This window comes from Azospirillum oleiclasticum (genome assembly GCF_013423485.1).
GTDB classification, from domain to species: domain Bacteria; phylum Pseudomonadota; class Alphaproteobacteria; order Azospirillales; family Azospirillaceae; genus Azospirillum; species Azospirillum oleiclasticum.
The window spans coordinates 1-57,671 of record NZ_JABFFR010000003.1 but is presented as its reverse complement, the minus strand read 5'-3'; the positions used below and the strand labels follow the sequence as shown (position 1 = coordinate 57,671).

Annotated in this window: 47 protein-coding genes; 27 read left to right on the top strand and 20 right to left on the bottom strand. The window is 68.1% G+C overall.

Going from position 1 to position 57,671, the window contains the following annotated elements; genetic code table 11:
- Positions 1 to 382: 382 nt before the first annotated feature.
- From HL658_RS05315 to HL658_RS05300, 4 genes are all read right to left on the bottom strand, one after another.
- On the bottom strand, positions 383 to 2,113 hold the full coding sequence (locus tag HL658_RS05315; protein WP_343055015.1) for a methyl-accepting chemotaxis protein: 1,731 nt from the start codon (positions 2,111 to 2,113) through the stop codon (positions 383 to 385).
- A 177-nt stretch (positions 2,114 to 2,290) separates the two neighbouring features.
- Positions 2,291 to 3,709, bottom strand: coding sequence for a homospermidine synthase (locus HL658_RS05310; protein WP_180280896.1), 1,419 nt, complete (start codon positions 3,707 to 3,709; stop codon positions 2,291 to 2,293).
- A gap of 170 nt (positions 3,710 to 3,879) precedes the next feature.
- A complete protein-coding gene (locus HL658_RS05305) occupies positions 3,880 to 5,142 on the bottom strand; it encodes a type III PLP-dependent enzyme (protein ID WP_180280895.1) in 1,263 nt (420 codons plus the stop codon).
- Positions 5,143 to 5,604: 462 nt separating this feature from the next.
- A complete protein-coding gene (locus HL658_RS05300) occupies positions 5,605 to 5,823 on the bottom strand; it encodes a hypothetical protein (protein ID WP_180280894.1) in 219 nt (72 codons plus the stop codon).
- A 279-nt stretch (positions 5,824 to 6,102) separates the two neighbouring features.
- On the opposite strand from HL658_RS05300, the gene HL658_RS05295 reads away from it, so the two are divergent.
- From HL658_RS05295 to pflA, 3 genes are all read left to right on the top strand, one after another.
- Positions 6,103 to 7,251: an FAD-dependent oxidoreductase gene (locus HL658_RS05295; RefSeq protein WP_180280893.1), complete on the top strand. Its 1,149-nt coding sequence runs from the start codon at positions 6,103 to 6,105 to the stop codon at positions 7,249 to 7,251.
- 159 nt (positions 7,252 to 7,410) lie between these two features.
- Entirely contained in the window at positions 7,411 to 9,696 is a 2,286-nt protein-coding gene (gene pflB / locus HL658_RS05290) for a formate C-acetyltransferase (protein WP_180280892.1), read from the top strand.
- An 11-nt stretch (positions 9,697 to 9,707) separates the two neighbouring features.
- On the top strand, positions 9,708 to 10,502 hold the full coding sequence (gene pflA, locus HL658_RS05285) for a pyruvate formate-lyase-activating protein (RefSeq protein WP_180280891.1): 795 nt from the start codon (positions 9,708 to 9,710) through the stop codon (positions 10,500 to 10,502).
- A gap of 14 nt (positions 10,503 to 10,516) precedes the next feature.
- Here pflA and HL658_RS05280 read toward each other — a convergent pair whose 3' ends face one another.
- Entirely contained in the window at positions 10,517 to 11,290 is a 774-nt protein-coding gene (locus HL658_RS05280) for a helix-turn-helix transcriptional regulator (protein WP_211109658.1), read from the bottom strand.
- Between the two features lie 95 nt (positions 11,291 to 11,385).
- Between HL658_RS05280 and HL658_RS05275 the strand changes: the two genes are divergently transcribed.
- Positions 11,386 to 12,150: a class I SAM-dependent methyltransferase gene (locus HL658_RS05275; RefSeq protein ID WP_180280889.1), complete on the top strand. Its 765-nt coding sequence runs from the start codon at positions 11,386 to 11,388 to the stop codon at positions 12,148 to 12,150.
- Between the two features lie 52 nt (positions 12,151 to 12,202).
- Positions 12,203 to 13,321 (top strand): THUMP domain-containing class I SAM-dependent RNA methyltransferase, encoded by a 1,119-nt coding sequence (locus tag HL658_RS05270; RefSeq protein ID WP_180280888.1) that lies wholly within the window; start codon positions 12,203 to 12,205, stop codon positions 13,319 to 13,321.
- Positions 13,322 to 13,336: 15 nt separating this feature from the next.
- Here the strand turns inward: HL658_RS05270 and HL658_RS05265 are convergent, their stop codons facing one another.
- The 3 genes from HL658_RS05265 to HL658_RS05255 form a co-directional block, all read right to left on the bottom strand.
- On the bottom strand, positions 13,337 to 13,894 hold the full coding sequence (locus tag HL658_RS05265) for a hypothetical protein (protein ID WP_180280887.1): 558 nt from the start codon (positions 13,892 to 13,894) through the stop codon (positions 13,337 to 13,339).
- Entirely contained in the window at positions 13,891 to 14,499 is a 609-nt protein-coding gene (locus HL658_RS05260) for a hypothetical protein (RefSeq protein ID WP_180280886.1), read from the bottom strand. The genes HL658_RS05265 and HL658_RS05260 overlap by 4 nt, the downstream gene beginning before the upstream one ends.
- A gap of 156 nt (positions 14,500 to 14,655) precedes the next feature.
- A complete protein-coding gene (locus tag HL658_RS05255) occupies positions 14,656 to 15,795 on the bottom strand; it encodes an acetoin utilization protein AcuC (protein ID WP_180280885.1) in 1,140 nt (379 codons plus the stop codon).
- A gap of 77 nt (positions 15,796 to 15,872) precedes the next feature.
- On the opposite strand from HL658_RS05255, the gene HL658_RS05250 reads away from it, so the two are divergent.
- Entirely contained in the window at positions 15,873 to 16,604 is a 732-nt protein-coding gene (locus HL658_RS05250; protein ID WP_246337330.1) for a DUF1194 domain-containing protein, read from the top strand.
- Positions 16,605 to 16,608: 4 nt separating this feature from the next.
- On the opposite strand, the gene HL658_RS37630 is transcribed toward HL658_RS05250, so the two are convergent.
- Positions 16,609 to 17,649, bottom strand: a complete 1,041-nt coding sequence (locus HL658_RS37630) for a calcium-binding protein (protein WP_281378681.1) — start codon at positions 17,647 to 17,649, stop codon at positions 16,609 to 16,611.
- 398 nt (positions 17,650 to 18,047) lie between these two features.
- On the opposite strand from HL658_RS37630, the gene tpiA reads away from it, so the two are divergent.
- From tpiA to kdsA, 7 genes are all read left to right on the top strand, one after another.
- Positions 18,048 to 18,803: a triose-phosphate isomerase gene (gene tpiA, locus HL658_RS05240; RefSeq protein WP_180280882.1), complete on the top strand. Its 756-nt coding sequence runs from the start codon at positions 18,048 to 18,050 to the stop codon at positions 18,801 to 18,803.
- 134 nt (positions 18,804 to 18,937) lie between these two features.
- Positions 18,938 to 19,267 carry a preprotein translocase subunit SecG gene (gene secG / locus HL658_RS05235; protein WP_180280881.1) on the top strand — a complete coding sequence of 110 codons (330 nt, stop codon included), beginning with the start codon at positions 18,938 to 18,940 and terminating at the stop codon, positions 19,265 to 19,267.
- A 114-nt stretch (positions 19,268 to 19,381) separates the two neighbouring features.
- The gene (gene pyrG / locus HL658_RS05230) at positions 19,382 to 21,010 is read left to right on the top strand and encodes a CTP synthase (protein ID WP_180280880.1); all 1,629 of its coding nucleotides are present in this window, start codon (positions 19,382 to 19,384) and stop codon (positions 21,008 to 21,010) included.
- Between the two features lie 605 nt (positions 21,011 to 21,615).
- Positions 21,616 to 22,170: a matrixin family metalloprotease gene (locus tag HL658_RS05225; protein WP_180280879.1), complete on the top strand. Its 555-nt coding sequence runs from the start codon at positions 21,616 to 21,618 to the stop codon at positions 22,168 to 22,170.
- Entirely contained in the window at positions 22,137 to 27,113 is a 4,977-nt protein-coding gene (locus HL658_RS05220) for a M10 family metallopeptidase C-terminal domain-containing protein (RefSeq protein ID WP_343055031.1), read from the top strand. Before HL658_RS05225 ends, HL658_RS05220 begins: the two co-directional genes overlap by 34 nt.
- Before the next feature lie 205 nt (positions 27,114 to 27,318).
- A complete protein-coding gene (locus tag HL658_RS05215; protein WP_180280878.1) occupies positions 27,319 to 28,014 on the top strand; it encodes a dienelactone hydrolase family protein in 696 nt (231 codons plus the stop codon).
- A gap of 54 nt (positions 28,015 to 28,068) precedes the next feature.
- A complete protein-coding gene (gene kdsA / locus HL658_RS05210) occupies positions 28,069 to 28,893 on the top strand; it encodes a 3-deoxy-8-phosphooctulonate synthase (RefSeq protein ID WP_180280877.1) in 825 nt (274 codons plus the stop codon).
- Between the two features lie 18 nt (positions 28,894 to 28,911).
- Here the strand turns inward: kdsA and HL658_RS05205 are convergent, their stop codons facing one another.
- Positions 28,912 to 30,300, bottom strand: a complete 1,389-nt coding sequence (locus HL658_RS05205) for a PARP domain-containing protein (RefSeq protein ID WP_180280876.1) — start codon at positions 30,298 to 30,300, stop codon at positions 28,912 to 28,914.
- A gap of 282 nt (positions 30,301 to 30,582) precedes the next feature.
- Here HL658_RS05205 and eno point away from each other — a divergent pair, with 282 nt between their 5' ends.
- From eno to HL658_RS05175, 6 genes are all read left to right on the top strand, one after another.
- Positions 30,583 to 31,860 (top strand): phosphopyruvate hydratase, encoded by a 1,278-nt coding sequence (gene eno, locus HL658_RS05200; protein ID WP_180280875.1) that lies wholly within the window; start codon positions 30,583 to 30,585, stop codon positions 31,858 to 31,860.
- Between the two features lie 137 nt (positions 31,861 to 31,997).
- On the top strand, positions 31,998 to 32,645 hold the full coding sequence (locus HL658_RS05195) for a tetratricopeptide repeat protein (RefSeq protein WP_180280874.1): 648 nt from the start codon (positions 31,998 to 32,000) through the stop codon (positions 32,643 to 32,645).
- Positions 32,645 to 34,018 (top strand): outer membrane protein assembly factor BamB family protein, encoded by a 1,374-nt coding sequence (locus HL658_RS05190; RefSeq protein WP_180280873.1) that lies wholly within the window; start codon positions 32,645 to 32,647, stop codon positions 34,016 to 34,018. The genes HL658_RS05195 and HL658_RS05190 overlap by 1 nt, the downstream gene beginning before the upstream one ends.
- Positions 34,019 to 34,044: 26 nt before the next feature.
- Complete coding sequence (gene der / locus HL658_RS05185; protein ID WP_180280872.1) at positions 34,045 to 35,451, top strand: ribosome biogenesis GTPase Der; 1,407 nt, start codon at positions 34,045 to 34,047, stop codon at positions 35,449 to 35,451.
- A 131-nt stretch (positions 35,452 to 35,582) separates the two neighbouring features.
- Entirely contained in the window at positions 35,583 to 35,930 is a 348-nt protein-coding gene (locus HL658_RS05180; RefSeq protein WP_180280871.1) for an ArsR/SmtB family transcription factor, read from the top strand.
- Positions 35,923 to 36,423, top strand: a complete 501-nt coding sequence (locus tag HL658_RS05175; protein WP_180280870.1) for an SRPBCC family protein — start codon at positions 35,923 to 35,925, stop codon at positions 36,421 to 36,423. The genes HL658_RS05180 and HL658_RS05175 overlap by 8 nt, the downstream gene beginning before the upstream one ends.
- A 48-nt stretch (positions 36,424 to 36,471) precedes the next feature.
- Here HL658_RS05175 and uvrB read toward each other — a convergent pair whose 3' ends face one another.
- From uvrB to HL658_RS05160, 3 genes are all read right to left on the bottom strand, one after another.
- Positions 36,472 to 38,604, bottom strand: a complete 2,133-nt coding sequence (gene uvrB, locus HL658_RS05170; protein WP_180280869.1) for an excinuclease ABC subunit UvrB — start codon at positions 38,602 to 38,604, stop codon at positions 36,472 to 36,474.
- A 171-nt stretch (positions 38,605 to 38,775) separates the two neighbouring features.
- Entirely contained in the window at positions 38,776 to 41,004 is a 2,229-nt protein-coding gene (locus tag HL658_RS05165; RefSeq protein ID WP_180280868.1) for a patatin-like phospholipase family protein, read from the bottom strand.
- A gap of 236 nt (positions 41,005 to 41,240) precedes the next feature.
- Complete coding sequence (locus HL658_RS05160) at positions 41,241 to 41,414, bottom strand: hypothetical protein (protein ID WP_180280867.1); 174 nt, start codon at positions 41,412 to 41,414, stop codon at positions 41,241 to 41,243.
- A gap of 223 nt (positions 41,415 to 41,637) precedes the next feature.
- On the opposite strand from HL658_RS05160, the gene rpsD reads away from it, so the two are divergent.
- A complete protein-coding gene (rpsD, locus tag HL658_RS05155; protein WP_180280866.1) occupies positions 41,638 to 42,252 on the top strand; it encodes a 30S ribosomal protein S4 in 615 nt (204 codons plus the stop codon).
- 111 nt (positions 42,253 to 42,363) lie between these two features.
- Here rpsD and HL658_RS05150 read toward each other — a convergent pair whose 3' ends face one another.
- From HL658_RS05150 to HL658_RS05140, 3 genes are all read right to left on the bottom strand, one after another.
- Entirely contained in the window at positions 42,364 to 44,772 is a 2,409-nt protein-coding gene (locus HL658_RS05150; protein ID WP_180280865.1) for a HAMP domain-containing methyl-accepting chemotaxis protein, read from the bottom strand.
- A gap of 160 nt (positions 44,773 to 44,932) precedes the next feature.
- Positions 44,933 to 46,099 carry a GNAT family N-acetyltransferase gene (locus HL658_RS05145; protein ID WP_180280864.1) on the bottom strand — a complete coding sequence of 389 codons (1,167 nt, stop codon included), beginning with the start codon at positions 46,097 to 46,099 and terminating at the stop codon, positions 44,933 to 44,935.
- Entirely contained in the window at positions 46,096 to 46,554 is a 459-nt protein-coding gene (locus tag HL658_RS05140; RefSeq protein WP_425485320.1) for a winged helix-turn-helix domain-containing protein, read from the bottom strand. Before HL658_RS05140 ends, HL658_RS05145 begins: the two co-directional genes overlap by 4 nt.
- Positions 46,555 to 46,694: 140 nt before the next feature.
- On the opposite strand from HL658_RS05140, the gene HL658_RS05135 reads away from it, so the two are divergent.
- The 4 genes from HL658_RS05135 to HL658_RS05120 are packed head-to-tail and all read left to right on the top strand — an operon-like array spanning position 46,695 to position 50,142.
- Positions 46,695 to 47,087, top strand: coding sequence for a DUF350 domain-containing protein (locus HL658_RS05135; RefSeq protein ID WP_180280863.1), 393 nt, complete (start codon positions 46,695 to 46,697; stop codon positions 47,085 to 47,087).
- Positions 47,088 to 47,113: 26 nt separating this feature from the next.
- The gene (locus HL658_RS05130) at positions 47,114 to 48,280 is read left to right on the top strand and encodes a glutathionylspermidine synthase family protein (protein ID WP_180280862.1); all 1,167 of its coding nucleotides are present in this window, start codon (positions 47,114 to 47,116) and stop codon (positions 48,278 to 48,280) included.
- A gap of 33 nt (positions 48,281 to 48,313) precedes the next feature.
- Positions 48,314 to 48,940: a DUF1190 domain-containing protein gene (locus HL658_RS05125; RefSeq protein ID WP_180280861.1), complete on the top strand. Its 627-nt coding sequence runs from the start codon at positions 48,314 to 48,316 to the stop codon at positions 48,938 to 48,940.
- Entirely contained in the window at positions 48,940 to 50,142 is a 1,203-nt protein-coding gene (locus HL658_RS05120) for a glutathionylspermidine synthase family protein (protein ID WP_180280860.1), read from the top strand. The genes HL658_RS05125 and HL658_RS05120 overlap by 1 nt, the downstream gene beginning before the upstream one ends.
- Before the next feature lie 97 nt (positions 50,143 to 50,239).
- Here HL658_RS05120 and HL658_RS05115 read toward each other — a convergent pair whose 3' ends face one another.
- Positions 50,240 to 50,701, bottom strand: coding sequence for an Hsp20 family protein (locus tag HL658_RS05115; RefSeq protein ID WP_180280859.1), 462 nt, complete (start codon positions 50,699 to 50,701; stop codon positions 50,240 to 50,242).
- 231 nt (positions 50,702 to 50,932) lie between these two features.
- Between HL658_RS05115 and HL658_RS05110 the strand changes: the two genes are divergently transcribed.
- Positions 50,933 to 51,349, top strand: coding sequence for a DUF1465 family protein (locus tag HL658_RS05110; RefSeq protein WP_343055014.1), 417 nt, complete (start codon positions 50,933 to 50,935; stop codon positions 51,347 to 51,349).
- Positions 51,350 to 51,450: 101 nt separating this feature from the next.
- On the opposite strand, the gene rpmE is transcribed toward HL658_RS05110, so the two are convergent.
- The gene (gene rpmE / locus HL658_RS05105) at positions 51,451 to 51,675 is read right to left on the bottom strand and encodes a 50S ribosomal protein L31 (RefSeq protein WP_180280858.1); all 225 of its coding nucleotides are present in this window, start codon (positions 51,673 to 51,675) and stop codon (positions 51,451 to 51,453) included.
- A 169-nt stretch (positions 51,676 to 51,844) separates the two neighbouring features.
- On the opposite strand from rpmE, the gene HL658_RS05100 reads away from it, so the two are divergent.
- Entirely contained in the window at positions 51,845 to 53,683 is a 1,839-nt protein-coding gene (locus tag HL658_RS05100) for an ABC transporter transmembrane domain-containing protein (RefSeq protein WP_343055013.1), read from the top strand.
- A 138-nt stretch (positions 53,684 to 53,821) separates the two neighbouring features.
- Here HL658_RS05100 and bfr read toward each other — a convergent pair whose 3' ends face one another.
- Both bfr and malQ read right to left on the bottom strand, forming a co-directional pair.
- Positions 53,822 to 54,301, bottom strand: a complete 480-nt coding sequence (gene bfr, locus HL658_RS05095; RefSeq protein ID WP_180280856.1) for a bacterioferritin — start codon at positions 54,299 to 54,301, stop codon at positions 53,822 to 53,824.
- Positions 54,302 to 54,571: 270 nt separating this feature from the next.
- Positions 54,572 to 56,758, bottom strand: coding sequence for a 4-alpha-glucanotransferase (malQ, locus tag HL658_RS05090; RefSeq protein WP_180280855.1), 2,187 nt, complete (start codon positions 56,756 to 56,758; stop codon positions 54,572 to 54,574).
- Positions 56,759 to 57,366: 608 nt separating this feature from the next.
- Between malQ and HL658_RS36590 the strand changes: the two genes are divergently transcribed.
- On the top strand, positions 57,367 to 57,671 hold a 305-nt coding region (locus HL658_RS36590), incomplete at its 3' end, for a hypothetical protein (RefSeq protein WP_211109657.1).

Genomic DNA, 57,671 nt, shown 5'->3' with positions numbered 1-57,671 from the left:
CGACCAGCGATAGGAGCTTGGTGCGCAAAGATAGGGTTCGCGTGCTCATGGGGCACCTTATGATTTTCTGTTCCCTGTCCCTCTATTGATCAAGATTCATGCCACGGTCAAAATACTCCACAATGGAGAAGACACAAAAAATTTATGGTCTAATCAATGGCCTAGCCGAGACCTCCTCATACCGGAATATGCAAACGTCCAGGCTCGACCGTGGCAATTTGCAAGATGCAGTGCATTCTGCGAAACCGCACATGTACTGGACAATCCGCGGCGCGCACCGATGCCGTGCGCGGGAGCGGTGCCGACGCCCTCGCCAGCGCTCCGGAAGACAGCGGCACCAGGACCATGGCCGGCCGACCCCTGAGGATCGACCGGACCGCCGTCACGCCACCCGGACGGTGCTCAGGAACCGCTGGACCTCCGCGCGGAGCGTCCCCGCCTGATCGGAAAGCTGCCGGAAGGACGCCTGGAGGTCGCGTGCCACCTTGCCGCTCTGCTCGGCGGCGGCGCTGACGCCGGCGATGGAGTTGGAGACCTCGTTGGTTCCCACCGCCGCCTGCTGGATGCTGCGGGCGATCTCGCGCGTCGCGGCCCCCTGCTCCTCGATCGCCGCGGCGATGGCGCCGGTGATCTGGTCCATCTGCGCAATGATCTGCCCCACACCATTGATCTCGGTCACCGTCTGGTGGGTGGCGGTCTGTATCCCGGCGACCTGGGCGGCGATCTCGTCCGTCGCCTTGGCGGTCTGCGCGGCCAGCGTCTTCACCTCGCTCGCCACGACGGCGAAGCCCTTGCCGGCCTCGCCGGCCCGCGCCGCCTCGATCGTCGCATTGAGCGCCAGCAGGTTGGTCTGGCTGGCGATCGAATTGATCAGGTCCACGACGGCGCCGATCCGCTGGACGGCATCCGCCAACCCGCCGATGCGTTCATTGGCGCGCTCCGCCTGATCGACCGCCTCCGTGGCAATCTGGCTGGAGCGGGTGACCTGCCGCCCGATCTCGGCGATCGACGCGGACAGTTCCTCCGACGTGGCGGCGACCGTCTGCACGTTGGCCGCGGTCTGGCTGGTGGCGGTCGCCATCGCGGAAGCCAGGCGGTTGGTTTCCGAGGTGGCGTCCGTCATCGACGAGGTCTTCGCCTGCATCGAGGCGGTTTCGTCGATCACCGTGGAGATCACGCCCCCGACCGTTCCCTCGAAGGTGTCGGCGAGCGCACGCATCGACGCGCGCTTGTCGGCTGCGGCACGAAGTCCCTCTTCGGCACGCTCGATCTCCAATCTTTGCTTGTCGATCGCGCTCTTGCGGAACACCTCGACCGCCGCGGCCATTTCGCCGATCTCGTCGCCGCGTCCGGCTTCCGCGAAGCGCTGGTCGAGGTCACCGCCCGCGAGCGCGTGCATGCGGACGCTGAGGCTCCGGATCGAGCCGCTGACGCTCAGTCCGACATAGGCGACGGCACCGACCGCCGGCACCGCGAGCGCGCCGACCGCCAGCAGCAGCCACAAGCCGTATTCGTAGAACTGGTTCCACAGGTCGTCCATGTACACGCCCGTGAAGAAGTAGACGTTCCACGGGGCGAACGCCTTGACATAGCTGGACTTCGGCTGGGGTTCCGTCTCGCCGGCCTTGGGCCAGTGGTAGTTGACGATGCCCTCGCCCTTCCTGGCGACGTCGTTCATCACCCGCCCGAGCGGAAAGCCTTTGGCGTCCATCGTACCGGTGACGTCCTTGCCGACCAGGTCCGGACGGATCGGGTGAACGACACCCAGGCCATCCAGGCTGTTGACGGCGATGTATTCGCCGTCTCCATACCGCATCGTCGAGATTATGGAGGACAGGCGGCGCACCGCCTCGCCCTTGGTGATCGTCGCCTTTTCCACCTCCGCATTCAAGGATACGGCGACGCCGTGCGCCGTCTCGATCACCGACCGCAATGAGTTCAGGCGGTCCCTGTACATCTGCTGGAAATTCATCCAAAGCGCTATGCCAGCAACAACTCCGACCGCAACTGTGGTAATACCAACAAGCGACAGCATTTTCGTGCGCAGAGACAGAATTCTGATGGCCATGTCAAACCGCCGGTTGTCGTTTTTCCCTTCCAAGTCTTTGATCAAAAACCATGCCGTCCGGCGCTCCGCACCGCGGTGGGAAAATCTCGAAAATAAGCAAAGGCTTATGTGCCATCGCGACAGGCGTCCGTCATACCTACATATGCAAAATGCCGCCCCGAAGGGCGGCATTTCGCAAAACGCTCCGCATCCCGCGAATGTGATGGTGCTCCGAACGATCCGTTAGACCACGCGGAAGTTCTTGAACTGCCAGGGGTCGTCGGTGTCCACATCCTCCGGGAACAGCACGCCGCGGTCCTGGAGCGGCGTCCAGTCGCCATAGACGCCGACGACCTCGCCCAGATAGGGGTTGCAGATTTCGAGGCAGCGCTGGAAGTCCAGCTCGTCCGGCTCGACGATGCCGCGGTCGGGGTTCTCGATGGCCCAGACCACGCCGGCCAGGACGGCGACCGTCACCTGGAGCGAGGTGGCGTTGTTGTACGGGCAGAGTGCCCGCGCCTGCTCGATGGTCAGGCGCGACCCGTACCAGTAAGCCCCCTTGGCGTGGCCCATCAGCAGCACGCCCAGCTCGTCGGTGCCGCTGACGATCTCGTCCATCATCAGGCGCTTGGTCGGCTGCATGCGCCAGTTCTTGCCGGCCAACTCATGCACCGACAGCACCGCGTCGTCGCAGGGGTGGTAGGCGTAGTGCGCGGTCGGGCGGTAGCGGACCTGCCCGTCCTCCTTCACCGTGTAGTAGTCGGCGATGGAAATCGCCTCGCTGTGGGTGATCAGGAAGCCGTGGAACGGCCCCTCCAGCGGAGTCCAGGTGCGCACGCGGGTGCTGGCGCCCGGCCGCGTCAGATAGATGGCGGCGCCGTTGCCGAATTCGTGCCGGCGGCCATCCGGCGGCAATGCCTTCTCGTGGCTGCCCCAGCCCAGCTCGGCCGGCTGGCAGCCCTCGCCGACGAAGCCGTCGATCGACCAGGTGTTGACGAACTCGCCCACCGCCTTCGGCTGGTTGGAGACCTGGGTGTCGCGCTCGGCGACGTGCACCACCTTCATGCCGATCGTCTCGGCCAGCGCCGCCCATTCCCCGCGGGTCTGCGGGATCGCGGTGTCGACACCGGTGTCGCGGGCGATGTCGAGCAGCGCCCGCTTCACGAAGTGGGAGACGAGGCCGGGGTTGGCGCCGTGGGTGATCACCGCGGTCGGCCCGCCCTGCCCGTCGGCGCGCAGAGCCAGCGCCGTCTCGCGCAGCGCGTAGTTGGAACGCTGCGACGCCGACAGCGAGGTGTCGGTGTAGCCGCCCGCCCACGGCTCGATGCAGGTGTCGAGATAGAGCGCGCCGACCTCGCGGCAGAACGCGATCAGCGCCACCGACGACACGTCCACGGACAGGTTCACCAGGAAATCGCCCTTGCCCAGACGCGGCCCCAGCACCTCGCGGTAATTGTCGCGGGTGAGCGGCAGGTTCACGAACGGCACCGTGTACCGGTCGGCCTCCGCGTGCCCCCGCTCCTCGGCGGTGATGATGGTCACCTGCTCCGGCGTCAGGTCGATGTGCCGGAACAGGAGGGGCAGGACCCCCTGTCCGATGGAGCCGAAGCCGACGATGACCATACGGCCGGTGAACGCGCAGTGCTTGGTGTCGAGAGGCATGATCGGTTTCCTGACGTGCTGAACGGGTTGCGGGCTTCCCCCCGATCCAGGGTTGCGGCGTCTCGACAACGCCTCAACCCGCCACGCCGGCCTTGTCATGGGCTGGCGCGGTGGGCCGGGAAGTCGGTTGGTTCCTTATAGGTTGGACAACCTTGGTACTGGAGCCGTCATCATGCCGCAAGTGCGGCAAGACGGTGGCCGGGGGTTTCGAGCAGCGGCGGGTCGGACACATCGACCAGCTTGGCGTGCTCGAAGCCGTTGAAGGCTGTGCGCAGGCAAGCGCCGTAGGCGCCGAGCTGGCCCAGCTCGATCCAATCGCCGGCCTTTACATCGGACGGCAGATGGAAGGGTCCCTCCATGCGGTCCGCACTGTCGCAGGTCGGGCCGTAGAAGGAAAAGGCGGCCTCCGGCGCGTCCGACCGCCCCTCGAAGGGGCGGACCAGCCGCGCCGGAAAGAGGAAGCCAGGCACGCCGGCATCCGACAGGCTGCCGTAGATGCCGTCGTTGATGTAGAGCACGTCGCCGCGCCGCTTCATCACCTGCACCACCAGCGAGCCGCCGGCCGCCACCAGCGCCCGACCCGGCTCGCACCAGACCCGGCAGCCGGCCGGCAGGTCGAGCGTCGCGATGCCGCGGGCGATGGCGGCCATGAAGTCGTCGAGCGGCGGCGGCGTGACGCCGGGGTAGGACACGGGGAAGCCGCCGCCCACATCCAGCACGTCGATGGCGACGCCGGACTCGGCGATGATGGCGCCGGCGAGCGCGATCGCCCGCTCGTAGGCGGACGGGTCCAGCATCTGCGAACCGACATGGAAGCTGACGCCGACCCGCAGCGCGACCGCACGCGCGGCCCGCAGCAGCTCCACCGCTTCCTCCCGCGCCGCGCCGAACTTGCCGGACAGGTCGTAGACGGCGTTGCCCTTCGGCAGGGCGAGGCGGACGACGAGGCCGAGGTCCGCGGCGTTGCCGGTCTCAGCCAGGATTTTGTCCAGCTCCTCCCGGCTGTCGAGCACGAAGTCGCGCACGCCGTACTGGGCGTAGGCGTCGCGGATCGCTTGCCGGCCCTTGACCGGGTGCATGTAGTGCAGCACGGCTTCCGGGAACATCTGGCGCGCCAGCCGGATCTCGCCGGGCGAGGCCACATCGAAGTGACGCACCCCGCCCTCCCACAGGGCGCGCAGCACCGTGGGCTCGGGGTTGCACTTGACGGCGTAGAGCACGTCGCCACCCACCGCGGCGCCGAAGGCGTCCACGAAGCGGCGGGCGGTGTCGCGCAGGGTGCCGGGGCGGATGCAGTGCATCGGCTCCTCCGGCCGGTAGAGCGCCACGGCCTGATGCACGGACGGGCGGCGGCCGGCCGCGGCGGTGGAGGCCGGGGCGTGGACGTCGCGGCGGAGCGGGGCGACGGCGGAGCGGGTGCGGATGTAGCCCATGACGCGGTCCTCCTGCGGATCGGCCGGGCGGCGCGATCCGTGGTCACACGCCGAGCGAGCGCGCGGACCTGTGGCGCGGAGTCGCATTCGGCGAATTTTGGGGGGATGTGACGAGGAAAGCCGGAGTCGAACGCCCCGCCACGCTCAGAGGCTGTGGCGATGGTTTGCGTCGAGGTCCGGCTGTGGGGCTACGGTCTCATGGCCCCACCGTGGGTAATGGACAACATACTGTGTTCCCTCTCGGGACCGGTCCACGGAATGACCGGCTCTGCCAAAAAGGACGCTGTACGTCGTTGCATAACCACAGAGGGCCATAGGCACGTGCGAAGTGCGTCGTCCGCGAAGAGATACGCCGTTGCGCCGGCAATTCAAGTGAATTTTTGAAGACGGAAATGGCACGGCCCGCGCCGGGGATCACCCGGCGCGGGCCGTGCCGCTCGAAGGGAAGACGCGGTGCCGGGATCAGCAGTCGCCCATGCGGCGGACATGCTTGCTGAGGAAGGCCACCTGCTCACGGGTGAAGCCGGTGCGGTTCAGCTCGGCGTTGCTGATCGGCCGGCCGCCGGACACGGCGCGGTACAGGCGCAGCCCGTCCACCGCGGCGGAGAAGAAGGTCTGCACCGACTGAACCAGGGCGCCGAGGCCGAGGGAGGTGGTGCCGGAGCGGGCGATCGTGGTCATGTCGCAGTCCTCAGGTATTCCGTTCGTACAGATATAGGACAGAGCTGGCGGCTGATCACGCCAAAGCCGGCCTTATTCAGCGCATTTCTGGTACGGCGTTGCGGCATTACCATAATATGACGGAAACTCCGCACGCATGTTTTCAGATTTACGGATCATCCGTTTTACGGAACATCGGCGATTCCTCGCCACCTGTGGGCCATTCGCTCCGCCCCATGGGGCTCGTCCGCGCGGGCGGGTTCGCCTATGATGACGGCGTTGCGCAGAACGGGCGGATCGATGGCGTCGGAACGGACTCTCGTGTTGGTCGGCGGCGGCCACAGCCACGTGCAGGTGCTGCGCGGCTTCGGCGAGCGGCCGGAGCCGGGTGTGCGGCTCACGCTTGTCTCCCGCGATCTCCAGGCGCCCTATTCGGGAATGCTCCCCGGCTTCATCGCCGGCCATTACCGGTTCGGGGAGTGCCACATCGACCTGCACCCCCTCGCCACCTTCGCCGGAGCCACGCTGATCCATGACGAGGTGACGGGCATCGACCGTGCGGCGAAGCGCCTGCGGCTGCGGAACGGCGCCCCCCTGCCCTACGACCTGCTGTCGCTCGACATCGGCTCCACCCCGAAGGCGGAGGATGTGCCCGGTGCGGCCGAACACGCCATCGCCGTCAAGCCGGTGGACCGGCTGGCCGAGCGTTGGGCGCGGCTGGTGGAGGAGGTCCGCGCCGCCGCCGCGCCGCCGACGCTCGTCTTGGTCGGCGGCGGTCCGGCCGGGGTCGAAATGATCCTGGCGATGCAGCACCGGTTCCGGACACTCCTCGGCGACCCGCCGGAGCGGCAGCCGCGCTTCGCATTGGTCACGCGGGGCGGGCTGCTGGAGCGCCACAACCGCTTCGTCCGCGCAGCCTTCCGCCGCGTGCTGGCGCGCCGTAACGTCGCCGTCCACGAGGACGCGGCGGTCGAGCGGGTGGAGGCCGGGTGCCTGCACATTGCCAACGGCCGGCGGATCACCTTCGACACCGCGCTCTGGGCGGTGCAGGCGGGAGCCGCGCCCTGGCTGGCGGGGACCGGTCTCGACCTCGACGCCGGCGGCTTCGTTATCGTCGAAGAGACGTTGCGCTCCACCAACGATCCATGCGTCTTCGCGGCCGGGGATGTCGCCTCAATGCAAGGCCATCCGCGCGAGAAGGCCGGCGTCATCGCCGTGCGCCATGGTCCGCCGCTCGCCGCAAACCTGCGCCGGGCGCTCGCCGGCGAGCCGCTGAGGCCTTTCGTTCCGCAGTCGCAATGGCTGGCGCTGATCAGCACCGGGGACCGCCACGCCGTGGCGTCGCGCGGCTGGCTCTATGCGGAAGGGAATTGGGTCTGGCGCGTCAAGGACGGCATCGACCGCCGCTTCATGCGCCGCTTTCAGGAGCTTCCGCCGCAGACCGGCTGAAATCGTTCGCCTGCCATTCGATGTGGTAATACCAGAAACTGATCCGGATCAAGGCCCTCGCTCCGCGGGAATGATAATCACGTGGGCGGAGCAACAATGGAAACGTTCCATCCGGGGTGCGGCGGTCCGCGCCCCTGCCCGTATGGGGAGGCCTCGATCATGGACACCCTTCTGACCGAACCGCTGGTCCCGGCGACCGACGAATCCACCGCCGCAGCCCCCTGGCGCGGCTTCGCCGCCGGTTCCTGGCAGCGGGAGGTCGATGTCCGCGACTTCATCCTGCGCAACGTCACGCCCTATCACGGCGACGCATCCTTCCTCGCCGGCCCGACCGCCCGCACCCGGGCCCTGTGGTCGAAGGTGGCCGAGCTGCTGAAGGCGGAGCGCGCGTCCAAGGGTGGCGTGCTGGATGTGGACACGGAGACATTCTCGTCCATCACCGCCCACGCTCCGGGCTACATCGACCCGGCGCTGGAACTGATCGTCGGCCTGCAGACCGACAAGCCGCTCAAGCGCGCCATGATGCCGTTCGGCGGCTGGCGGATGGTCAAGGCGGGGCTGGAGGCCTACGGCTTCACCCCGTCGCCGAAACTGGAGGAGGTCTTCCCCTCCCTGCGCAAGACCCACAACGATGGCGTCTTCGACGCCTACAGCGAGGAGTCGCTGCGCTGCCGCAAGTCCGGCGTCATCACCGGTCTGCCCGACGCCTACGGCCGTGGCCGGATCATCGGCGACTACCGCCGCCTGGCGCTCTACGGCGCCGCCCGGCTGACCGCCGACAAGCGGGCGCAGTTCGCCTCCCTGGAGCTGGATCGGTTGGACGAGGAGACGCTGCGCCTGCGCGAGGAGATCACCGAGCAGATCCGCGCGCTGGAGGAACTGGTCACCATGGCCGCGTCCTACGGCTTCGACGTCACCCGCCCCGCCGCCACGGCGCACGAGGCGGTGCAGTGGACCTACCTCGCCTACCTCGCCGCGGTGAAGGAGGCCAACGGGGCGGCCATGTCACTGGGCCGCGTCTCCAGCTTCCTCGACATCTACGTCGAGCGCGACCTGATGGACGGCCGCATCGACGAGAGCATGGCGCAGGAGTTGATCGACCAGTTCGTCATCAAGCTGCGCATGGTGCGTTTTCTCCGCACGCCGGAATATGACCAGCTCTTCTCCGGCGACCCCACCTGGGTCACCGAATGCCTGGGCGGCATGGCGGAGGACGGGCGCACGCTGGTCACCCGCGGCAGCTTCCGCATGCTCAACAGCCTGCGCGACCTCGGCCCGGCGCCCGAACCGAACCTGACCGTTCTGTGGTCGGAACGGTTGCCGGAGGGCTTCAAGCGTTTCTGTACCGAAACGTCGATCCGCACCTGCTCCGTCCAATATGAGAGCGACGAGCTGATGCGGCCCCTGTGGGGAGACGACTACGCCATCGCCTGCTGCGTTTCGGCGATGCGAATCGGCAAGCAGATGCAGTTCTTCGGCGCCCGCGCCAACCTCGCCAAGACGCTGCTCTACGCCATCAATGGCGGCCGCGACGAAGTGACCGGCGAGCAGATCGGCCCGGCGCTCGCCCCCGTCACCGGTGACGTTCTGACCTACGACGCTGTGATGGAAAGCTTCGTTCCGATGATGGAATGGCTGGCCAAGGCGTACATGAACGCGCTGAACACCATCCACTTCATGCACGACAAGTACATGTACGAGCGGCTGGAGATGGCGCTGCACGACCGCGACGTGCTGCGCACCATGGCCTGCGGCATCGCGGGGTTGAGCGTGGTGGCCGACAGCCTGTCGGCGATCCGGCACGCCACGGTGCGGGTGGTGCGCGACGAACGCGGGCTCGCCACCGACTTCGTCGTCGAGGGCGAATACCCCGCCTTCGGCAACAACGACGACCGCGTGGACGCCATCGCCGTGTGGCTGGTGGAGCGCTTCATGGCCGCGCTGCGCAAGCAGAAGGCCTACCGCAACGCCATTCCCACCCAGTCCGTGCTGACCATCACCAGCAACGTCGTCTATGGCAAGAAGACCGGCAACACCCCGGACGGCCGCAAGGCCGGCCAGCCCTTCGCCCCCGGCGCCAACCCCATGCACGGGCGCGACATGAAGGGGGCGGTGGCGTCCATGGCGAGCGTGGCGAAGCTGCCCTACGCCCACGCGCAGGACGGCATCAGCTACACCTTCACCATCGTACCCTCGGCGCTGGGCCCCACCGAGCCGGAGCGGGTCGGGAACCTCGTCGGGCTGCTCGACGGCTACTTCGCGCAGGGCGGCCACCACATCAACGTCAACGTCTTCGACCGGGAGACCCTGGTGCACGCCATGGACCATCCGGAGCTGTACCCGCAGCTCACCATCCGGGTGTCGGGCTATGCCGTGAACTTCATCAAGCTGACGCGCGAGCAGCAGCTCGACGTCATCTCCCGCACCTTCCACGAGAAGCACTGAGCGGACGGACGATGGACTCTCTTGATCCGTGGGGTGTGGCCTGGGCCGCACCCCGCACCGCCGCCCCGGCCACACCGAAGGTTTCCGGCTGGATCCACTCGGTGGAGACCGGGGCGACGGTGGACGGGCCGGGCGTGCGGCATGTGGTGTTCTTCGCCGGCTGCCCGCTGCGCTGCCTCTACTGCCACAACCCCGACACCTGGCACATGCACGACGGCAAGCCGACCACGGCCGCCGACGTGTTGGCCGACATCGCTTCCACCGCCGGTTTCCTGCGCCACGGCCATGGCGGGGTCACGCTGAGCGGCGGGGAGCCGCTGGTCCAGCCGGAGTTCGCCGCCGCCATCCTGCACGGCTGCAAGGATCTCGGCCTGCACACCGCACTCGACACCTCGGGCTTTCTCGGCGCGCACGCCGACGACGCGCTGCTGGCCGACACCGACCTCGTGCTGCTCGACATCAAGGCGTTCAAGGAAAGCACCTACCGCGCGCTCACCGGAGGCGATCTGCGCCCGACGCTGGAGTTCGCCGAGCGGCTGTCATTGATGGGCAAGGCGGTGTGGCTGCGCTACGTGCTGGTTCCCGGCCTCACCGACCGCTTCGACGAGATCGAGGGGTTGGCGGAGTTCACCGCCGGGCTGGAGGTGGTGGAGCGGGTGGACGTGCTGCCCTTCCACCGGCTGGGCGAGCACAAATGGCGGGCCCTGCGCCTGCCCTACCGCCTCGCCCACACCGAACCGCCGGACGAGGCGCTGGTCGAGCGGGTGAAGGGCGTGTTCAGGGCGCAGGGGCTGTCGGCACCGTAACCGGCCACCGGGCTTCAGGCCGGCAACAGCACCACCAGCTTGTGGTCCGGCCGGTCCGACGGGCAGAAGCTGTGCTGGCGGAAGCGCAACGGACGACCATCGGGACCGGCGAAGAGCCGCACACCGCCCTCCCGGTCCAGCACCGTCTGCTCGCTCCAGGCGGCGGCGAAGAGGGGGCTTTCCGTGCGCAGCCCCTCGACCAGCGCCCGCATGCGCGGGTCGTTCAGCGCGTGGCCGTAATCCACGCGGAATTCGGCAAGCAGACGGCGCGCCCGCGCCTCCCAATCCGGGATGAGGCCGCGGGCGGCGGCGTCGAGAAACACGAAGCGCAGCAAATTGCGCGGCAGCCCCTCCCCCAGCCAGCCGCGGAACAGCCGGGCTGCCGGCTCGTTCCAGCAGCTCGCGTTCCAGAACCGGTCGAGCCCGTAGGCCGGGTGCGGCAGCGACACGACCAGGGCGGCGACGGAGGGCGGCGCGTCGTCCGCCGGCTCCGGAGCCGCGGCGTCCGGATCGCGGCGGCCGGCTAGTTCGAACAGATGCGCCCGCTCCGCCCGCGTCAGGGCCAGCGCGCGGGCCAGCCGCCCCAGCGTCTCGGGGGAGGCGCGCACCTCCCGCCCCTGCTCGATCCAGGCGCACCAGGTGGCGCTGATCCCCGCCCGCGCCGCCAGTTCCTCCCGCCGCAGGCCGGGCGTGCGCCGGCGGCGGCCGGCCGGGTTCTCCGGCGAAAGCCGCTCGCGGTGGGCGCGGACGAACGCACCCAAAAGGCGCCGCTGGTCGGGATCGAGCATGGGAACACTTATACCAGGATAACGGCTCATCTTGTACCGGTGTGAGGAGCTGTCATCCTGGCGGCGGAACCACCAGCCAGCCGTCGGAGAAGGCAATGTCCAAGGATCACGAGTCGGTCGTTTCGAACCAGTTCAGCCCGCAGGCGCGGGCCTATGTGGAAAGCCCGGTGCACGCCCGCGGCGAGGATCTGGACGCGCTGGAGGCTCTGGTGCGGGCGAAGCGCCCTAACCACGCTCTGGATCTCGGCACCGGCGGCGGCCACGTCGCCTACCGGCTGGCGGCGCACGCGGCCTCGGTGACCGCCTGCGACCTGTCGGCCGACATGCTGGCCGCGGTGGCGGCGACCGCCGGGGAGCGCGGGTTGACCAACATCCGCACCGTCCAGGCGCCCGTCGAATCCCTGCCCTTCGAGGCCGGTTGCTTCGATTTCCTGGGCTGCCGCTACTCCGCCCATCACTGGCGCGTGCTCGACGCCGGGCTGCGCGAGGCGCGGCGGGTGCTGGCGCCGGGCTCCACCGCGGTGTTCATCGATTCCTACGCTCCAGCCCCCGGTCCGCTCGACACCCACATCCAGGCGGTGGAACTGCTGCGCGACGTGTCGCACAGCCGCAACCCGACCCTGGCCGAGTGGTTGGCCGCGCTGTCGCGCGCCGGCTTCACGGTCGACACCTGTCGCACCTGGAAACTGCGGCTGGACTTCGCGTCCTGGACCGCGCGCATGCGCACGCCGGAGGAGCATGTCGGCATGATCCGGGCGCTCCAGCGCGCCGCGTCGGCGGAGGTGCGGGCGCATTTCGCGATCGAGGAGGACGGGTCCTTCCAGCTCGACGTGATGGCCGTTACCGCCACCGCCGCCTGATCCCGCGGAGAAAGCCGTCGCCGCCGCCCATCCGCCGCGCTAAGAAGGCGGCATGGACACGGACGACGGCCTTTTCGACATCTACGTGGTGACCTTCCCCGGCCTGGAGCACGCGCTGTGCGCGGAGCTGCGGGACCTCGGCTTCACCGACCCGCGGCCCGGCAAGGGCGGCGTCACCGTCCGCGGCGGCTGGCCGGAGGTCTGGCGGATCAATCTGGAGGCGCGCGGCGCCAACCGCGTGCTGGCGCGGGTGGCCGCCTTCCGCGCGTTCCATCTGGCCCAGCTCGACAAACGGGCGCGGCGGGTCGCCTGGGCCGGCATCCTGCGGCCCGACACGCCGTTCCATGTGGAGGCGTCCTGCACCGGCTCGCGCATCTACCACGCCGGTGCCGCCGCCCAGCGCATCGAGCGCGCCATCCGCGAGACGCTGGGCGCTCCGTCGGCGGCGGACGCGGCGGTGCGCATCAAGGCGCGCATCGACGACGACCTCTGCACCATCAGCATCGACACGTCGGGCGAATCCCTGCACAAGCGCGGCCACAAGGAGGCCGTCAACAAGGCTCCGATGCGCGAGACCATGGCCGCCCTGTTCCTGCGCGAGTGCGGCTACGCCGGCACCGAGCCGGTGGTCGATCCCCTCTGCGGCTCCGGCACCTTCGTGATCGAGGCGGCGGAGATCGCCGCGGGGCTGAAGCCAGGCCGCAGCCGGTCCTTCGCCTTCGAGCGGCTCGCCAGCTTCGATGCGGCCGGCTGGGACCGGCTGAAGACCGGGGGGGAACTCCGCAGCCCCGCCCTGCGCTTCACCGGCAGCGACCGCGACGCCGGTGCCGTCGCCATGAGCCGCGCCAACGCGGAGCGGGCCGGTGTGGGCGAATTGACCGACTTCCGCCACCACGCCATCAGCGACCTGATGCCGCCCGAGGGGCCGCCGGGGCTCGTCATCGCCAACCCGCCCTACGGCACGCGCATCGGCACGGCCAAGGAGCTGCGTCCGCTCTACCACGCCTTCGGCGATACGCTGCGCGCGCGCTTTTCCGGGTGGAGGGTCGGGGTGATCACCAGCGATCCGGCACTGGCGGCGGCCACCGGCCTGCCCTTCGGACCGCCGGGGCCGCCCGTCAACCACGGGGGCGTACGGGTAACGCTGTACCGCAGCGGCCCGCTGCCCTGAGCTGTGCCGTCCCGGTCACCCGGCGGCGGCCGGACGAGCGATGCCGGCTGACGGGTCCTTCATCGGCTGCACGGAGCGTACGGTGAAGCCGGGCTTGGCACTGAAGCGGCGTGTGGCGCGCTCGATGGCATCACGTTCGGATTCGGCCCACACCAGATACTCGCGCCCGTTGCGCCAGTCCTGCGCCAGAGGGTGGGAGGCGTCGATCTCCGCGATCTGGCTGTTGACCACCACCACCAGCCAATCCTTGTCGTTGGGGTTGCGGCGGTCGCTGAGGATCAGCAGGCGCGGCCGTTGCTTCAGCTGCGTCGCATCGGCCAGGGCCTGCTGCACCTCGGCCTGCTTCCGCCTCTGCACCGTCAGCTTCTCGACGATCTCGGTGATCTCCTTGTTGATGTTCTCCTCTTCCCTCTTGAGCCGGACGATGGTGCCCTCCAGACGGCCCACGGAGTTCTTGACCGATCGCGCCCGTGCCTGGGCCTGTGACACCGCGGCCTCGACCGCGAGCAACAGATTGCCGAGCCAAGCGGCCAGCGCGACGATTGCCAGAACGATCAGGAAATTGATCATCATGGCTCGGCCGGCTCCCCGGCGGTGGCGGCTTCGGCCACAGCCTTTCGGGCGCGCTCCGCCACGCGTTCGCTCTCCGATGCCTTGACGACGAAATTCTTCGTGTAGCCCAGCTTGAAGGGAAACGCCGTCTCGACCAGCTGTTTCGCCTCCTCGAAATTGTGGGCCCAGACCTCCGCGACGTTGGTTTGGCGCCAGATGGGGTTGACCGGCACCCGGTCGCCCGACGTACGCGCCTTGGCCGACGCCCGTTCGAGCACGAGATTGACCGTGAATTTCTGCAGGCCCGCCTGCGGGTCACCCACCTCGTGCACGTACAGCGGCGGCTGGTCGGCGAGCTCGTTCATCGCCTTCTCCATCTTCCGGATGTCGCTCTCCACCCGGTGGAGATCGGAAGACTGGCGATTGCGGTTGGCGATCAGGCGGTTGACGCGATCCTGCAGATCGTGGGCTTCGGAATGCAGGACGTAGATGCGGTTTTCGAGCTTGTCGATGTTGGCCGAGCGCTCGATCATCGGCGGCAGGAAATCCTTCATCATGACGACCATCGGCACCGCCACCATCATGATGACGGCAATGGCGATCAGAAGGAGGGTGGTGGTCGTCATCTCCGTCCCGCGTCCCGGCGAAACCCGCCGCTCCGATGTGCCGTACCGACTCGGCGCATGATGGATCGTTGGGCATTCCACCGCAATCGTCAACGCGGTTGAATCAGAATTGATCAGAATTCGAAACGGTTGTTGCGAACCGTTGCACGTGCGACATCATCCGCTGAACTGACCGGCGGTGGCAAGCGCGGCAACGCTCCGCACCGCGTCACGCACCACTCCCGGCCGCGGCGTGTCGGCGATGGTCGTGAACCAATGGTCCGGCGGGTTGCGGCCGGCGGCGCGCGACCAGGTGAGCGCGCGCAGCACCGCCCCGGCCGCGGCGGTCGGCGGAACGTCGGGATCGATGCCGTTCAGCGTCGCCCACACCCCGGCCCAGGCCCGACCCACCGACCACGGGTTGTAGCCCCCGCCGCCGACCACCAGCACCCGTTCCGCCAGCCGCGCCACCGCCCCGACCGCGCGCCACAGGGCGCGGTTGGACAGCTCCAGCCGGCTCAGCGGGTCCTCCTGGATCGCGTCGGCCCCGCTCTGGATCACCACCGCTTCCGGCCGGAAGGCTTCACCGAGCGGCAGGATCACGCGGTCGAGCAGGTAATCCATCTCGTTGTCGTTGAAGCCCGGCGGCACCGGCAGGTTGCGCGCCATGCCGCCGGCGCGGTCCTCCACCGGCCCCGTGAAGGGCCAGCGCCCGTCCTCATGCACGGAGATGGTGAGCACCCGGTCGTCGTCGGCGAAGGCGTCCTGCACCCCGTCGCCGTGATGGGCGTCCAGGTCCACATACAGCACCCGGCCAATGCCACCGTCGAGCATCGCCAGGATCGCCAGCACCGGCGCGTTGGTGTAGCAGAAGCCGCTGGCGCGGTCGGGCCGGGCGTGATGGGTGCCGCTGGCCGGGCTGTAGATCACGCCCGGCGCCCCTGCCAGCATGCGCCCCGCCAGGATCGCCGCGCCGGCGCTGACGGCCGGCCGCCGGTACATCTCCGGATAGACCGGATTCTCCAGTTTGCCCAGGTTGTAGCGGGCGCCGGTCTCCGCATCCACGCGCTGCTCCCGCTCGGCGCGGGCGAGTGCCACCAGATAGTCGTCGTGGTGGAAGCGGGCCATCTCCCCGTCCGACGCCTGCGGGCTGTCGCGGTACTGGGCGTCGGGCAGCCATCCCATGGCGCGGCACAGATCCACGCAGGTGCTGACACGCGGGATCGACAGGGGGTGTTTCGGTCCGTAGCTGGATTGCCGGTAGATCTCGTGCCCGATGAACAGTGGCCGCGGTTCCGAATGGATGGTCGACTCCATTTTGTCAGGACACCCCTTGCCGGACGCCACAGTCCGCACTTTACTTGGTTACGTGAACGAACGGAATGGAGCGCCGCATGCGTCCGTTGGTCGTTTCGGTCCTCGTGGCGGCGCTGCCGCTCCTGTCTGCCCCCGCCACCAAGGCCGAGGTTCCGGTCGACCTCGAACTGGTGCTCGCCGTCGATGTCTCCGGCAGCGTGGATGAGGAGGAGGCGAAGCTCCAGCGCAGCGGCTACATCGACGCGCTGCTGAACCCCAAGGTCATCGGCGCCATCCGCTCCGGACCTCTGGGGCGCATCGCCGTCGCCTACATGGAATGGGCGGGCGACCATTACCAGCGGGTGACCGTCGGCTGGACCCTGCTCGACGGCCCGGCCGCCGCACAGTCCTTCGTCGGCTCGCTCGAGGAGGCACCGCTGCGCACAGCGCAATGGACATCCATCAGCGCCGCCATCGACCGCGCGACGACCCTCTTCGACGGCAACGGCTTCGAAGGCACGCGGCGGGTCATCGACGTGTCGGGCGACGGGGTGAACAACCGCGGCCGTGCGGTGCAGGACGCCCGCGACGCAGCGCTGGCCGCCGGCATCACCATCAACGGCCTGCCGATCCTCAACGACCGCCCCAACCCCTGGGGCGGCCCGACGACGCCCAACCTCGACCTCTACTACCGCGACAACGTGATCGGCGGGCCGGGTGCCTTCCTGGTTCCCGCGGTCAGCTTCGAGTCCTTCGCGGACGCGATCCTGTCGAAGCTGCTGCTGGAGATCGCCGGGATCGGCACCGGCACGGTCTACGCCGGCCGGTGAACGTTCACACGAAATAGGCCGCGGTGATGTCGCTCTTGCGCAGGCCGGCGACCAGCACCTGATCGCCGCCACCGAAACTGAAGAAGGCGCCGTCGCTGGCCTGGGTGACCGTGTAGCCCATGCCGTTGACGGCGAGGCGGTCGCCCTCGGCGAAGCTGAAATCCACCACGCGGTCGCTGCCGCAGCCGCGGGCGAAAGCGAAGGTGTCGGCGCCCGCGTTGCCCTTGACGGTGTCGCGACCGGCGTCTCCCCACAGCCAGTCGTTGCCGTTGCCGCCATAGAGCATGTCGTTGCCGGCCCCGCCGTAGAGCTTGTCGTCGCCGTCCTGTCCGCGCAGCGTGTCGTCGCCGTTGCCGCCCTGGAGCGTGTCGAAGCCGCCGAGCCCGGACAGCTCGTCCTTGCCGTCGCCGCCGATGATCAGGTCGGCCCCGACGGTGCCGGTCAGGCTTTCCGACGCGGCGGTGCCCTGCACCGTGTTGATGGCCGGCTGCGACGGCGGCAGGGTGGAGGCGGTGACGATCGCGAAGGTCCGTCCGGTGAGCTGCTCGGCGTACTGGTCGATGGAGAAGAAGCTGTCGAGCGTCACCGCGCCGCCCAGGTCCGACATGATGGTGCCGGTCTGCGTCTGGCTGCCGTAGGTGGCGCCGCCGGCGTACTGGTCGAACATTCCGATCATGTGGCCGTATTCGTGCGCCGCCAGCTCGTCCTGGTAGGACGGGCCCCAATCGGTCTGCAGGTACCAGTCCAGCATGTTGGACGCGCCGTAGCCGCTGTGCACATTCACCTGATAATGCGCGTCGGCACTGTCCACGAAGCTGACGTCGAAGCGGATGCCGAACACGTTGGTGCCGTCCTTCAGGGCGGCCTTGCCGTTCCACACCCGCTCGATCCCCTGCTCCCACACCGCCTGGGTGGCGCCGGGGTTGGCGCCGGTCAGGTCGATGCGGGTGTTGACCATGAAGTTGGACCCGTCGAAGGACAGGTCGTAATTGACGTACCAGGCGTAGCCGCCGTCCGCCCGGGATTCGTAATAGGTGACGGGCATGGACGCCCCTGCGAATTGAGTGCCAGTCCCGCCGCTGTTCGCCGTCGTCGCCATGACACTGCCCCCTTTTGACACCGTCCGCCCTCTATGGGCCGGTTCGACAGGGGTAGGATGGGCGTGCAACCGAGCGAATGTTGTGACCAAAGCCCCTCTTATCCTTAAGAGTAACGAAGCGTAAACCATTTCGCGGATGGTCTGACGAGTGGCCGACCGCCCAAGCCACCCGCCCAAGCCACCCGCCCAAGCCACCCGCCCAAGCCACCCGCCCAAGCCACCCGCCCAAGCCACCCGCCCAAGCCACCCGCCCAAGCCACCCGCCCAAGGCACTTGGTGGAAAATCCGCCCCGCCCTTGCTATGCAGGAGCCGGCAGAACAATCACCCGGAGGACACCCGCGCCATGGCCCAACGCCGCACGCTGATTGCCGGAAACTGGAAGATGAACGGGCGCCGGGCCGACGGGCTGGCGCTGGCGTCGGACCTCGCCGGCCGCCTGAAGGGTGCCGGCGAGGTGCCGTTCGAACTGCTGGTCTGCCCGCCCTTCCCGCTCCTCTTCCCGGTCGGTGAGGCGATCAGCGACAGCCCGCTGCTGCTGGGCGCCCAGGATTGCGCGGTCAAGCAGCATGGCGCGCACACCGGCGACGTCAGCGCCCAGATGCTGGTGGACGCCGGCTGCCGCTTCGTCATCGTCGGCCATTCCGAGCGTCGTCAGGACCACGCCGAGGGCGACGCCCTGATCGCCGCCAAGGCGGCTGCGGCCCACGCGGAGGGGCTGATCGCCATCGTCTGCGTCGGCGAGACGGAGGCGGAGCGCGATGCGGGCCAGGCGAACGCCGTGGTGTCGCGCCAGCTCGCCGGCTCCCTGCCGGCCGGGGCGACGGCCGCCAACACGGTGGTGGCCTACGAGCCGGTCTGGGCGATCGGAACCGGCAAGACCGCCACCCCGCAGGACGTCGCCGACATGCACGCCCACATCCGCGCCGAGCTGGCCGGCAAGGTGGACGCGGCCGACGGCGTGCGCATCCTCTACGGTGGGTCGGTGAAGCCGGGCAACGCGGCCGAGCTGATGGCGGTGCCGAATGTGGATGGGGCGCTGGTCGGAGGCGCCTCGCTGAAAGCGGACGACTTCTGGGCCATCGCCGCGAGTTGCCGCTAGCATATCGGACGCGGGCGGGGTAAAACCCTCGTCGCGCGCGCCGCGGCTTCCGATGGGAGGTCGCGGCGCGCATTCGGTTTGGCGGGTGCCGGCGCCCTGACGCCGTCACGCGCAAGCGTGGGGAACGGAGTTCGATGGAAACGGTGCTCTTGGTCATTCACCTGCTGATCGCGCTGGCGCTGGTGGGCGTCATCCTGATCCAGCGGTCGGAAGGCGGCGGACTCGGCATCGGCGGCGGCACCATGGGCGGCATGATGACCACCCGCGGCTCGGCCAACCTGCTGACCCGCACCACCGCGATCCTCGCCGCGGGCTTCATGACGACCAGCATCATCCTGGCGATCCTGGCGGGCGGCCACTCGCGCCCGACCTCGATCATCGACAGCATGCCCGCGGCTCCGGCCCAGCAGCAGGCCCCGCAGCCGGCCGTCCCCGCAACGCCGGCTCCGCCCGTCGCGCAGTAAACGCCGACGCGACAAGCCGGATGCTTTGAGGAGAGGCGGCATCATCCGGAGCCGCCTCTTTCCTTTGTGCGTTCTCGAACAAGGTTCCATCTCGTCGAACAGGTCACGACAGCCATGACGCGGTACATCTTCATCACGGGCGGCGTGGTTTCTTCGCTGGGCAAGGGCATCGCCGCGGCATCGCTGGCGGCCCTGCTCCAGGCGCGCGGCTACAAGGTCCGCATGCGCAAGCTCGACCCGTACCTGAACGTCGATCCCGGCACCATGAGCCCGTACCAGCACGGCGAGGTGTTCGTGACCGACGACGGTGCCGAAACCGACCTCGATCTCGGCCATTACGAGCGCTTCACCGGCGTGCCGGCCCGGCGCGGCGACAACATCACCACCGGCCGCATCTACAAGACGGTGATCGAGAAGGAGCGGCACGGCGACTATCTCGGCGCCACCGTGCAGGTGATCCCGCATGTCACCGACCAGATCAAGGAGTTCATCCGCGCCGACGTCACCGACGAGGACTTCATCCTCTGCGAGATCGGCGGCACGGTCGGCGACATCGAGTCGTTGCCCTTCCTGGAGGCGATCCGCCAGTTCGGCAACGAGGTGGGGCCGGAGCGGGCGCTGTTCGTGCACCTGACGCTGCTGCCCTACATCCCGTCGGCCGGCGAGCTGAAGACCAAGCCGACGCAGCATTCGGTGAAGGAGCTGCTGTCGGTCGGCATCCAGGCCAACATCCTGCTGTGCCGCGCGGACCGCCCGATTCCCGACGGCGAGCGGCGCAAGATCGCGCTGTTCTGCAACATCCGGCCGGAGCGGGTGATCGCGGCGCTGGACGTCAGCACCATCTACCAGGTGCCGATCGCCTACCATGAGGAAGGTTTCGACGATCAGGTCCTGCGTTACTTCGATCTGCCCGTCGAGGGCGAGCCTGACCTCAGCCGCTGGCAGGAGGTCGTCCGCCGCATCGTGAACCCCGAGGGCGAGGTCACCATCGCCGTCGTCGGCAAGTACACCAGCCTGCTCGACAGCTACAAGTCACTGGCCGAGGCGCTGACCCATGGCGGCATCGCCAACAACGTGCGGGTCAATCTCGACTGGATCGACTCGGAGATCTTCGAGCAGGACGGCGCCGTCCAACGGCTGGAGCATGTGCACGGCATCCTGGTGCCGGGCGGCTTCGGCATCCGCGGCACCGAGGGCAAGATCCGCGCGGCGGAATTCGCCCGCCAGCACCGGATTCCCTATTTCGGGATCTGTTTCGGCATGCAGATGGCGGTGATCGAGGCGGCGCGCAACCTCGCCGGCATCGTCGACGCCGGTTCCACGGAACTGGGCCGCCCCGGCAACCCGGTGGTCGGCCTGATGACCGAGTGGATGCGCGGCAACAGCCTGGAGAAGCGCAGCGGGGTCGACGACCTCGGCGGCACCATGAGGCTCGGCGCCTATCCGGCGATGCTGGTGCCCGACAGCAAGGTCTGCGACATCTACGGCGCCAGCGAAATCAGCGAGCGCCACCGCCACCGCTACGAGGTGAACGTCTATTACAAGGAGCGGCTGGAAAAGGTCGGCCTGCGCTTCTCCGGCCTGTCGCCGGACGGCGAGTTGCCGGAGATCGTGGAACTGCCCGACCACCCCTGGTTCATCGGCGTGCAGTTCCACCCCGAACTGAAGTCCAAGCCGTTCGACCCTCACCCGCTTTTCACCAGCTTCATCCGCGCGGCGATCGAGCAGAGCCGGATGGTGTGAACGCGCTCTCCCGCGGCACCCGGACAACATCCCCGTGGTGCCGCGGGTGCCAGCGTCCCGCGCGGACATCGGCCTACGCGATCCGGGTTTCGGCACCGGCCTCCCCTCTGTGTTGACCGCCGGACATATGGTCGCATCCGCCGCGTACTGCCGCGTCGCATTCTTGCGGATCTTGCCCGTCACAAGACAGTCCTCGTCCGATGCCGCCGCTTGCCTGTGGTCCCATACAGGACTGATCGGGCTGGAACCCTGGGATTCCGGGCATGCCGGCTCTTGTCGGCTATGCTGCACGACTTGGTGCGAGTTCGGGTGTACCCATGTTCGGCGGTGACACCAACTGGGCGTCGCATGCATCGGCATGCACAAATCAAATGGACCATCTACGCAAAGGATATTATCCTCGTCGCTACAAAGATTTTAGCGACCGCCATCTTTAGTTGATTGGAGCTGATCCCAAGTTGTCGAGACAACGCCTCTTTGATCGTGCAACCAACAAATGCCGCAGTGGCTCACGCCGGCGGCATGGTTCCGGAGTGCGTGGAAGCGGTGGTGTTCGGAGCTTTGGATCGAGGTAGGCGGGAAGGCGTGTCCACAGAGGTGCAGTCATGGGTTTCTTGACCGGCAACAACAGCATCGATGCGCTTCTAGCGGGCGACAGTTACCGTTGGAACGCCGGAAAGCCCACTGGCACCGCAACCACGATCAGCTATTCGTTCCTCACAAGCCTGCCGACTTACTATGCCAGCGGCGCGGCGGAGGCCAAGGACTTCGCCGCGGTGACCGACTCCATGAAGGCGGGCATCGAGGCGGCGCTAAGCCTTTATGAGCAGGTCTGCAACGTCCGCTTTGTCGAGGATACGTCCGAGAAGGGCCAGATCACCTTTGCACAGTGCAGCCTGAGCGGGGTCGCCACATCCTCCTACGGCGGCGGCACCGGCAAGGCCGGCGACGTCTTCTTCAACATCAACCATACGCCAAATCAGAGCATGACCGCCGGCAGCTACGCCTTCATGACGGCGCTGCACGAGATCGGTCACGCGCTGGGGCTGAAACATCCGGGCAATTACGACGGAACCGCCGGCGCGGTTCCCGGGCCCTACCTGCCGGCGGCCACAGACTCCGTGCAATACACGGTGATGTCCTATTACGGCGGGCTCTGAACGGCGGCAACCCGCAGACCCTGCAGCTTTATGACATCCAGGCGCTACAGTATCTTTACGGCGCCAACCGGGGCGCTGCCACAGGCGACGACACCTACATCGTGTCCGCCAGTGCGCCGGAGGTCCGGTCGATCTGGGACGGAGGGGGCACCGACACCCTGGACGCGTCGGCCCAGACGCGTGCGGTCCGCATCGACCTCAACGCCGGAGCCTTCAGCTCGATCGGGGTGAACGCCACCGGCGGCGCTGCGGTGAACAACATCGCCATCGCTTATGGCTCGACCATCGAGAATGCTGTGGGCGGGGCGGGCAACGACACGCTGGTCGGCAACGCCGTCGACAACCTGTTGACCGGTGGAGCGGGTGACGACGCGTTCGACGGCGGAGCCGGCTCCGACGTCGCGACCTACCGCGGCACGCGCGCGCAGTACAAGGTGTGGACGGAAAACGGCCGCATCACGGTGCAGGACCTGGTAAGCGGGCGGGACGGCACCGACACGATGGTGAATGTCGAACGCCTGCGGTTCGCCGACGGTGAGGTGCTGGCCTCGACCGCCGCCGCGCCGCTGACAGGCAGCGCCGTTTCGCGCAGCCTGAGGAACGGCCAGACGGTCGCCTTGTCCGATCTGTATTCAGCCGGAAACTCCGATGGGCGGACGGTTCAATATTACTGGATCACCGACCTGGCGGGGGCTGGGCTGGTCAACCTGAACGGCGCGGTGAACCTCGCGACTGCGGCCCAAAAGGCGGCGGGCGGCATTCAAGTCAGCGCGACTGATTTCGCCAAGCTCACCTACACCGGTGCCGGGACCGAGACCCTGGGCTTCCAGGTTTTCGACGGGCTGGCCTGGAGCGCCACGGCCAACGCCAAGCTCACCAACAGCACCCCCACCGGTGTCGGCGCTCCGCGTGCTCTGGGAACCGGCAAGTCCGTGGCGCTGTCGGATCTCTACGCGGCGACCGACGCGGAGGACTCGATCCAGTACTACCGCGTGACCAACCCGGCGGGTGCGGGCACGCTGTCGCTGAACGGGGCGGTGGACCTCGCCAACGCCACCCAGCGCGCGCAGGGCATCTCCCAGTTCTCCGCCGCCGACTTCGCCAAGGTGACCTACACCGGCAACGGCAACGAGACGCTGAGCTTCATGGCGCATGACGGCCTCGGCTGGAGCGCCACCACCAACGTCGCCGTCAGCAACGCCCTTCCGGTCGGCGCCGGCACGCCGACCGCGCTGGCGAAGGGCGCGACGGTGGCGCTGTCGGATCTCTACGCCGCGACCGACGCGGAGGACTCGATCCAGTACTACCGCGTGACCAACCCGGCGGGTGCGGGCACGCTGTCGCTGAACGGGGCGGTGGACCTGGCCAACGCCACCCAGCGCGCGCAGGGCATCTCCCAGTTCTCCGCCGCCGACTTCGCCAAGGTGACCTACACCGGCAACGGCAACGAGACGCTGAGCTTCCTGGCGCACGACGGTCTCGGCTGGAGCGCCCCCACCAACGTCGCCGTCAGCAACGTAGCCGGCATCGCTGTCTCAAACAGGTTGGGCATCGGACAGTCTGTCGCGTTGTCCGATCTGTTCTCGGTGACCGACGCGGATGGTGACACCATCCGGACGTATCGGATCACCGATCCGGCGGGGGCGGGACGAATCAACCTGAACGGTGCCGTCAATCTCGCCACCACCGCCCAAAAGGCGGCGGGCATGGTGCAGGTCAATGCTGCCGACTTCGCGAAGCTCACCTACACGGGCTCGGGAACCGAATCCTTGAGCTTCCAAGCTTTCGACGGTGTCAGTTGGAGCACGCCGGTCACCGCAAGGCTCACCAACTCCGCCCCTGTCGGCACCGCCGCTACGGTCAGCCTCAGAGCCGGGGAGGTCGTGGCGCTGCCACGGCTGTTCTCGGCGAGCGACCCGGAGGGTGACACCATCCAGATGTACAGGATCACGGATCCAGCGGGGGCTGGGCGGATCAATCTGAACGGCGCAGTCAATCTCGCCACCACCGCCCAAAAGGCGGCGGGCATGGTTCAGGTCAGTGCTGCCGACTTCGCGAAGCTCACCTACACGGGCTCAGGAGCGGAGTCCCTGAGCTTCCAGGCGTTTGATGGAGTGAACTGGAGCAACGCGACCAGAACGGCGATTGCGGTGACCAGTCGTTTGGTCGGCATCGGCAAGCCGCGCGACCTCGCTCCGGGTCAGGAAATTCCGCTCTCCCTCCTCTATGAGATCGACACCACCTCTGGCATAACGGCACGGTTCTACCGGATTACCGATCCGGCGGGCGGTGGGGGCATCCAACTGAACGGGGTAAAAAACCTCGCCAGCGCCGCCGACCAAGCGCGTGGTGTTTATCAGGTTACGGCCGCCGAATACAACAAGTTGACGTACACCGGGTCGCAAGGAGAAAGCCTGACCTTCCAGGTCGGAGATGGCACCGCCTGGAGCGCGGCGACCCAGGTCGCCGTCACCGAAGGCGCTCCAGCCGCGGTTCTTCCATCCCAAACGCTCAAGATTGGAGAAACGGTCGCGTTGTCAAGCTTTGTGACTCCTGACAACTCGAAATACTACCATTACATCATCTATGACAACTCTGCCACTGGTACGTTTAACCTCAACGGTGCGGTGAATCTCAATCCCTTCTACAACATAGTCAATATCGACGACTCGGCGTTTCAGGTCTTCGATCTCACGCCCGAGGATTTCGCCAAGGTCACCTACACCGGACGCGGTTCGGCAACATTCCACATCGAGCGACTTGAACGCATTACGGCTGATGGTCCGACGCCGCACGATGATCTCTCCCTTGCGCACCTGCGGAAGAGTGATACGACGACGGTGGTCATCGGCAACCGGACCCCAGACGGGATGATCTCTCCGGCCAGCAATCGGCAGGGTACGGCGTTGCGACTGTCCGACATCTATTCGGCACAAGACGGCGACGGCGATTCGGTAATTTACTACCGGGTCAAAAGGGAGAGCGGCCTCGATGAGATCAATTTGAACGGAGCGGTCAACGTCAGTTCTGGAGCGGATTTTCTTCAAGGATATTACACAGTATCCGCCAACGATTTCAGCAAGCTGACCATCAACACCACAGGGTTCAACGAATTGCGCTTCCAGGCCAGCGACGGGGGTGGCTGGAATGCGCCGATCACGGTCATCCTGGGCGAGGGAGCGCAGGCGACAGCCCGCAGATCGGTTGGGTTGAACGCAACCGTCAAGCTCGCGCAACTGTTCGACCCGGGTGTGCTGACGCAGACCGGTGCGAGCTTCTACCGCGTCGAGGATCCGAGCGGAGCGGGTCATGTTTTCCTGAACGGTGTTGCAAACCTCGCCTCTCCAGCCGACCAAGCGGAAGGTCGGTATCTGGTGGCGGCATCCGACATGTCCAAGCTGACCTACACCGGTGGCGGACGTGAGCGGATAACGGTTCAGGCCGTCGACGCCAGCGGAACGACCACTTATCAGCCCTATTCCACCTATGTCGGCAATCAGGCCCCCGTTGTTCGAGGGAAGACCAGCAATATACCGAATGATTCCTATACCGATACCAGCTACCTCATGTCGGTGAGCGATCCCGAGAATGATCCAATCGTCTATTACCGATTCCAGCACGTCAGTGGGAATCAAATCTTCGCCTTCGACCCGAAGGAGGTTGTTACCGATGCGTCCGATCCTGTCGGCTCGATCCGGGTGACCGCTGAGGGAGCTTATTGCTACGTCCATCCACAGGGTCTAGGCTCGACCATCGTCCAAGCATTCGATGGGGTCTCATGGAGTGATCCAGCGACGATTACGTTTGCCAAGGAAGACCCGCCTCCGGTCGTAACCAGAAGAACCGACTTCTATCTTGTTCCGGAATTTAACGAAACGTTCCGATTCAATGCAACGTGGTGCACTGGCTACGATGCAAATGGAGCGCTTATAAGTACTTGGATTCCCAAATTTCGCGTGCATGTCCCGGATGAGATCGGGAAATTTACTATGGATGAACAACCAGTTTCCGGGTATTTTGCTGAAATGGGAGAAAATTTCTATGAGATCTCTCAGCTCGATGGATTGAATTCGACCATGACCCTATGGGCATCTGGTGATATCATTGTTCAGGCTTACGACAATATGAAGTGGAGCGCACCAACCAAGCTGCACTTTGAGGTGGCGCCTCCATCGACCACGGACAACCCGCTGGATTTCAGCCCGGGAACCTCGATCACCTTGCGTCAGCTAAAAGAGTCGATCAACCGCAATTGGGCTGACCAAATCTGGTCGATGGATCCTGTTTATGGAGGCGATTGGGTATCGGCAGTCTATATAAAGGACCCTTCCGGTGCTGGTTCCATCAATCTGAACGGTGCTCCCGTCAATTCGCGGGCGCTCGCGTCCGGTCACACGTTCGAGGCTGGCGAGGCCGTGATCGATGTCGCTTACCTGGATCAGGTAACCTACACCGTTCAGGGCTTGGAGAAACTCAAGATCGGGATTATCGCCAGAACTGATTACTTCGGCACGTATGTCGCCGGTCATGCCCCGATGGAGCTTTATGAAATCGACATCGGAGGAGCGCCTGTTGGTACAGTGACACCGCAGTCGCTGGACGGGGTGGGGAGCGCGCCGTTGTCGAATCTCGTGTCGTTCACCGATCCGAACGGCGACACGATCAAATACTATCAGGTTACCGATCCGTACGGCGCCGGATCGCTGCAACTGAACGGGGCTGTCAACCGGGCCAACGCGAACGACACGGCACAGGGCAAGTATCAGTTCGTCGCCAGCGACTTCGGCAGGCTCACCTACCGGGCCAACGGTGCCGAGACACTGACCGTGCAAGCCTTCGACGGTCAGTTGTGGAGTGACCCGACCCTCGTTGCGGTCGATGGCGGCGGATACGTGAGCGGTTCGGGGGCGCTGTTCGGATCAGATCGCCGCATTGGCACTTGAACGCGTGCCCGACTGGCGGGGGCAATGGCGATCATCCGCCGCCCTCCTCCTCCGGGAATCCCGGAAAACAAAAACCAAAGGGCCTGCATCCCCCCTTCCGGCTGAGCCGGGGCTCGACGGTTGGTTCCGCGGGTGACGAGGGCTATGATGCCCCCGCGGCGGTCGGGCGATGTCCGGCCGTAACCGGAAAACGGGAGAGGGCATCGTGACCGAAGTCACCATCCAGGCCGCCGACGGCGGTGCGTTCATGGCCTATGTGGCGAAACCGGCGACCCTGCCGGCGCCGGCTGTCGTGGTCATCCAGGAAATCTTCGGGGTGAACGCGGTGATGCGCGGCATTGCCGACGATCTGGCGCGGCAAGGCTATCTGGCCGTCTGCCCCGACCTGTTCTGGCGGATCGAGCCTGGCGTGGACATCACCGACAAGACGCAGGAGGAATGGAACAAGGCCTTCGCCCTGCTCCAGAAATTCGACGTCGACAAGGGCGTGGGGGATCTGAAGTCCACCGCCGACTGGTGCCGCCAGCAGACGGAATGCAACGCGCGTGTCGGCACCGTCGGCTATTGCCTGGGCGGCAAGATGGCCTTTCTGATGGCGTCCCGCTCCGACGTGGACGCCAACGTCAGCTACTACGGAGTCGGCCTTGTGGATCTCGTCGGCGAGGTCCCGAACATCAAGAAGCCGCTGCTGATGCATGTGGCGGAGTTGGACAAGTTCGTGGCCCCGGAGGCACGCGACACGGTGCTGGAGGCGGTGGCGGCCAACCCCAAGGTCACTGCCCATGTCTATGAGGGCATGGACCACGCCTTCGCCCGCAAGGGCGGGGATCATTTCGACGCCGCGGCGTCGGAGCTCGCCAACGGTCGCACGGCGGACTTCTTCCGCGAACATCTCTCCTGAACCGCCCTCCCCCTCTCCCCATGGGAGAGGGGTCTTCCCCGCCCGGAGCACCCCATGACCCGCACCGTCAGCGTCGGCCCGCTCGCCATCGCCAACGACCGCCCCTTCGTCCTGATCGCCGGCCCCTGCCAGATGGAGAGCCGCGAGCACGCCCTGGAAACGGCGGAGGCGCTGGCCGGCATCTGCGGCGCTCTTGGGATCGGGCTGATCTACAAGACCTCCTACGACAAGGCCAACCGCACCTCGATCAACGCCGCGCGCGGCATGGGGATGGACCGGGCGCTGCCGGTCTTCGCCGAGATCCGCGAGCGCTTCGGCTGCCCGGTGCTGACCGACGTGCACGAGACCCAGCACTGCGCCCCCGTGGCGGAGGCGGTGGACGTGCTGCAGATCCCCGCCTTCCTCTGCCGCCAGACCGACCTTCTGGTGGCCGCGGCGCAGACGGGACGGGCGGTCAACGTGAAGAAGGGCCAGTTCCTCGCCCCCTGGGACATGAGGAACGTCGCCGCCAAGCTGACCGCGGCCGGCAACGACAAGGTCCTGCTGTGCGAGCGTGGTGCCAGCTTTGGCTACAACACGCTGGTGTCGGACATGCGAAGCCTGCCGATCATGGCGGAGACCGGCTTCCCCGTGATCTTCGATGCCACCCATTCCGTGCAGCAGCCGGGCGGCCAGGGCACCAGCTCCGGCGGCCAGCGGGAGTTCGTGCCGGTGCTGGCCCGCGCCGCGGTGGCCGTGGGCGTCGCCGGCCTCTTCATCGAGTGCCACCCCGACCCCGACAAGGCCCCCAGCGACGGCCCGAACATGGTGCCGATGCGCGAGATGCGGGCGCTGCTGGAGCGTCTGCAGGCCTTCGACCGGGTGGCGAAGGGGGCGTAAGCCCCCTCCGCCGCGGCATCAGTACACGTAACCCGCGCCCCGCACCGCCTCGAACAAATCCTTGCGAAACTGCGAATCCGGCTTCAGGCGGGTACCCAGTTCCTTGTCGGTCATGCCGTCGGCGATCAGGCCGTTGACCTTGGAGGTCGGCTGGCAGGACAGAAAATAGCAGACCACGGCCATCAGCCGGTCGTCACCCTTGCCGAAGCTGTCCTTGATCTTGGTGAGGGCGTTCTTGGTTTCCTTGCTCTGGTTCCAGTGGGTGCGCCGCTCGTAGGTCTGGATGCCCTTGCGCACCGCCTCGATGAGCAACAGGCCGACGTCGTCGTCGCCCAGCACGTAGGAGACCACGAATTCCGGGTACATCTGCTGCGTGCGCCGCGCCAGCATCTCGTTGGCGCCGGACCCGAAGCTGAACGGGTTGAACTGCGTGCCGGTCTTGAAGCCCTGCGAGAACACCGAGTGCTGGCCGCCACGGGTCTCGTCGAAACCGGTCTTCTTGTAGCCGGCGTGGTTGGCCTTGTGCTGGCCGATCTTCAGCATCGCCTGGAGCTTCGAGCCATAATGCTCGGGGATGCCCAGCACCACGCGGGCGAGGATGCAGTTGCGGGCGATCTTGCGCCGTGTCTTGGCGGACCGGCAATTGCACTCGAAGTCACCGCAGATCTTGCAACCCGCGTAGGTCATCATCTTCGAGAAGCTGTCGGTGAAATAGGTGCCCTGCCCCAGCATGCCGAACTGCGGGTTCGCCACCGTTCCCTTGTTGCGCCCGAGGTCGGGGCGGAAGCCACCGGACACGATCATCTTGATGAAGTTCTTGCTGGTGCCGTGGAACAGCATCACCTCGCCGATCGGCTCGTTCATCACCGGCAACCCGCGCAGCCCTGTGGCGCTGTCGGACTGCACGGCCGAGCTCCAGACGATCCCGGCCAGCGGATTGCTGGTTCCGTTGATCGTGAACCGCGACGTCAGTTCGTTCCGGTAGTTCTCGTACATCTCCCAGAGCGGGAGGTTGCGGATCACCCGCACCTTGCGCACGGTCACCGGGCGCGAGCTGGGCGGAGCGACGCTCTTGTCCGAGGTCTCGCGCGCGCGGCGCGCGGCGGTCTGGCGCTGAAAGGCGCTGAGGCTGCTGTCGTTCGCCTGGTCGCGCGCCCAGGCCATGCGCGTCTTCTCGCCGCGCTCCGATGTGTAAGGCGATTCCGTGATGTTGCGGCGGATGTAGGCGGCGATCGCCTTGAACGCCTCGCTGCCCGGGTCGAGCTTGGCCGAGGTGTAGCCGGCGGTCACGTTGTCGGTGTCGATGGCGTCCGACACGGCGTTGTCGTCCTGATCGTCGGCGGACGCACCGTTCCAGCCCTTCATCCAGCCCTTGTTCGGCCAGTAGCTTGGCGGATGGATCAGCATGCGTGTCTCCTCAAGCGCGCTGGTCGCGTCGCGGGAACGCCGATGGGCAACCCCGGGCGACGCCCGTTATCCCTCTTTGGTGGTGGGGAGCCTACGGGCGCAATCAAAGGATCGCAATACGGATGTATGGCGGGGCTGTGACCTGTGGTGGGATGGGCGGGGGCACCGCCCGGCACAGGCCGCGTCGGTTGGTCCGCGGCGGCAAAAGCCTCCGGCGCGCTTGCGCTCCGCCCCCGGTGGGGCTATCCGTTTCCGCGGCCGAAATACCGGAGGACAGCGACCATGAGCGCCATCACCGACATCCATGCCCGCGAGATTCTGGACAGCCGCGGCAACCCGACCGTCGAGGTCGATGTGGAGCTGGAGTCCGGGGCGTTCGGCCGGGCGGCCGTGCCGTCGGGGGCGTCCACCGGGGCGCACGAGGCGGTCGAGCTGCGCGACGGCGACAAGTCCCGTTACGGCGGCAAGGGCGTGACCAAGGCCGTGGACGCGGTGAACGGCGAGATCTTCGACGCGCTGTCCGGTCTCGACGCCACCGACCAGGGGGCCATCGACCTCGCCATGATCGAGCTGGACGGGACGCCCAACAAGGCGCGGCTCGGCGCCAACGCGATCCTCGGCGTCAGCCTCGCCATCGCCAAGGCGAGTGCGGAGGAGGCCGGGCTGCCGCTCTACCGCTATGTCGGCGGCGCCTTCGCCTCGCTGCTGCCGGTGCCGATGATGAACATCATCAACGGTGGCGCCCACGCCGACAACCCCATCGACATCCAGGAGTTCATGATCATGCCGGTGGGGGCCGCCACCGGGGCCGACGCCATCCGCATGGGCGCCGAGATCTTCCAGTCGCTGAAGAAGAAGCTGAAGGACGCCGGCCACAACACCAACGTCGGCGACGAGGGCGGCTTCGCCCCCAACCTCGCCTCCACCGACGACGCGCTGGGCTTCGTGATGAAGGCGATCGAGGCTGCCGGCTACACCCCCGGCGAGGACGTGATGCTGGCGCTCGACGCCGCCTCCACCGAGTTCTTCAAGGACGGCAAGTACCACCTGGAGGGCGAGGGCAAGGTGCTGGGCGCGGACGAGATGGTCGCCTACTGGGCCGACCTCGTGGGCCGCTACCCGATCATCTCCATCGAGGACGGCATGGCCGAGGATGACTGGGAGGGCTGGAAGGCGCTGACCGACGCCATCGGCTCCAAGGTCCAGCTCGTCGGCGACGACCTGTTCGTCACCAACCCCAAGCGCCTGGCGCAGGGCATCAGCGGCGGCATCGCCAACTCGATCCTGGTCAAGGTCAACCAGATCGGCACGCTGACCGAGACGCTGCACGCCGTCGATATGGCGCACAAGGCCGGCTACACCGCCGTCCTCTCGCACCGTTCCGGCGAGACCGAGGACAGCACCATCGCCGATCTTGCCGTCGCCACCAACTGCGGCCAGATCAAGACCGGCTCCCTGTCCCGCTCCGACCGGCTCGCCAAGTACAACCAGCTCATCCGCATCGAGGAGAAGCTGGGCACCGCCGCCCGTTTCGCCGGCAAGGGCATCCTGAAGGCGTGAGGAACCGACCCTCTCCCCACGGGGAGAGGGTCATGCCGTCTTGACCCGCTCCGCCGGGGTCTGCTATCCGGCCGGGTGCGTCGTGCATGCCCGCCGGCCCCGTGCCGGCGGAGCACTCTTTTCATGTTGCAGGTTCCATGAGCGACATCTTCCGCGAAGTCGATGAAGACCTTCGCCGCGACCGCGTGCAGTCCCTGGCCAAGCGCTACGGCGGGGTGGCGGTCGCGGTGGCGTTCGTGGTGGTCGCGGGCACGGCCGGCTACACCGGCTGGAAGCACTGGCGCCAGTCGCAGCGCGAGGACGCGACCCAGCGTCTGACGCTGGCCATGGAGCAGGCGGTGCAGGCGCCGGCGCAGGGTGTGACGGCGCTGACCAGCTTCACCGAGGCGGCGGCACCGGCCGACCTCGCGACGCTCGCCCGGCTCAACGCCGCCGCCCTGCAGGTGCAGCAGGGCAAGCCGGCGGAGGCCGCGGCGCTCTACGACTCCGTTGCCAACGACGCTTCGGCCCGCACCGTCTACCGCGAACTTGCCACGCTGATGAGCGTGATGCAGCAGCTCGGCACCGGCGATCCCGGCCAACTGCAGGCGCGGCTGCAGCCGCTGACCGCCGACACCAACCCCTGGCGCCATTCCGCGCGGGAGATGACGGCGCTGCTGGCCGCCCGCGCCGGCGACCGGGAGAAGGCGCGCACCCTGTTCACCCAACTGGCCGACGACCCGACGGCCCCCGCGGGGGTACGCACCCGCGCGGGTGAGCTCGCGGCCCTTTACGCCAAGACCTGATGGGCCAAGACCTGATGGACCGCATGCCGACCAGCCGCCCCGCCACCCGCCGCGCCCGCCTGCTGACCGCCACTCTTCTGTCCACCCTGCTGGTCGGCTGCGACACGGTCAGCGGCTGGTTCGGCAGTTCCGCCCCGCCACCCCTGCCGGGTCAGCGCGTCGCGGTATTGCTGCGCGAGCGGCGGGTCGAGGTGGATCCGAAGCTCGCCGGGACGCCGGTGGCGGTGCCGCCGGCCCAGACCAACGCCGCGTGGCCGCAGGCCGGTGGCGGGCCCGAGCACGCCATGGGGAACCTCGCCCTGTCGGCCAACCCGGTGGAGGCGTTCCGCGCCGACATCGGCGCCGGCTCGTCCAGCTCGCAGATGCTGCTGAGCGCACCGGTGGTGGCGGATGGCCGCGTCTTCGCCGTGGACGCCGACGCCAAGGCCGGCGCCTTCGACGCTCAGACCGGGCGGAACCAGTGGCAGCAATCGCTGAAGCCCGAGAAGGAGCGCGGCGACGCCATGGGCGGCGGCGTCGCCTATGACGGCGGCCGGCTGTTCGTCACCACCGGCTACGGCGAGGTGCTGGCGCTCGACGGCGGCAACGGCACCATTGTCTGGCGCAAGCGCGTGTCCGGCCCGTTGCGCGGGGCACCGACAGTGGCGGCGGGCCGTGTCTTCGCGGTGACCATCGACAACCAGCTCGTGGCGCTGAACGCGGCCGACGGCGAGAACCTTTGGAACCACACGGGCATCCTGGAATCCGCCGGCCTGCTCGGCGCCTCCAGCCCGGCGGCCAACGCCACAGTGGTGGTGGCGCCCTACTCCTCGGGCGAGCTGGTCGCCATGCGGCCGGAGAACGGCCGGGTCACCTGGATGGAAAGCCTGGCGGCCATCCGCCGCTCCGGTGCGCTGAGCAGCCTGGCCGACATCCGGGGCCTGCCGGTGCTCGACCGCGGGGCCGTGTTCGCCATCGGCCATTCCGGCCGCATGATCGCGGTGGACGAGCGCATCGGCGCCCGCCTGTGGGAGCTGGAGCTGGGTGGCACCCAGACCCCCTATGTGGCGGGCGAGTTCGTCTTCGTTGTCACCAACGACGCGGAGGTGGTGGCGATCACCCGCCGCGACGGCCACATCCGGTGGATCGGCCAGCTTCAGCAGTTCGAGGATCCCAAGGAGCGCACGGGTGTGGTGAGCTGGGCCGGCCCGGTGATGGCCGGCGGCGTGCTGTGGCTGACCAACTCGCTGGGTGAACTGGTCAGCGTCTCTCCGGAAACCGGCGAGGTGACCGGGCGGCGGAAACTGCCGTCGGAGACCTTCCTTCCCCCTGTGGTGGCCAATGGAACTCTCTATGTATTGAGCGACAACGGGACGCTCACGGCCTTCCGTTGACGGAAGTCCCAAGGAAAGCCGCGTCCATGCCGTTCACCGTCGTCATCATCGGCCGACCCAATGTCGGCAAGTCCACGCTGTTCAACCGGCTGGCCGGGAAGCGGCTGGCGCTGGTGGACGACACGCCCGGCGTGACCCGTGACTGGCGGTCGGCGGACGGGCATGTCGGCGGGCTGTCCTTCACCATCGTCGACACCGCCGGTCTGGAGGATGTGTTCGACGACAGCCTGGAAGCCCGCATGCGCCGCCAGACCGAGCAGGCGCTGGAGCGGGCCGACGTGGCGCTGTTCGTCATCGACGCGCGCACAGGCATCACCCCGCTCGACCGCCATTTCGCGTCCTGGCTGCGCAAGGGCCGGACACCGGTGATCCTCGTCGCCAACAAGGCGGAGGGCAAGGCCGGGCTGCCCGGCATCCTGGAATCCTTCGAGCTGGGGCTGGGCGACCCGGTGCCGCTGTCCGCCGAGCACGGCGAGGGCATGGCCGATCTGGTGGAGGCTCTGCTGCCCTTCGCGCCGAAGGACGAGGAGCCGGAGAAGGCGGCACCGGCCACCGTCGCCTTGACCGAGGACGGCCTTGAGATCCCGGTCGGCGACCAGCCGGAGCCGGAGGAGGAGCGCCTCCGCCCCATCCAGATCGCCATCGTCGGCCGCCCGAACGTCGGCAAGTCCACCCTGCTCAACAGCCTGATCGGCCAGGAGCGGGTGCTGACCGGGCCGGAAGCCGGGATGACCCGCGACGCCATCGCGGTGGATTGGGAATGGCGCGACCGCCAGTTCCGCCTCGTCGATACCGCCGGCATGCGCCGCCGCGCCCGCGTCGAGGACAAGGTGGAGAAGCTGGCCGTCGCCGACGGTCTGCGCGTGGTGCGCATGGCCCAGGTGGTGATCCTCGTCGTGGACGCCGGCCAGATCCTCGACAAGCAGGACCTGACCATCGCCCGCATGGTGATCGACGAGGGCCGCGCGCTCGTCATCGCCATCAACAAGTGGGACACGGTGGACGACCGCGCCATGGCGCTGCGTCAGGTCGAGGACAAGCTGGAAAGCTCGCTGGCCCAGGCCAAGGGCGTGTCGGTGGTGACCATCTCCGCGCTGAAGGGCAAGCGGCTCGACGCGCTGTTGGACGCGGTGCTGGACAGCTACGCGGTGTGGAACCGCCGCATCCCGACGGCCCAGCTCAACCGCTGGCTCGAAGGCATCCTGGATCATCACCCGCCGCCCTTGATCGATGGACGCCGGCTGAAGATCCGCTACATGACGCAGGTGAAGGCCCGTCCGCCGGCGTTCGCCCTGTTCGTCAACAAGCCCGGCGACCTGCCCGACAGCTACCAGCGCTATCTGATCGCCAACCTGCGCGACAGCTTCGACCTGCCCGGCGTGCCGATCCGGCTGGCCCTGCGCGGCGGCAAGAACCCGTATGTCAAGGAATAGGGGCCGGCGCCGTCCCCAGCATCCCTGAATCAGGAAGGCTGGCGCAACCCGCCGGCCTTCGTGTCGGCACAACAGTTCGCCAGTTGGAAAACTGTTCTTGACGCGCAGCGTCCCCCGGATTAGTTTGCCGCATGGAAAACTATGAGCACCGTCTGAACCTCGCGTTCGCCGCCCTGGCCGATCCGACCCGGCGCGCGATCGTCGCCCGCCTGAGCAGCGGAGACGCCACGGTCGGCGAACTCGCCGAGCCCTTCGGGATCGGACTGCCGACCTTGTTGAAGCACATCGGCGTGCTGGAGCGTGGCGGCCTCGTGTCGTCGCGAAAATCCGGACGGGTACGAACCTGCTCCCTCACGCCGGGAGCGCTTCGGAACACCGACGAATGGCTTCGTTCACACATCGCGACATGGGAAGGCCGGCTCGACCGGCTGGAGGCCCACCTGTCGCGCAGCATGAAGGACACGCAACGCGATGACTGACAGCACCGCGCAGACCGGCTCGGCATGGGCGTCCTGGCCGCTCGATCGGGAAATCGTCCTTGCCCGCGTCATCAATGCGCCCCGTGAGCGCGTCTTCGACGCCTGGACCGACCCCGGGCAACTCACGGCGTGGTTCGGCCCCAAGGGTTTTTCAATCGAGACGCACGAGATCGACATCCGTACGGGCGGCACCTGGCGGTTCGACATGGTCGGCCCGAACGGTGTGCGCTACGACAACCGGATGAGCTTCCTGCGCATCGACCGGCCGCATCTGATCGAGGTCGATCACGGGTCCGACAAGGACGATGATCCGGGCAAATTCCGCATGCTGGTCACCTTCGACGAGCAATCGGACGGGAAGACGGTCCTCACCCTGCGGCAGATGCACCCGACGCGCGCCCAGCGCGACGCGAGCATCGGCTTTGGCGCGGTCGAATACGGTGGCCAGACGCTCGACAAACTCGCCGCCCATCTGGCCGGGCGCGCAGCGTAAGGCCCCGTCAGCATCCACAGCGGCGTCGCGCGCCGGCTCGACGCCCCATCACCGCCGCCCTCGCCTGCCCTTCTTCGGCGCGCCCTCGGGCACGCCGCGGCCCATGCGGGCCGTGCTGATGCCGATGCTGCCGGGGGTTTCCAGGCCGAGTTCGGTGGCTTCCAGCCGCTTGATCTCGTCGCGCAGACGGGCGGCGGTCTCGAACTCCAGGTCGGCGGCGGCGGCGCGCATCTTCTTTTCCAGGTCGGCGATGACCGCCTTGATGTTGTGGCCGACGAGGTTGTCGGCCACGCCGGTCTTCACCGTCACATGGTCGCCGCGCTCGTAGACGCTCTCCAGGATGTCGCCGATCTTCTTGCGGACGGATTCCGGGGTGATGCCGTGTTCGGCGTTGTAGGCCTCCTGCTTGGCGCGGCGGCGGTTGGTCTCGTCGATGGCGTACTGCATGCTCGCGGTGACCTTGTCGGCGTAGAGGACGGCGCGGCCATCCACGTTGCGGGCGGCACGGCCGATGGTCTGGATCAGCGAGGTCTTGGAGCGCAGATAGCCTTCCTTGTCGGCGTCGAGGATGGCGACCAGCGCGCATTCCGGGATGTCCAGCCCCTCGCGCAGCAGGTTGATGCCGATCAGGACGTCGTAGGCGCCGAGCCGCAGATCGCGGATGATCTCGATGCGCTCCAGCGTCTCCACGTCGGAGTGGATGTAGCGCACGCGCAAGCCCGACTCGTGCATGTATTCGGTCAGCGCCTCCGCCATCTTCTTGGTCAGGGTGGTCACCAGCACGCGGTATCCCTTGGCGGTGACCTGCCGGCACTCCTCGATCAGGTCATCGACCTGGGACTCGGTCGGGCGCACGATCACCGGCGGGTCGATCAGGCCGGTGGGGCGCACCACCTGCTCCACGAAGACGCCGCCGGTGCGCTCCATCTCCCAGTTGCCGGGGGTGGCGGAGACGAAGACGGTCTGCGGCCGCATCGCCTCCCACTCCTCGAACTTCAGCGGCCGGTTGTCCATGCAGGACGGCAGACGGAAGCCGTAGTCGGCCAGCGTGGATTTGCGCATGAAGTCGCCGCGGTACATGCCGCCGATCTGCGGCACCATCACGTGGCTCTCGTCCACGATCAGCAGCGCGTCCTTGGGCAGATACTCGAACAGGGTCGGTGGCGGCTCGCCCGGCGCGCGGCCGGTCAGGTAGCGGCTGTAGTTCTCGATGCCGGCGCAGGAGCCGGTGGCCGCCATCATCTCGATGTCGAAGGTGGTGCGCTGCTCCAGCCGCTGCGCCTCCAGCAGCTTGCCGGTTGTGGTCAGCTCCTCCAGCCGGTGCTTCAGCTCGCGCTTGATCTGCTCGATCGCCTGATTGAGGGTGGGCTTGGGCGTGACGTAGTGGCTGTTGGGGTAGATGCGCACCGCCTCCAGCGCCGCCAGCTTCTCGCCGGTCAGCGGGTCGATCTCGTGGATGGAGTCGATCTCGTCGCCGAAGAAGGAGATGCGCCAGGCGCGGTCCTCCATGTGGGCGGGGAACAGCTCCAGCGTGTCGCCGCGCACCCGGAACAGACCGCGGCCGAAAGCGGCGTCGTTGCGCTTGTATTGCAGCTCGGTCAGCCGGCGCGCCAGCTCGGGGATGCGGATGACCTCGCCCTTGCGGACGTCCACCGTCATCTCCGCGTAGCTCTCCACCGACCCGATGCCGTAGATGCAGGAGACCGAGGCGACGATGATGACGTCCTCCCGCTCCAGCAGCGCGCGGGTGGCGGCGTGGCGCATGCGGTCGATCTGCTCGTTGATCGAGGATTCCTTCTCGATGTAGGTATCCGTCCGCGGCACATACGCCTCGGGCTGGTAGTAGTCGTAGTAGGAGACGAAGTATTCCACCGCGTTGTTGGGGAAGAAGGCCTTCATCTCGCCATAGAGCTGCGCCGCCAGCGTCTTGTTCGGGGCGAGAACCAGGGTGGGCCGCTGCACCCGTTGGATGACATGGGCGATGGTGAAGGTCTTGCCGGAGCCGGTGACGCCGAGCAGGACCTGATCCTTCTCCCCGGCCTGCAAGCCCTCGGTCAGCTCCTCGATGGCGCGCGGCTGGTCGCCGGCCGGCTGGAATTCCGACAGGATTTCCAGCGCCTTGCCGGGCTCCAGCGGCTGGAAAGGGCGCTGCGGGATGGCTTCGAGGACGGGGTGGGCCATGGGTGCCATCTGGGGGTGCCTTCCGGTACGAACACGGAACAGGAACCGGCAATATGGCATCACCCCGCGCCGGGGACCAGGGCGCGCAGGGCGCGCCGGGGTTCAACGTTGCGCATGGCGCGCCGGGGCCGAGGGTTGCGCATGGCATCCCGGTCCCGGATGCGCCAACGGTCAATCGATCGACCACTCGCCGGCCGGCACCCCCTGGGTCCAGCGCACCGGGGCGCCCACCGCCTCCTTCAGTCCGGACCAGAAGGAGGAGACGACGCTCGTCAGCTCCGCCGGGGTGCGGGGCTTGTAGCAGTAGAGCTGCGTGCCCTTGGCCACCTTGGAGTTGCCGACCTTGTCCGTGCGGTAGGCGAGCCCCAGGGCGATGCACCGCTCGAGGTCTTCCGCCGCCTCCGCCTCGTCCATCAGAAGATCCTTCACGATGCCGGCGACCGTGCGGAAGTCGGCCCCGGTGCCGATGAGCGCCCCAAGGACCTTGCGCCGGCCGGCCGACCGACGCTCCAACTCGTCGCCGGAAAGCCCCTTGCCCGGCAGATCGTCGTCGAGCGACAGGATGAGCGGGTCCGCGAACTGGTCGCGGCGGACGAGATCGGCGAGCACCGCGTAGCGGATGGACGACGCGATCTTATCGCGGAGGAACAGGCTCCATCCGGCCTTCACCGCGACCCCGGCAACGCCCCGAAGCTGCTTGGCCAGGAGGGGTATCAGAAGTTCCGCCCGCGCCATCGCGCGCGCCACGAGCTCGTCGAGCCGGTTCCGATCGACCCGCGGCCAGTCCCGCACCAGCACCGGCTCGGCCGCGGTGCCGAGCAGCGGAATCACCGCCACCTTGCCGGCCGGGCCGCCGCCACGTCTCGGATCCAGCGGGCGTTGCGGCGTGCGGATCGGGTTCTCGAGGTCGAGATTGCCGTTGGTCTCGCCCAACGTGAACCATTTGGCGAGGAAATCCTGGCAGTTCTTGCGACCCAGCTCGTAGTCGTGACGGCGGAACTCGATGTCGAGGAAACCGCCGAAGCCGCCCAGCAGGCCGCAGGCGATGCCGGCCTCCTGCAACCGCCCATCGTCGTAGCGGCGCGGTGACACAAGCCAGCGCGACGCCTTGTCGGCGTGGAGCGCCTGGACGAGCTCCTCCGGCTTGAACCGGGCGTTCTGCATGAAGGTGGGGAGCAGCCGGCGGACGACGTCCATCAACCCGGTCTCCCGCGCGCTGAGATCGTCGGCGTCGTAGGCCGGCGGGTCGGGGAACGGGCTGATCATCATCACCAGCCGGTCGGACTTGGCGGGGTCCGACTCGTTGGGCGTCGGCGGATCGCTCATGATGGCGTAGCGCACGATCTGGAAGGGATCATTGTCCAGCGCACCGCCGTCCACGCCGGCAAAGGGGATGCCCATGGTCCCCAGCTGCTCGTTGGTGCCCTCCCGCCGTTCGCCGTCCGGACCGCGCACGATCGGCGACGCCGGGAAGCTCGGATGGATGCCCGTCATCCGGTCCAGAGGCACCGGCAGCGGCCAGGAGCGGCCGATATACGACTCCTTCGGATTCGACACGTCACGCGCCGACAGACCGATCGGGAAGGCGCCGGAGCACAGCGTGTGCTCGATGTATTGCACCCAGGTGATCCGGTCCGTATCCGGACTCTGTGCGATCGCCTCGTCAGAAAGGAGTCGGGGATCGGGCGGCAACGTCGTCACATGGGCAGGGACGGGGTGGTCACGGTCGGCCCACGGGCTGGCGAAGGTCGCGGAACCGGCGCCGGAGAGCTGGTAGTGGGCGCGGTCGCCATGGCTCATCATCCCGTAGCCGGACGACACGTCGCCGTCGAAGGCGATCTGGTAGGGCACGCCGCGCAGGTTGGTCAGCGTCATGTAGACGTGCAGGCTCGACGACAGGTACGGCCGCGGCACAATGGTCGGCGCCCCCGAGGCGACGCCGGCCAACGCCTCCCGGCCGATCTCCTCCAGCGGCAGGCTGTTCAGCAGCGACACCACCTTGGCGCCGTCGCGGGCCAGGTCGGTGGTGTCGAGCAGCGCGCCGGTCTTCGGGAAGGCCGGCTGCAGGAAGTCCGGCCGGTCCACCCATGCCCGGTACAGGTCGGGCAAGGTGTGGAAGGTGCCCTTGCCGGCAGCGGCGACCGTCCGGTCGTGGCGCGGCAGCGGACCGCGGGCGGCGGCGATCATGCCCATGGCCGACGTGATGGCGCCCGCCGAAGCCCCCGCCGCCGCGGCGATGACGACCCGGTGCCCCGGCACACCCGGCTGATCCCGCCGCTTCTCCCACTCGTCCAGCGCCTCGATCAGGAAATCCAGGACGCCGGCCGAATAGGCTCCGGCGGAGATGGCACCGGACATCGCCAGCCCGATGGTGATGGTCTTGCTCTGCTCGTCATCCATGACCCGTCCCCTGCCCGATCGGTGGTGGCCACACACCGTTCTCGAACACCGGAACCTATGACGGGCGGATGATTGCTTATGTACTCAAATCACCGTCAAGATACGGGCGCGATATTGGGATGGCCATGCCAATCCCCTACCCAGGCAACTTCCATTTTCAAACAATTTCATTGAAAAATCCGGCAGAACGCCGGATATATTCAGTTCTGGTTGCGCATTTCTATTTCAAGTTATCATTATTTGGGCTTCTCTGACGAACCCGGTGGCGAATCTGGCGAGGCCGGACGCCCGCCATCGCCGGTCCAGTCGTCGGTGATCATCCCCTGCGCTTCGCTGATGCGTTCGATATCCTCGCGGCTCGGCGGCTTCGGGACGGTCGGAGCGCGGTTGGTTTCGGGCTTGTCGGTCATGGGCGGTCTCCTCTTGCAGTCGACGGACAACACGTCTGCCCGGCTCGATGCTCCCGCGATTGCGCCTTGACTTCGTTGGTGTCCTGGGTAAAGTCCGCGCCTTCCTTCCTGGAAAGGCGGGTGGTCCATGGTTCGGCCCACCCCGTCCCCGGCTGTCCGCGATCAGCGGTTGGGCGGTGGAACTACCGGGACAAGACCAACTCGCTCCGCAATCGAGGACGATATGAGCAAGCGTCACGAGTCCAAGTACAAGATCGACCGCCGCCTCGGCGTCAACCTCTGGGGCCGCCCCAAGAGCCCGATCAACCGCCGCGAGTACGGCCCCGGCCAGCACGGCCAGCGCCGCAAGAAGCCGTCCGACTTCGGCCTGCAGCTCATGGCGAAGCAGAAGCTGAAGGGCTACTACGCCAACATCGGCGAGAAGCAGTTCCGCAAGATCTACCAGGAGGCCGTGCGCCGCAAGGGCGACACCGGCGAGAACCTGATCGGTCTGCTGGAGCGCCGGCTGGACGCGGTGGTCTACCGCATGAAGTTCGTGCCGACCCCCTTCGCCGCCCGTCAGTTCGTCAACCACGGCCACGTTCTGGTCAATGGCCGCCGGCTGAACGTCCCGTCCTACCAGGTGAAGGACAACGACGTCATCGAGGTGCGGAGCAAGTCGAAGCAGATGGCGCTGGTGCTGGAGGCGATCGCCTCGCAGGAGCGCGACATCCCCGACTATCTCGAGGTGGACACCGACGCGCTGAAGGGCCGCTTCGTGCGCCAGCCGCAGCTCGCCGACGTCCCCTACCCTGTCCAGATGGAACCGAACCTGGTCATCGAGTTCTACTCGCGCTGACCGGTCCCGGCCGACGATACGGAAAAGGCCGCATCCTTCGGGATGCGGCCTTTTTCTTTGCGCGGGGTGACCGGCCTCGGGTCGGGTGCCAGGCGCCGGCCGGCCTCCCCCTCAGGCCGAACGCACCTTGTTCAGGAAGCCGCGCACCTCGCCGCGCAGGCGTTCGGCCTGACCGGCCAGATCGCGGGAGGCACGCAGAACGGCGTCGGCGGCGCTGCCGGTCTTGCCGGCGGCGGTGGTCACCTCGGCGATGTGCTGCATCACCTCCTGCGTGCCCTGCGCGGCGTGGCTGACGTTGGCGGCGATGTCACGGGTGGCGGAGCCCTGCTGCTCCATCGCGGTGGCGATGTCGGTCACCGTGCCGCTGATGGCGGCCACCGCCTCGGCGATGGCGCGGATGGCGTCCACCGCGCCGTTGGTCGCCCCCTGCATCTGCGCTACCTGGGCGGAAATCTCCTCGGTCGCGCGCGCGGTCTGGCCGGCCAGGTTCTTCACCTCGGTGGCCACCACGGCGAAGCCCTTGCCGGCCTCGCCGGCGCGCGCCGCCTCGATGGTGGCGTTGAGCGCCAGCAGGTTGGTCTGCTCGGCGATCTCGCCGATCAGCTCGACCACCTGCCCGATGCGCTGCGCGGCGTCCGCCAGCCCTTCCACGATGCCGTTGGTTTGCTTGGCCTTCTCCGCGGCATTGACGGCGGTCGCCGAGCTGTCGTTGAGCCGCCGCGAAATCTCCGCGATGGAGCTGGACAGCTCCTCCGCCGCCGCGGCCACGGTCTGGACGTTGCTGGTCGCCTGCTGCGAGGCGGCGGCCACGGCGGAGGATTTCACGCTGGTGAAGGCGGCGTCGGTGGACATCGCCTGGGCGTCGCGCGCCATGCCGTCCGCCGCCTCGGTGAGGGACTGCACCACGCCGGACACCGCCTGCTCGAAGCCGTTGGCGAACTCGTTCATCGTACGGCGGCGGTCGGCGTCGATCTGGCGGCGCATCTGCTCGCGCTCGCCTTCCAGCCGCTGCATCTCCACCGCGTTGTTCTTGAAGACCTGGAGCGCCGCCGCCATGTGGCGGAGCTCGTCGCGGCGGTTGGCGCCCGGCACCTCCGTGGAGAGGTCCCCCTCCGCCAGCCGGCCCATGGCCGAGGTCATCGCCAGCAGCGGGTGGGTGATGGCGCGGTCGATGAAGAAGGCCAGGACTCCGCCCAGCAGCAGGCCGACGACCGCCCCGATGCCGATGAACATCGACGCCTGCGAGCGCCCGGCCTCCCGCACGTCGCGCTGCAGCGCGACCAGGTGGGTGGCCTTCTCGCTCACCGCACCGGCGGCGGTCGCCATCGCGGTCAGCGCCCTGCTCTGGGTCGCGGTGGCGGCGACCAGTGCCGTGAATTCCCGGTGGAAGCTGTCGGCGGCGGTGATCACCGCGGCCACCAGCGCCTTGCCCTCCTTGTCCACCAGCAGCTTGCCGGCCTCCCCGGCGACGGTACGGGTGTCGGCGATGGCCGCCGCCAAGGCGGCCTGCGGCGCGTCCCCGCCCTTCAGCAGGAAGTCGCGTTCGGCGACCAGCGCCGCCTGCGTGGTCTGGATCATGCGGGCGGCCAGCCCGCGCAGCACCACCGCCTCGTCGACCTCGCTGCGCGCCCAGGCGGCGGCCTGGTCCAGCGCTTCGGACACGGCGATCTGGTTGGCCTGCATCTCGTGCGCCAGTTCGCTCACCTGGTCGGCGAGACGGTTCAGCACCTGCGCCCGCGCCAGGAAGGTCTCCAGATCACGGTCGGCCGGAATGGCCGCCTGCTCGGCGAGCGTGTCGCGGTAGGCGCGGACGACGGTGAGGATGCGCGTCGCCAATTCCTCGTCGTTGGTCCCCGCCAGATCGGATTCGTTGGCCTCGGCGAAGGCGATGAGCTTGTCGATGATCGTAGCGACGGCCTCCGCCTCCTCCGGATTGCGGGTGTACACGAACTCCGCCTGATGCCGGCGGGCGTCCAGCACATGCTCGATCACCCGGTCGGCGCGGGCGGCGGTGGTGCGGGCGTGGCCGGCCGCGTCCTCCGCGTCGCGCAGGCTGACCATGTTGAGGTCGTACCGTTCCGCCTGCTGGCTACCGATGCGGCCGGCAACCTCGCGCAGCTCGTTGGCGCGCTGCTCGATCACCGCCAGACGGCTCTGCGCCTCGGCGTCCAGGGACACGTAGTTGGAGAAGGCGGTGCGATAGGCGCCGATGCCGTCCAGGATTTCGCGGATGGCCGCCGCGCCGTCCGCATCGAGAGCGGCCCCCGTCTCCTCCGCCTCGGCGCGCAGCGCGTCGAGAAGGCGGGGCACCGTCGCCGCTGCCTCGGCGTCGCGACTCGCAACGAAACGTTGCTCTTCCAGCCGCACCACCTTCAGCTTCGTGTCGAGCTCGGCGGTGTGGGACGCCAGATCGACACGGTCGGCGTAGGTCCGCAAACTGCTCCAGCCCACGAAGGCCACCGCCATCATCATGAGAAGAACAGTCGCAAATCCCAGCGCGATGCGCGTGCCGATGGTCATCGAACCAACTCCCGAACGATCCGGGGGAGGCCGTTCCTTGGGCACAGGCTGCTCCTCCCGGGATCACCATTCATTGTAGAAGGTAACCCTTAACCGACAGTTTTATGTGTCACTCGGCCGCAGGCCATTGACGCGGATCAATTCTCTTTGTTGACGAATGTCAGAACTGATCGGCCATCCAGGGCCGCGGACCGGCGAAGAGCTGCTCCGCCCGCATGATCGCATCGTCCGAACCCTCGACCAACCCGACCGCCCGAAGCGCGCTTGGCGACCTGTGACCGGTGTAGAGGGGGGCGAGTGCGGCAATATGCAACGCCACGTCGGCAGCACCCTGCGACGGCAACCGCTCCACCCGCCCACGCCCCGCTGCCGGCGTCAGGCGGAAACGGCCGTGGTTGGCGGGGAGAAGCGGGTCGGTCACGTCGAGCACCAGCGACTCGCTCGCACGGGACGGGTAACCACGGCACGTCAATGCCCGCTCCACATCCACCACGCGCAGCATCCATTCCTCATACTGGACCGGCACCACGCCGCTGTCGTGGGCGAGGAGGGCGAGCGGGTCGTCCGGCCCGCCGCACCAGCAGACACGGTCCACCTGCGCCCGGTAGCCGGCGAGAAAGGCGAGCGCCTCGGCCACGGCGCGGCGGCCGGCGACACACTGATCCGGCACCAGGAGCCGGCGCTCCCGCGGCGGCAGCACCGCGGCGTATCCACCGGGTCCGTCGGCACCCGGCAGCAGGAACAGATCGGCGGTGCCCTCCCCCAGCGGGTCGAGCCGCAACGCCCACAGCGCCTCGCTGCGCTCCAGCATCCCGTTGGCAAGCGCCGGACCGGTGCGCCGCAGCGCCGCCAGCGCGCCGAGGTCGGGCGGCACCTGCCGGGTCGGGCGCGCCACCGAGTGCGGGCCGGCCAACGCGGCCGGCGGCGCGCTCCATTCGATGCGCACGCCGGCGGGGCCGTAGCCCGCCCGGGCGTAGAGCGGCCGGGTCGCGGGGTAGAGGATCGACAGCGCACGGCCCGCGCCACGCGCCTCTTCCAGCATCGCCCGGACCAGGGCGGAGCCGGTGCCGGTGCCGCGGGCAATCGGGTCCACGGTCACGCAGGCAACGCCGCGCGCGGGCACCGGGCGGCCACCGAACCACTGGTCGACGTCGAAGACGGCGGCGCAGGCCGATATGTCCCCATCCCGGCGCAACACCCGCAGCGCCGCTGTCCCGAACAGCGCGCGGTACCGCTCGAAAACGTCGCCCGCCATGCCGAAGCCCTGGCGCACCAGATAGTGCACGGCGCCCAGGTCGCCATCGGCGCAGACGTCGTAGCCGGTCACGACGCACGGCAGGCGAAGCGGCGTTCACCCTCCGGCACATCGCAGCCACCACCGACCGCGGACTCCTGAAGCCGGGCGAGCCGGGCCGAAACGGCTTCGTGCGCCTCCGCCTCGATGGCCCGGTACTCGTCGATGAGGGTGCGGCCAAAGGCCGTCAGCTCGGCGCCGCCGCCCTTCCGGCCACCGGCGCTGGCGCTGACCACCGGCTCCCGGAAGAGCTGGTTGAGGTCGTCGATGAGAAGCCAGGCGCGGCGGTACGACATCTCCAGCGCCCGCGCCGCCGCCGAGATCGAACCGGTGTCGCCGATCAGCTCCAGAAGCCGGATCTTGCCCGGCCCCACGCTGCCGGAGGGTGAGAAGTCGATGCGCAAACGCAATCTGGCCATGGCCGCCGCGGGCTCGTCGCTGTTGTTCGGTCCGTGATACCAACAGACCAGCGGGAAGAACAGCGGCACGCCACACTCTCGGCGTCCCACCACGCCGCGTCGGGCCGGCCGCATTCGATGAGATGGTGGTAGGCCCCCTTCCCGACTTGTGCGACGGGCGCCGGGCAACCATCATGCGGCCGCGACACAAACCTCCCCGGCCGGAGATCATGCTGGAGACCCTGCCTCTGTATCTGGGCTATGTGGCGACTTCGGTCGCGTTGCTGGTCCTCTTCACCGCCATCTACACGGTCATCACCCCGTACCACGAGCTGACGCTGATCCGGGCGGGCAACAAGGCCGCCGCCTTCAGCCTGGGCGGGGTGGTGATCGGTTTCGCGCTAGTGCTGGCCAGCACGGCGGCGCACAGCGTCAACCTTCTCGATCTCGCGTTGTGGGGTGCCGTGGCGATGGTCTGCCAGATCGCGGTGTTCTTCGGCGTGGCGATGCTGCTGAAGGGCTTCCGCGCCGGCATCGAGGCGGGCAACGAGGCGTTCGGGCTGGCGCTCGCCGCCATGTCGGTGGCGGTGGGACTGATCAACGCCGGCGCGGTTACGTACTGACTAGGGAACGCTGGCGGACAAGCGAGATGCGGCGAATCATCATGAAGGCCCGGGCCGACTGGCGGCCGGGATTGCGGAAGTATCCCTACGGCGTGCGCGCCATGGGGGCGGGTGCGCGGTGGCGGGAGGATGTCCGCTACGAGTTCACCGCCCAGCAGATCGACCTGATCGAGAGCGTCGCCGACGAGCTGTACGGCATGCTGCGCGAGGCGACGCGCGCCGCGGTGGAGGGGCGCCTGTTCCAGCCGCTGGGCATCCGGCCCGAGGCGGCGCGGCTGGTCGAGGCGTCCTGGCACGATTACTGGGCCGGCGGCCGCTTCAACGAGCGGGCGGGCGGGCTGGTGTGCCGCCTGACCCTGGCCTATGACGGGCGCGACTCGGTCAAGCTGCTGTCCTGCAACGCCGACTGTCCGGAGGGGCTGTTCGCCGCCTCGGTCATCCAATGGAACTGGCTGGAGGCGATGTTCGCCGACTCCGACCAGTTCAACGGTCTGCACGAGGCGCTGGTCGAGCGCTGGGAGGAGTTGGCGCGCGGCGCCGCCGGCCGCGACCACTTGCACCTGACCTGCCTGACCCCCGACCCGGCGCGGGAGGGAGAACTGGTCTACCTCGCCGCCACGGCGGAGGAGGCGGGGATCGGCGCCAGCCTGCTGCCCATCCAGTCGATCGGCTGGGACGGACAGCGCTTCCGCGGGCTGGAGGGCGAGGCGATCGGCTGGCTCGCCAAGCAGTACCCGTGGGAGGCCATGGTGGACGACGCCTTCGGCCAGCATCTGCGCACCGGCGGGATGGCGGTGCTGGAGCCGCTGTGGCGCTGGGTTCCGTCCAACCACGGCATCCTGGCGCTGCTCTGGCACCTCTACCCGCAGCACCCCAACCTCTGCCGCGCCGGCGCGGACGAGGCGGCGCTGGGCGGGGCCGAAGCCATCACGGTGCGCACCCATCTGGGGCTCGACCACGCCGCCACACGCATGTCCGAGCACGGGCAGGTCGTCGCCGACACCGGCCCGTCGGAGAATCCGGGCGGTTTCGTGTGGTTCGAGACTCCCCATATCTTCCACCAGGAGGGCACCCACGCGGTGCTCGACTGCTGGATCGTCGGGGACAAATGCCTCGGCATGTCCGTCCGGGAATCCGAGGATCCGCGCGTGGGGCCGGAGTCGGCGATCGTGCCGCACCTGTTCCGCGCGTGACATCATGACGAGGTCGCCCATGACGAGGTCACCATGAAACGCTCCGCCCGCATGAAGCTGCTGCTGATGGGATCGGCCACGCTGGCGCTGACTGCCTGCGACGACACCCAGGAGGTCACCAAAGCGGGCGTCTACGACACCGTCGAGCAGTGCCTTGCCGACGGCGTCTACAGCGAGGGCTATTGCCGCGACGCCTACAAGGGCGCCACGGAGCAGCATGCGGCCGTCGCCCCGAAATACGCGAACGTCCAGGAATGCGAGGCCGATTTCGGCCCCGGCCGCTGCCAGGTTGCCCCGAACGGGGCGGTCGCCGTCGACGGCCAGCAGGCGTCGGGCGGCGGCGGGTCCTTCTTCATGCCGCTGATGACCGGGTTCCTGGTCGGCCAGCTTCTGAACAGCGGCGGCCGCTCCTACTACGGCCAGCCGCTCTACCGGCCCTATCAGGGGACGTCGGGTCCCGGCGGGGCCGGGGGCTGGGGCAGCTACCGCACGGCGCAGAACGTCGATGTCGGCGCCCGCACCGGGGCGGTGGACGTGACGCGCTCCACCCTCCAGGCGCCGCCGGCGCGCACCACCACCATCTCCCGCGGCGGCTTCGGTGCACGCGCCACGTCGGTCGGGGTGGCCTCGCCGGGCCGGTCCGTGTCGGTCGGCGGCTGATGCGCCGCATCGCCGTCCCTCCCCGCCACGACTGGACGGCGACGGCGGAGCGGCACGGCTTCACCTTCCACACCATGTACGGCGCCCCCTACTGGGTGGAGGACGCCGCCTACGCCTTTACCCTGCGCGAGATCGAGGCGGATCTGGAGGCGCCGAGCGCCGAACTGTGGGCCATGTGCCTGGAGGTCGTGCGACGGGCGGTGACGGATGACGAAATCCTGGCCTCCCTCGCCATCCCGCGGGACTGGTGGGACGCGGTGGCTTGGTCCTGGCGGCGGCGCGACCGCGACGTCTACGCCCGCTTCGACCTCGCCTATGGCACCGGCGGGCCGGCCAAGCTGCTGGAATGCAACGCGGACACCCCGACCTCCGTCTACGAGGCGGCCTTCTTCCAGTGGCTGTGGCTGGAGGAGGCGCGGTCGCGCGGCCTGATTCCCGCCGACGCCGACCAGTTCAACACGGTGCAGGAGGCGCTGATCGACGGCTTCGCCTCGCTGCAACCGCTGTGGGGTCCCTGCGCCGGGCCTCTGCTGAACCGCCACACCCTGCATTTCGCCAGCGTCCGCGACAACGATGAGGACCACGGCACCATCCTCTACCTCCGGGACTGCGCCCATCAGGCGGGGCTGCGCACCGCGGTGATCGCCATCGAGGACATCGGGGTGGACGCCACCGGCCGGCTGACCGACCTGGAGGACCGGCCGATCCTGGCGCTGTTCAAGCTCTATCCCTGGGAATGGCTGGTGGAGGAGCCGTTCGGCGTGCATCTGCGTGGGCCGCACGCGCCGATGGTGGTGGAGCCGGCCTGGAAAATGGTGCTGTCCAACAAGGGGCTGCTGGTCTGGCTGTGGCGGATGTTTCCGGGCCATCCCAACCTGCTGCCGGCCGCCTTCGCCGGCACGCCGGACGCCGCGACTGTCGGTCCCCGCGTCGCGGTGAAGCCGCTGCTGTCGCGTGAAGGCGCCAACGTGCGCCTACTCTCCCCCGACCTGCCCGGCGGCGTCCTTGACGAGGACGGCCCCTATGGCGCGGAGGGCTTCGTGGTGCAGGAACTGCACCCGCTGCCGGTGTTCGACGGGCGCCACCATGCCGTTGTCGGCTCCTGGATCGCCGCCGGCCGCGCCTGCGGCATCGGTGTGCGTGAGGATGACGGGCCGGTGACCAAGAACCTCAGCCGGTTCGTGCCGCATATGATCCTGTAGGGGCTGGGGGTGTCGCCTCGGGCCCCCACCGCAAAAACAAAAGGCGCCCCGCCGGGTTGGCGGGGCGCCGTCATCCGTTCGCTGGCGCGACGCGGGGTTACGCGGCCTGCTGGGTGAGGACCGGCTTGCCCTGGGCCTGGGTCTCGATGCGGATCGTCCGGGGCTTCATCGCCTCCGGGATCTCGCGGGCCAGATCCACATGGAGCAACCCGTTCACCATGCTGGCACCCGTCACCTTGATGAAGTCGGCGAGCTGAAAGCGGCGCTCGAAAGCGCGCCCGGCAATACCCCGGTAGAGGAATTGGCCGGTCTCCACCTCCTTCTTAGCTTTCCCAGTGATCACCAGGGAGTTCTGCTGAGCGGTGATCTCGACATCCTCCGGGCCGAAGCCGGCGACGGCCATGGTGATCCGGTAGGAGTCCTCGCCGAGTTTCTCGATGTTGTACGGCGGGTAGGAAGCGGTCGCGTCGTCGACGCTCGTGGCACTCTCCAACAGGCGGGAGAGGCGGTCGAAACCGACGGTGGAACGGAACAGCGGCGAAAGGTCGTAGGCACGCATGACATATCCTCCATCAGAGCGATATTGCGATCGGAGACCACGCAAAACGTCGGCCCCCTGTCCGTCATTGCCGAAGAACCCCAATCGGGCATCCCCCGGCGTGCGTATAGGTGGGAAGGGCCATCCGCGGTTCAAGAGGGTGGAAATCGCGGAATTGCCTGGAACATTCTTTGTTAATCAGTTGCGGCCACGGTCACGCTTGGGCCTGGCGGCCGAGGGAGGGCACCGGTCGTGACACAACGCTCGACCTTTTTCTTCAACGGACCCTACGACGAGACGATGGCGCTGCTCATCGAGGCGAGGAACTACATCGCCTATCACGAGAGCATCGACCAGCGCCGGCTGCCGCCGCACGTCCGCCTCCAGGTCAGCTACGAAAGCATGCGTGTCACCAGCCGCCTGACCCAGGTGATGGCGTGGCTGCTGGCTCAGAAGGCCGTGCACGCAGGCGAGTTGACCATCGCCCAGATGGCGTCGGAGGATTACGCCCTGTCCGGCGGCGACATCTGCGCCGACCCGACCGGTCCGGAGAACGAGGAACTGCCGAACGGCCTGCGCAGCCTGCTGGAGCGCAGCCACAGGCTGTACATGCGCGTCGCCCGGCTGGACGAGATGGTGCGGGACGAGGCGGCGCGCGCGGTCGGCTGACGCGTCGCCCGCGGCCCCCCAACACAAGAAGAACCGCCAGCACGAAAAGGGCGCCCCGGAACCCCGGGCGCCCTTTTCGTACCGTCAAAAAGCGGCGACGCTTACTTCTTCAGGCCGAAGCTGGCGAAGCGCTTGTTGAACTTCGCGATCTGGCCGCCGGTGTCGAGCAGCTTCTGCACGCCGGTCCAGGCCGGGTGGGACTTCGGATCGATGTCCAGACGCAGCGTGTCGCCCGCCTTGCCCCAGGTGGAGCGCGTCTTGAACGTGGAGCCGTCGGTCATCACCACGTTGATCTCGTGGTATTCGGGATGGATGTCAGCTTTCATTGGCCTGGTTCCTGCAAAAACGAGCCGGGGTTATAGCGAAGCGGGGCCGCGGATGCAACCGCTTCCCGTGCATCGCAGCGGCCCGGCGCCTTGTTGGGGCCGGTTCGGGCTGCTATACCGGGCCGCCGGCGCATTCCTGGACCGGCGCAGAGAAAGGCCGGCTCCCTTGGTGTTCCGCGGTTCCACGCGAGACGAATCGCCCCTGAAGCCCGGCAGCGGCAGCGAACCCGAGCGGCGTCGCGACCTGTCGCCGCTCCGCCGCCTGCTGCCCTTCCTGAAACCCTACCGGCTGCAGATGGCCGGGGCCGGCATCGCCCTGACCGTGGCGGCGGCCACCGTCCTGGGACTGGGCCAGGGCATGCGGGTGCTGGTGGACCAGGGCTTCACCGCCGGCGACAGCGGCCTGCTCGACCGTGCGCTGCTGGTGCTGCTGGCGGTCATCGCGCTGATGGCGGTGTCCACCTACGGCCGCTTCTTCCTGGTGTCGTGGATCGGGGAGCGGGTGGTCGCCGACCTGCGCAAGGCGATCTACGACCATGTGCTCACCCTCAGCCCCGGCTTCTTCGAGACGACGCGGACGGGCGAGGTGATGTCGCGGCTGACCACCGACACCACGCTGTTGCAGGTGGTGGTCGGGTCTTCCGCCTCCATCGCGCTGCGCAACCTGCTGCTCTTCCTCGGCGGCACGGCCATGCTGCTGGTCACCTCGCCCAAACTCACGGGCCTGGTGTTCCTCGTGGTGCCGCTGGTCGTGTTCCCGATCATCCTGTTCGGACGACAGGTGCGCAGGCTCTCGCGCGCCAGCCAGGACCGGATCGCCGACGTCGGGTCCTTCGTGGACGAGACGCTGTCCGCCATCCGCACCGTGCAGGCCTACACCCACGAGGCCCTCGACCGCATCCTGTTCGGCAAGCGGGTGGAGGAGGCGTTCGACGTCGCCATCCGGCGCGTGCGGGTGCGGGCGGTGATGACGGTCATCGTCATCGTGCTGGTGTTCGGGGCCGTCGGCATCATCCTGTGGATCGGCGGGCACGACGTGCTGGCCGGCCGGCTGACGCCGGGCGAACTGTCGGCCTTCGTCATCTATTCGGTGGTCGTCGCCGGCTCGGTCGGCGCCATCAGCGAGGTGATCGGGGATCTCCAGCGCGCCGCCGGGGCGACGGAACGGCTGTTCGACCTGTTGGCGACCGAGCCGGACATCCGCGCACCCGCACAGCCGACTGCCCTGCCCGCCCCGTCCCGCGGCGCCGTGGCGTTCGAGGGTGTGCGCTTCCATTACCCCTCGCGACCCGACGGGGCTGCGCTGGAGGGCTTCACGCTCGACGTGGTGCCGGGGGAGACGGTGGCGCTGGTGGGACCGTCGGGCGCTGGCAAGACCACCGTGTTCCAGCTTCTGCTGCGCTTCTACGACCCGCAGGCGGGTGTGGTGCGGGTGGACGGGGTGGACGTGCGCGCCGCCGATCCGGTGGACGTGCGGCGTCGCATCGGCCTGGTGTCGCAGGACCCGATCGTCTTCTCCGCCGATGCCATGGAGAACATCCGCTACGGCCGTCCGGACGCCAGCGACGCCGAGGTGCGCGCCGCGGCCGACGCCGCCAATGCCACCGAGTTCATCGATGCACTGCCGGAGGGTTTCGCCACCTTCCTGGGCGAGCGCGGGGTGAGGCTGTCCGGCGGGCAGCGCCAGCGCATCGCCATCGCCCGCGCCATCCTGCGCAACCCGCCCATCCTGCTGCTGGACGAGGCGACCAGCGCACTCGACGCCGAAAGCGAGCGCATGGTGCAGGACGCGCTCGACAAGCTGATGGTCGGCCGCACGACGCTGATCATCGCGCACCGCCTGTCCACGGTGCTGAACGCCGACCGCATCGCGGTGATGGAGCAGGGCCGCATCGTCGCCACCGGCACGCACGCCGACCTGATGCGCCAGGGCGGCCTCTACGCGCGGCTGGCGTCGCTCCAGTTCGACCGGAGCGGCGATGGCGCGCGCAGCGCGGCGGGGGATTGAGGAGAGGGGTTTCGCGCAGGACCCCCACCTCGACCCTCCCCCACGGCGCGGGGGAGGGAGAAACAGAAAACCCTCCCCCATCGGCAGATGAGGGAGGGCTTGGGTGGGGGCGCATCGCCCGAACGCGGATCCGACGGATCAGCTCTCGTCGCCGTACATCTGCTGCTGCATGTAGCCCTGGACGCCGACGCGGTTGATCAGATCGAGCTGGGTCTCCAGCCAATCGATGTGCTCCTCCGTATCCTCCAGGATCTTCTCCATGATCTCACGGCTCTGGTAGTCCTTGACGGACTCGCAGTAGGCGATGGCCTCCTGCAGGCAGGTGCGGTTGTGGCTCTCGATACCGAGATCGCTGGTCAGCATCTCCGGCAGATCCTCGCCGATCTTCAACTTGTGCAGATCCTGGAGGTTCGGCAGGCCTTCCAGGAACAGGATGCGCTCGATCAGGTAATCGGCGTGCTTCATCTCGCCGATCGATTCCTCGTAGACCTTCTTCGCGATCCGCTTCAGGCCCCAGTTCTTCAGCATGCGGGCGTGCAGGAAGTACTGGTTGATCGCCGTCAGCTCGTTGGTGAGGATTGTGTTGAGATGGCGGATGACCTGTTGATCGCCCTTCATGGTGGATGCTCCCGCTCTCGGCTGGTTGACCGTTCCTGACGGCCGGATCGAAGATTGGGACAACTCTAAACAATCACCTTCACACGCGGAAGCACTTTTACTGTCTGAGAATCATTCTCACAGAGCAAACCGCTACGAGCACTGCAATTGCGAACAATAATCACTGAGGAATTGCGTGTCCCTGATAAAGCAACCTGGAGATTGGAACAATCAATCGGAGCACTGTTCCTTCCGTGACTGTTCCATCTCCGCCCATGGCACGGCCGCGCTTCAGCCCGGTCCGACGCGCTCGGCACGCAGGACCGCCGCCAGCGCGGTTACGCCGTCGTCGCCGGGCAGTTCCTCGACGGCAAGGCGGAGCCGCCGCCGCCAGTTCGGGTGCTGGTCCGTGGTACCGGGAAGGTTGGGCTGCTCGTCCTCGCACAGGGCGTCTTCGATCTGCACCATGGCGATGGCACCGGGGGAGCCGGCGAGAAAGCGGTGGACCGCCTCCGACAGCGGGCGCGACCAGGGCTGGTCGCCCTCGTCGTTCGGGTAGGCGGGCGGCCGCAGCCCCTCCCGGTTCAGGGCGCGCAGCAGGCGCCAGCGGTCGGCCCCGCGGTCCCAGGCGTCCTTGTCGCGGGCGGCCGCGTCGGGATAGAGGTCGAGCCGCACCCGCCAATCCAGGTCGCGCCCCTCCCAGAAGCCCTTGAAGGTGGCGAGATCGTGGGTCGATACGGTGACCATGGAACGCCGCGGATAATCGTCCGGCGGCAGGAAGTCGCCCGCAGCGTCCCGCTCGAAATACAGCACGCGGTAGCTGAGGATGCCGGCGTCGTGCAGGGCCGGGCGGAAGCCATCCGGCACCGTGCCCAGATCCTCGCCGATCACGACGCAGCGGTTGCGCACCGATTCCAGCGCCACGATGCGCAGCAAATCCTCGAAGGGATACTCCACATAGGCGCCGTCGGAGCCGTCGGCGGGGATCCAGAACAGGTGCTTCAGCGCCATCACATGGTCGATGCGCAACGCCCCGGCGTGGCGCATGTTGGCCCGCAGCGCCTCGATGAACGGCTCATAGGCGGTCTCCACCAGCCCCACGGGGGACAGCGGCGACAGCCCCCAGTTCTGGCCCTTCAGGTTGAAGGCGTCGGGCGGGGCGCCGACGCTGGCGCCCTGGACCAGCCCGGTCCGGTCGCTCCACGCCGCCGCTCCGCCAGGGTTCACGGCCACCGCCAGATCGCGGTAGAAGCCGATGCCGAGCCCGGCTTGCCGACCCACCTCGGCCGCCGCGCCGAGTTGCCGGTCGGCCTCCCACTGCAGCCACTCGTAGAACAGCACGCGCTCGGTGTGCTGCCCGGCAAAGTCGGCGACCGCCGGACTGTCCGGATCCTGGAACTCCGCCGGCCAGCTCTGCCATGACCAGAGCTGCGATTCGCCGAGGAAGAAGTGCTCGTGCAGCGCCTCGAAGACGGCGTGGCGGCGCAAGGCCGGGCCGATCTCCGCACGGAAGCGGTCGAAGGCGGCGGCGCGTTTCGTGGACAGGTCCAGGTGACGCGCCCGGAAGGAGTGGAAGAGCGTCTCCAGAACCGGCATCTTCAGCCGCGACACCGCGAGGTAATCGACCAGTTCCGCCTCGCGCGCCGCGACGATGGCATGACGGAAGGCGTCGCCGGCCAGCATGGCGCGCGCCTCCTCGCACTCGGCGAGGTCGGGCACCGCCTCCACATCGATGTAGAGGATGTTGAGGAAGCTGCGGCTCGATGGGGAATAGGGGCCGAAATGGCCGGGGTCGGCGGGGAACAACGCGTGCAGCGGATTCAGCCCGACCAGCGTCGCCCCAAGCTTGCCGGCCGTCCGCGCGAAGCGGCCGAGGTCGTCGAAATCGCCGATGCCCCAATCGGTGGCGCTGCGCAGCCCATAAAGCTGGAGCCCGACGCCCCAGCAACGCCCGCCCTGCGGCGCGACCTCCTCCGGCAGCACGCAGCGCTCCGGCGCCACGATCACCCGCATTGAGGTCGGCTCCCCACCGCCCAGCGACACCGTGAGCGTGTGATAGCCGAGGCCGGGCTTGACCGGAAGAAGCAACGACCGTCGATGGTGGGCCACGCCGTCCACATCGCGCCGGTCGATGTCGGCGACGGCCGCAAAGGGGATGTCGCCGCGGTGGACCGCCCCACCCTCCTCCGTGAGGGTCCAGGCGAGCATGGCGCCATCGAAACCGATGCGCGCCGCGACCGGAACAGTGATCGGCGCCCCCTCGGTCACCACCGTCACCGGTGGCAGCAGGCGGCTCCACGCCCGCTCCTCCAGCGTCCGCAGGCTCTCCGCCACCTCGGCGTCGGTGCCGGCGCCGAGGCCCATCGCCGCGATCAGGGCGCGCTTGGTGGCGTCACCGGTGTCGCGGCGGGCGCCGAAGATGTCGTGGAAATACGGCTCGATGCCGACAAGGGCCGCCAGCCGGTCCAGCTCGCTCATGCACGCTCCCTTCGCTTGCTCGTCCTGCCGGCGGAGCACCGGGGCGGACATGATCCACCACTGTACGCCGGGCCGGCAGGATTCCGTGAGCGCGAAGGAAGGCCGTCTCCTCGCCTTGCGGTCAGCCGCCCTGTGCCGGGGCGGTGGTTGCCGGAGCCGGCTCGGACGCGGCCGGCGGAGCGGGTGTTACCGGCACCGGCGGAACCACCGGAGCGGTCGCCGGCGTACCGGCAGGTGCCGCGTCCGGAGCCGGCTGCGGCGGTGCTGCGGCCGGCGCTTCAGCCGGTGCCGGCATCGAAGTCGGAGTCGGGGCCGGCGCCGCGGGCTCGGTGGACGCCGGCGCTGCCGCTGGTGCGGACATCGGAGCCGGTTCGGCAGGGGGCGGTTCGGCCGGGGTCGGGACCGCGGTCGAAGCCGGCGCCGCGACAGGCGCCGGATCGGCGGGGACGACCGGCGGGACCGGCGCGACCGCCGGCCCCGCCGGGATGGGCTCGGCGGCGGGAGCCGGCGCAGCCGGAGGCACAACCATAGACGGCGCCGCCGGTTCGGCCGGCGCAGTGACAGGAGGCGTCGGCACGACCACCGGGACGGCCGGAGGTTCGGCCGGCGTGACGACGGGAGCGGTCATCGGAGCGGAGGCTGCCGGGGGTTCCGCGGGAGCAGCGACCGGGGCCGGCGGCGCGGCCGGTTCGGCCGGCGCGGCGACCGGGGCCGGAGCCGGAGGCTCGACGGGCGCAGCCGCCGGCGCCGGAGCGGCCGGCTCCACCGGTGCGGTGGCCGCGGGCGCGGGCGTCGCCGGAGGCTCGACGGGCGTCGCCATAGGGACGGGAGCCGAAGCGGCCGGCTCCACCGGTGCGGTGGCCGCTGGCGCGGGCATCGCCGGCGGCTCGGCGGGCGCAGCCGCCGGCGCCGG

Bases quoted from the DNA above. Each gene is read 5' to 3' on its own strand.
- bfr (WP_180280856.1), bottom strand. From the start codon at position 54,301: ATGAAGGGCGATCAACAGGTCATCCGCCATCTCAACACAATCCTCACC.
- HL658_RS05310 (WP_180280896.1), bottom strand. From the start codon at position 3,709: ATGCCTCTCGACACCAAGCACTGCGCGTTCACCGGCCGTATGGTCATC.
- HL658_RS05195 (WP_180280874.1), top strand. From the start codon at position 31,998: ATGAGCGACATCTTCCGCGAAGTCGATGAAGACCTTCGCCGCGACCGC.
- HL658_RS05250 (WP_246337330.1), top strand. From the start codon at position 15,873: ATGCGTCCGTTGGTCGTTTCGGTCCTCGTGGCGGCGCTGCCGCTCCTG.
- eno (WP_180280875.1), top strand. From the start codon at position 30,583: ATGAGCGCCATCACCGACATCCATGCCCGCGAGATTCTGGACAGCCGC.
- HL658_RS05180 (WP_180280871.1), top strand. From the start codon at position 35,583: ATGGAAAACTATGAGCACCGTCTGAACCTCGCGTTCGCCGCCCTGGCC.
- HL658_RS05175 (WP_180280870.1), top strand. From the start codon at position 35,923: ATGACTGACAGCACCGCGCAGACCGGCTCGGCATGGGCGTCCTGGCCG.
- HL658_RS05190 (WP_180280873.1), top strand. From the start codon at position 32,645: ATGGGCCAAGACCTGATGGACCGCATGCCGACCAGCCGCCCCGCCACC.
- HL658_RS05120 (WP_180280860.1), top strand. From the start codon at position 48,940: ATGCGCCGCATCGCCGTCCCTCCCCGCCACGACTGGACGGCGACGGCG.
- kdsA (WP_180280877.1), top strand. From the start codon at position 28,069: ATGACCCGCACCGTCAGCGTCGGCCCGCTCGCCATCGCCAACGACCGC.
- HL658_RS05275 (WP_180280889.1), top strand. From the start codon at position 11,386: ATGTCCAAGGATCACGAGTCGGTCGTTTCGAACCAGTTCAGCCCGCAG.
- pyrG (WP_180280880.1), top strand. From the start codon at position 19,382: ATGACGCGGTACATCTTCATCACGGGCGGCGTGGTTTCTTCGCTGGGC.
- secG (WP_180280881.1), top strand. From the start codon at position 18,938: ATGGAAACGGTGCTCTTGGTCATTCACCTGCTGATCGCGCTGGCGCTG.
- HL658_RS05115 (WP_180280859.1), bottom strand. From the start codon at position 50,701: ATGCGTGCCTACGACCTTTCGCCGCTGTTCCGTTCCACCGTCGGTTTC.
- HL658_RS05265 (WP_180280887.1), bottom strand. From the start codon at position 13,894: ATGATGATCAATTTCCTGATCGTTCTGGCAATCGTCGCGCTGGCCGCT.
- HL658_RS05305 (WP_180280895.1), bottom strand. From the start codon at position 5,142: ATGGGCTACATCCGCACCCGCTCCGCCGTCGCCCCGCTCCGCCGCGAC.
- tpiA (WP_180280882.1), top strand. From the start codon at position 18,048: ATGGCCCAACGCCGCACGCTGATTGCCGGAAACTGGAAGATGAACGGG.
- HL658_RS05260 (WP_180280886.1), bottom strand. From the start codon at position 14,499: ATGACGACCACCACCCTCCTTCTGATCGCCATTGCCGTCATCATGATG.
- HL658_RS05125 (WP_180280861.1), top strand. From the start codon at position 48,314: ATGAAACGCTCCGCCCGCATGAAGCTGCTGCTGATGGGATCGGCCACG.
- malQ (WP_180280855.1), bottom strand. From the start codon at position 56,758: ATGAGCGAGCTGGACCGGCTGGCGGCCCTTGTCGGCATCGAGCCGTAT.
- HL658_RS05135 (WP_180280863.1), top strand. From the start codon at position 46,695: ATGCTGGAGACCCTGCCTCTGTATCTGGGCTATGTGGCGACTTCGGTC.
- HL658_RS05255 (WP_180280885.1), bottom strand. From the start codon at position 15,795: ATGGAGTCGACCATCCATTCGGAACCGCGGCCACTGTTCATCGGGCAC.
- HL658_RS05225 (WP_180280879.1), top strand. From the start codon at position 21,616: ATGGGTTTCTTGACCGGCAACAACAGCATCGATGCGCTTCTAGCGGGC.
- HL658_RS05270 (WP_180280888.1), top strand. From the start codon at position 12,203: ATGGACACGGACGACGGCCTTTTCGACATCTACGTGGTGACCTTCCCC.
- HL658_RS05165 (WP_180280868.1), bottom strand. From the start codon at position 41,004: ATGGATGACGAGCAGAGCAAGACCATCACCATCGGGCTGGCGATGTCC.
- pflB (WP_180280892.1), top strand. From the start codon at position 7,411: ATGGACACCCTTCTGACCGAACCGCTGGTCCCGGCGACCGACGAATCC.
- HL658_RS05295 (WP_180280893.1), top strand. From the start codon at position 6,103: ATGGCGTCGGAACGGACTCTCGTGTTGGTCGGCGGCGGCCACAGCCAC.
- HL658_RS05130 (WP_180280862.1), top strand. From the start codon at position 47,114: ATGCGGCGAATCATCATGAAGGCCCGGGCCGACTGGCGGCCGGGATTG.
- der (WP_180280872.1), top strand. From the start codon at position 34,045: ATGCCGTTCACCGTCGTCATCATCGGCCGACCCAATGTCGGCAAGTCC.
- HL658_RS05280 (WP_211109658.1), bottom strand. From the start codon at position 11,290: ATGCTCGATCCCGACCAGCGGCGCCTTTTGGGTGCGTTCGTCCGCGCC.
- pflA (WP_180280891.1), top strand. From the start codon at position 9,708: ATGGACTCTCTTGATCCGTGGGGTGTGGCCTGGGCCGCACCCCGCACC.
- HL658_RS05205 (WP_180280876.1), bottom strand. From the start codon at position 30,300: ATGCTGATCCATCCGCCAAGCTACTGGCCGAACAAGGGCTGGATGAAG.
- HL658_RS05160 (WP_180280867.1), bottom strand. From the start codon at position 41,414: ATGACCGACAAGCCCGAAACCAACCGCGCTCCGACCGTCCCGAAGCCG.
- HL658_RS05150 (WP_180280865.1), bottom strand. From the start codon at position 44,772: ATGACCATCGGCACGCGCATCGCGCTGGGATTTGCGACTGTTCTTCTC.
- HL658_RS05300 (WP_180280894.1), bottom strand. From the start codon at position 5,823: ATGACCACGATCGCCCGCTCCGGCACCACCTCCCTCGGCCTCGGCGCC.
- uvrB (WP_180280869.1), bottom strand. From the start codon at position 38,604: ATGGCCCACCCCGTCCTCGAAGCCATCCCGCAGCGCCCTTTCCAGCCG.
- rpmE (WP_180280858.1), bottom strand. From the start codon at position 51,675: ATGAAAGCTGACATCCATCCCGAATACCACGAGATCAACGTGGTGATG.
- HL658_RS37630 (WP_281378681.1), bottom strand. From the start codon at position 17,649: ATGCCCGTCACCTATTACGAATCCCGGGCGGACGGCGGCTACGCCTGG.
- rpsD (WP_180280866.1), top strand. From the start codon at position 41,638: ATGAGCAAGCGTCACGAGTCCAAGTACAAGATCGACCGCCGCCTCGGC.